Source organism: Nocardia sp. NPDC055029, assembly GCF_053608525.1.
This window is the reverse complement of record NZ_JBSGVQ010000020.1, coordinates 1-55,758: the sequence shown is the minus strand read 5'-3', so window position 1 is coordinate 55,758 and position 55,758 is coordinate 1. Positions and strand designations below refer to the sequence as shown.

The window sequence follows — 55,758 nt, the reverse complement described above, 5'->3', positions numbered from 1 at the left end:
TCTCCTTGGCCTTGAACAGGTGATGCAGGTACGCGCGGGTGTAGTGCGCGCAGGTGTAGCAGTCGCAGTTCTCGTCGATGGGGGTGAAATCGCGGCGGAAGCGGCTGGTGTTGATGTTGAACCGGCCCTCGTCGACGTAGATCGCCGCATTGCGCGCCACCCGGGACGGGTTGACGCAGTCGAAGGTGTCGGCGCCGTTCTCGATGGCGACGAACATGTCCTCGGGTTCGCTGATGCCGAGCATGTGGCGCGGCTTGTGCTCGGGCAGTTCGTCACAGCACCAGCCGACGATGGCGCCGAGGTTGTGCTTCTCCAGCGCGCCGCCGATGCCGTAGCCGTCGAATTCCGTTCCGCCGGAACCGCGGATCTCCTCGAGCTCGCGACAAGCCTTGCGCCGCAGGTCCTCGTACTGCGCGCCCTGGATCACCGCGAACAGCGCCTGGTAGGGCCGGTGGCCGCGGTCACCGGTGAGCTTCTCGTGTTCATCGATGCAGCGCTGCGCCCATTCGTGCGTGCGCTGGAGCGATTTCTCCTGGTAGCCACGGGTATTCAGCAGCGTGGTCAGCTCGTCGAAGGCGAACATGATGTCGGCGCCGAGCTGATGCTGGATGCCCATCGACACCTCGGGCGTGAAGCGATGCTTCGAACCGTCCAGGTGCGAGCGGAAGGTGACGCCGTCGTCGTCGACGGTGGCGAGGCGTTCCTTGCCCTCGGCGATCACCTCGTCGGAGCGGATGTCGACGGCCTCCATGGCCAGGACCTTCTTGAATCCGACGCCGAGCGACATCACCTGGAAGCCGCCGCTGTCGGTGAAGGTCGGGCCGGGCCAGTTCATGAACTTGCCGAGGCCACCGGCTTCGTCGACGATGTCGGCGCCCGGCTGCAGGTACAGGTGGTAGGCGTTGGCCAGCAGCGCCTGGGCGCCGAGGTCCTTCATCGTCTCCGGTAGCACCGCCTTCACCGACGCCTTGGTGCCGACCGGGATGAAGGCGGGCGTGGCGATCTCGCCGTGCGGGGTACCGATGACGCCGGTACGGCCGTGCCGCCCGCCGTCGAGACGGGTGCCTACGGTGAAGGAGAACTCGCTGGGATCGGCCACCCGCCCATCGTGCCAGGGCTGCCCGGCGTGACACCGGACACCCTGTTCCTACAGCTCCGCCGCCGCGAACTGCACGTTGTAGAGGCGGAAGTACGCGCCCCGTTCCTCGAGCAGCCGCTCGTGCGTGCCGTGTTCGACGATGCGGCCCTTCTCCATCACCACGATCAGGTCGGCGTCGCGGATGGTGGAGAGGCGGTGGGCGATCACGAAGCTGGTGCGGTCGCGACGCAGGGCCGCGGTCGCGTGCTGGACCAGCAGTTCGGTGCGGGTGTCGACCGAGCTGGTGGCCTCGTCCAGGATCAGGATCGACGGCTTGGCCAGGAACGCGCGGGCGATGGTGATCAGCTGCTTCTCCCCCGCGCTGACTCCGCCGCCCTCCTCGTCGATCACCGTGTCGTAGCCGTGCGGCAGCGAGTGCACGAACCGGTCGACGTAGGCGGCGCGGGCCGCGGCGAGGATGTCGTGTTCGGAGGCGTTGGGATTGCCGTAGGCGATGTTCTCCCTGATCGTGCCCTTGAACAGCCAGGTGTCCTGCAGCACCATGCCGATCCGGGACCGGAGGTGGTCGCGGGTGATGGTGGTGACGTCGACGTCGTCGATCGCGATGGTGCCCGCGTCGAGTTCGTAGAAGCGCATCAGCAGGTTGACCAGGGTGGTCTTGCCCGCCCCGGTCGGGCCGACGATGGCGACCACGTGCCCTGGATCGGCGACCAGCGACAGCCGCTCGATGACCGGCACCTCGGGCTCGTAGCCGAACGACACCGCCTCGAACTCGACCCGGCCGCGATCGACCGGACGCGGGTTCTCCACCAGCGGGTCGGGGCTCTGCTCCTCGGCGTCGAGGATCTCGAAGATCCGCTCGGCCGAGGCGACGCCGGACTGCAGCAGGTTGGCCATCGCGCCGATCTGGGTGAGCGGCTGGCTGAACTGGCGCGAGTACTGGATGAAGGCCTGCACCTCGCCGAGCGACAGGTTGCCCGTCGCCACCCGCAGGCCGCCGACCAGCGCGATGAACACGAAGTTCACGTTCCCGAGGAACATGATGGCCGGCATGATCAGGCCGGAGATGAACTGCGCCTTGAAGCTCGCGTCGTAGAGCTTCTGGTTGCGCTCGTCGAACTCCTTGCCGACCTCGCGGCCGCGGCCGAACGCGGTGATGATCTCGTGGCCGGTGTAGGCCTCCTCGACCGAGGCGTTCACCGCGCCGGTGTATTTCCACTGGTCGACGAAGTGCGGCTTGGATCGCTTGGCGATCTGCGCGGTGACCACGATCGCGGCGGGCACGGTGAGCAAGGCGATCAGCGCGAGCAGCGGCGAGATCCAGAACATCATGATCAGGATGCCGATCACGGTGAACAGCGAGACCAGCAGCTGGCTCATCGTCTGCTGCAGGCTCTGCGAGACATTGTCGACGTCGTTGGTGACGCGGCTGAGCACGTCACCGCGCGGCGAGGTGTCGAAGTAGCGCAGCGGCAGGCGGTGCAGTTTGTTCTCCACCTCGTCGCGCAGCCGCTTCACCGTCCGGTTGATGACGATGTTGAGCAGGTAGCCCTGTAGCCAGCCGAACACCGAGGCCGCCACGTACAGCGCGAGCACGATCATCAGCACCCGGGCGACGGCGTCGAAATCGATGCCGGTACCGGGGATGACGTCCATCGCCGAGAGCATGTCGGCCCGGGTGTTCTCGCCCCGGTCGCGCAGCATCTCGATGGTCTGTTCCTTGGTGAACCGCGGATCGAGTTGCTTGCCGACGAAGCCGTCGAAGACCAGATTGGTTGCCTTGCCGAGCAGGTAGGGGCCCAGCGTGTTGAGCACCACCGAGGTGATCACCAGGCCGATGATCGTGCCGACGGCGCCGCGTTCCGGCGCGAGCCTGCGCAGCAGGCGCTTCAGCGACGGGCCGAACGATTTGGCCTTCGTGCCCGGGGCGCCGGGTACGGGTCCGCCTGGCCTCATCGAGCCTCCTCCACACTCAGCTGGGACTCGACGATCTCGCGGTACTCGGGGCACCGCTGCATCAGGTGTTCATGGGTGCCGATGCCTGCCATCGCGCCGTCCTCGAGGACGACGATCTGGTCGGCGTCGCGAATGGTCGCGATCCGCTGGGCGACGATGATCACCGACGCGTCGGCGGTCTCGGGCTTCAGCGCGGCGCGCAGCCTGGCGTCGGTGGCGACGTCGAGCGCGGAGAAGGAATCGTCGAACAGGTAGACGCGCGGCTTGCGCACCAGCGCGCGGGCGATGCACAGGCGCTGTCGCTGGCCACCGGAGACCGTGGTGCCGCCCTGGGCGACCGGCGTCTCGAGCCCCTGCGGCATCTCGCGTACGAAATCGGCCGCCTGGGCGACCTCGAGCGCGTGCCAGAGTTCGTCGTCGGTGGCGCCGGGATGGCCGTAGCGCAGGTTGCTCGCGATGGTGCCGGAGAACAGGTACGCCTTCTGCGGCACCAATCCGATCCCGCCGCGCAGGCTTTCGAGGTCGAGGTGGCGAACATCGGTGCCACCGACGTAGACCGCGCCGTCGGTGACGTCGATCAGTCGCGGGATCAGGTTGATCAGGGTGGTCTTGCCCGAGCCGGTGGAACCGACGATCGCGGTGGTGGTGCCGGGAGCAACCTGGAAGCGGATGCCGCGCAGCACCGGCTTCTCCGCGCCGGGGAAGGCGAATTCGGCGAACTGCAGGTCGACCGTGGCCGGGTCACCGGCGAAGGGCTGCGGCAGCCGCGGCGGGCGGACCGAGGACTCGGTCTCGAGCACCGCGCCGATCCGGTCGGCCGAGACGGCGGCGCGCGGCGCCATCATGGCCAGGAACGAGGCCATCATGACGGCCATCAGGATCTGCATGATGTAGGACAGCAGCGCAGTGAGCGAGCCGATCTGCATGGTGCCGTTGTCGACATGGTGGCCGCCGAACCAGATCACCGCGACGGCGGTGAGGTTGCTGATCAGCATGACCGTCGGGAACATCAGCGCCATCAGCTTGCCCACGCGCAACGAGGCGTCGGTGAGCGCGGTGTTGGCCATCCCGAAGCGCCAGATCTCCTGCCGTTCCCGCACGAACGCCCGCACCACGCGGATACCGGTGATCTGCTCGCGCAGCACCCGGTTCACATCGTCGATGCGCGCCTGCATCTGCCGGAAGCCGGGCACCATCCGCGCCACGATCGTGCCCATCGCCAGCGCCAGCGCGGGGACCGCGATGAGCAGCAGCCAGGACAGCCCGAGGTCTTCGCGCAGCGCCATGACGATGCCGCCGATGCACATGATCGGAGCCATCACCAGAATCGTCACCGACATGACGATGAGCAGCTGCACCTGCTGGATGTCGTTGGTCGAGCGGGTGATCAGCGACGGCGCGCCGAACATGCCGACCTCCCTGGCCGAGAACGTCTCGACCCGGTGCAGCACGCCACCGCGCATGTCCCTGCCCGCGCCCATGGCCGCCTGCGCACCGAAGTACACCGACGCCGAGGACGCCACGATCTGCACACAGCTGACCGCGAGCATCCACAGGCCGGTGGTCCAGATGTAGCCGATATCACCCTGGGTGACACCGTTGTCGATCAGGTCGGCATTGAGGCTTGGCAGGTAGAGCATCGCGATGACCGAGATCAGCTGGAGGGCGATAACCCCCGCCAGCTGGGCGCGGTACGGGGCCAGATAGGTCCGCAGCAGGGTGATCAACATGATGATCGCAGGCTACCGCGTGCGGGTAATCGGTGACGCGATGTTTTCACAGGGCTGTGGATAAGTTCCCGGCCTGTGGACAACTCACGGCGCGGCGGGTGTCCGCGGCTCGCGACGCGCCCACGCGCCCGGATCCGCGACGAGTTCACCGATGAAACCGGGCAGTCGGTCGGCCGCGATATCGGCGATCGAGACGTTCTCCAGCACGGCCCTGATATTGACCCGCAGCGCGATCCACACCTGCTGCAACGGTTCGGCGGCGCCGGGATAGCGCACGTCCTCGGGACGCTGTCCGCGCACCGAGGCCAGCGGCGACTCCACGGCCCGGATGACATCGGCCACCGAGATCTCCGGCGCGGGCCTGGCGAGGCGATAGCCACCGTCGGGTCCGCGCCTGCTCAACACGAGCTCGGCACGGCGCAGCTCGGACAGGACGGTCTCGAGCACCTTCGGTGGGATCTGCGCTGCGGCGGCGATGGCCTCGGCCTTGACGACTCCGTCGGCCGCGGCGAGCTCGAGCAACGTTCGCACCGCGTAATCGACCCTGGCGGTGATATGCACGTCTCGAACTTACGCGGTCCCGCACGCGGTCAGTACGCAGGTCGCCGCGTCGAGCAGGGTCTTCTCCACCACGGTGTCGGTAACGCCTGGCGCCAGTTCGGTCGACAGCAGTGCCACGCCGAGCACCTCTATCGCGGCGGCGGCGCGCAGCAGGGACTCCGTCGTCGGGTCGGGACCGGCCAGCCACAACCGCAGTTCCCTGGTGGGTTCCATCAGGTCGGGGTAGCGATCGGCGATCGCGTTGACGATCGCGGCGGTGTCGCGCACGCAGAGCGCGCCGGCGTCGCGGTGCCGGATCATCCCGCGCAGGTAGGTGCGCAGGACCGCGCGGATGCCCTCGTCGTTGTAGGGGACGGCGTCGATGTCTTCGACGATGTCGCGCATGTGGTCGATGATCGGGTCGATGATCGCGATGAGCAGATCGAGCTTGGACGGGTAGTGGTAGTAGAGCGACGCCTTTGTGATTCCCACCATATCGGCAACCTCGCGCAGGCTCGCCTGCTCGAATCCCTTGGCCGCGAACAGCTGTACCGCGGCGTCGCGGATCGCCTCTTTGGTGCTTCTACCTGCGGTAACGGTATCGGCGACTTCTCGGGCAGCCATCAGCCAATCCTCCCATGATTCGGTGCGACCTCTGCGGCACCCCCAAAATTGAGGTTGCCCCTCCGCTTACCGTATCGGTATTCTACCTACCGCACGGTAGGCAGAAAACGACGATGTGGAGGCGGGTCCACAGGGGACGACCCGCGAGTGCTGTCTACGAGCCTGATCCCACCCGAGTTCTTCGCGCTAGGAGCACACCCTCGTGTCCGTATACCTGTACAGATGGGGAAAGTTCGCTTTCCGCCGCAAGTGGATCGTGTTGCCGGTCTGGCTACTGCTGTTCGTCCTGCTCGGCGGCCTGGGCGCGACGCTCAGCAAGCCGATGACCAACGACTTCAGCATGCCCTCGCTGCCCTCGGCGCGTGCCAACGAGATCCTCGACAAGCACTTCCCCGGCATGTCCGAACAGTTCAAGTTCGACGCCGTCTCCGGCACCTACGTGATCGGCGCGCCGGAGGGTCAGCAGCTGACCGACCCGGCCAACCGCGCCGCGATCGACGCCTTCATCACCAAGCTCGGTGAGCTGCCGATCGTCGATCACGAGAAGCCGCTCATGAGCCCGATCGAGCTGACCGACAAGATGGGCTGCCTGAGCAACCCCGACCCGTCGCAGTGCTCGGGCGCGCCGCTCAACGTGCTCAGCTCGACCGCGCCGAACACCGTCGCGGTGCTGAACGTGCCGTTCACCATCAAGGCCGTCACCGATGTGACCGACGCCGAGCGTGACGCCGCCTACGACGTCGCCGCCGAGGCCCGCAACGCGGGCCTGACCGTCGAGCTCAGCGGTTCCGTCGCGATGAAGCAGGAGCAGCCGAGCGGCAAGTCCGAGCTGATCGGCATGGGTGTCGCGCTGATCGTGATGGTGGTCGCCTTCGGCGCCCTCGTCGCCGCGGTCGTTCCGATCGTGACCGCCATCGTCGGCCTCGGCGCCGCGACCTCGCTGATCATGCTCGGTACCTCGGTGATGGAGGTCCCCAGCTTCACCACCTTCCTCGCCTCGATGATCGGTATCGCGCTCTCGATCGACTACGCGCTGTTCATCGTCTCGCGCTACAAGCACGAACTGGCCGTGCGTGATTCGGCCGAGGAAGCCGCCGGTACCGCGCTCGGCACCGCCGGTTCGGCCGTCGTGTTCGCCGGTCTGACCGTCATCATCGCGCTCGGCGCGCTCGGCATCGTCGGCGTGCAGTTCCTGACCTTCATGGGTCTCGGTGGCGCCATCGCCGCCGGTTTCGCGGTGCTCACCGCGATCACCCTGATGCCCGCGCTGATGGGCGCCTTCGGCAAGTCGCTGTTCAAGCCGAAGCTGCCGCTGGTCGCCCAGCACGACCCCGAGGACGAGCGCTCGGTCACCAACGGCCAGCGTTTCGCCCGCCTGATCGGCAAGGCACCGTGGGTCGCGCTGATCCTGTCGGTGGTCGTGCTCGGCGCGCTCGCCGCCCCGGCGGCCGGCCTGAACCTCGGTCTGCCCGGCGAGGACTCGATGCCGAAGACCTCCACCGTCCGCAAGGCCTACGAGCTGCGCACCGACGGCTTCGGCGAGGGCAGCAACGGCGTGCTGATGGTCGTCACCGACCTGAGCGCGGTGCCCGAGGACCAGCGGGAAGCCGCGGTCGGCGCGCTGCGCGACCGGCTCGCCTCCTACGAGGGCATGGACTACGTCACCGAGCCGCAGTGGAGCGAGAACAAGCAGGGCGCCATGCTCAACGGCGTGCCGAAGTCGGGCCCGAACAACCAGGCGACCAAGGACCTGGTCGCCGAGGCGCGCGGCGCCGAAGGCGAGCTCAAGGCCCAGTACGGCATGGAGTACGGCATCACCGGCACCACCGCCATCTACGCCGATGTCGACCACGTGCTGCTCAGCAAGATCGTGCCGTACCTGGCGATCGTGGCGGGCGCGGCGTTCGTCCTGCTGATCCTGGTGTTCCGCTCGATCCTGGTTCCGCTCACCGCGGCCCTCGGGTTCCTGCTCTCCATGGGCGCCACCTTCGGTGCGACCGTGCTGATCTTCCAGCAGGGCAAGCTCGGCCTGATCGAGGATCCGCAGCCGCTGGTCAGCTTCCTGCCGATCATGTTGATCGGCTTGGTGTTCGGCCTGGCGATGGACTACCAGGTGTTCCTGGTGACCCGCATGCGCGAGGAATTCGTGCACGGTAAGTCGCCCAAGGACGCGATGGTCTCCGGCTACCACCACGGCGCCCGCGTCGTGACCTCGGCGGCGATCATCATGATCTCGGTGTTCGGCTCGTTCATCCTGGAAACCGATGTCACCGCGAAGTCCTTCGGTTTCGCGCTGGCCGCCGGTGTGGCGATCGACGCCTTCATCGTCCGCATGGTCGTCGTGCCCGCGCTGCTGGTCATCATGGGCAAGTGGTCGTGGTGGATTCCGAAGTGGCTCGACCGCATCCTGCCCGATATCGACGTCGAGGGTTCCAAGCTCGAGCAGCTGCGTAACCAGGGCGCCGAGACGGTGAAGCACCCGGTTCCGGTCGCCTGACCTGTCTCCACCACACGACCCCGCAATCCACTCCAGAATTGCGGGGTCGTCGTGCTTTTCGCCCCACCACGGCTGGCAGGTTGCTTGATATCGCGATGACCTGGCACCAGACTCGGACTAGTTCGACCCGGCTGTATCTCCCGATCCGCGCTCCGCACCGATCACCACGAGGAGAAAACCGTGTCCGTCTATCTGTACCGGTGGGGCAAGCTGGCCTTTCGCCGCAAATGGATCGTGCTACCCGTCTGGTTACTGTTCTTCCTCGTGCTCGGCGGTCTCGGCGCCCAGCTGCAGAAACCGATGACCGACGACTTCAGCATGCCCAACCTGCCGTCGGAGCGGGCCACCGAGATCCTGGACAAACACTTCCCCGGCATGTCCGAGGCCTTCGCCTTCGACGCCGTGACCGGCACCTATGTCATCGGCGCACCGGCCGGGCAGAAGCTCACCGATCCGGCCAACCGGCAGGCGCTGGACACGATGATCGCCCAGCTCGAACAGCTCGACATCGTCGATCACAGCAAGCCGATCCCGAATCCGGTCGCGCTGACCGAGGAGATGGGCTGCCTCGGCGCCGAGCGCGATCCGTCGATCTGTAGCGGCGCACCGCTGAACGTGCTGAACAAGACCGAACCCGACACCGTCGCGTACGTGAGCGTCCCGTTCACCATCAAAGAATTCGCCGACATCACCGCCGCCGACCGCGAGGCCGCCTACAACGCCGGCGACACCGCCCGCGCCGCCGGGCTGACGGTCGAGATCAGCGGCACGATCGCGATGGAACAGGAGATGCCGAGCGGCAAGTCGGAGATGATCGGTATGGCGGTGGCCCTGGTGGTCATGGTCGTGGCGTTCGGCGCGATCGTCGCCGCGTTCGTACCGATCATCACCGCGATCGTCGGCCTCGGCGCGGCCACCTCGCTGATCTTCCTGTCCACCTCGGTGCTGTCGATCCCCAGTTTCACCACGTTCCTGGCCTCGATGATCGGCATCGCGCTCTCGATCGACTACGCGCTGTTCATCGTGTCCAGGTACAAACACGAACTGGCGGTGCAGGATTCGCCCGAGGAAGCCGCCGGTAGCGCGCTGGGTACGGCAGGCTCGGCGGTCGTGTTCGCCGGGTTGACCGTCATCATCGCGCTGGTCGGCCTGAGCATCGTCGGCGTGCGGTTCCTGACCTTCATGGGTCTGGGCGGCGCGGTCGCGGCGGCCTTCGCGGTGCTCACGGCGATCACACTGATGCCAGCCCTGCTCGGGGCTTTCGGCAAGCACCTGTTCACACCGAAGCTGCCGGTGATCGCCCAGCACGATCCGGAAGACGACACCATCGTCACCAACGGCACCCGCGTCGCCCGGATGATCGCCAAGTGGCCCGCGGTGACGATGGTCCTGGCGATCGTCGCTCTCGGCCTGCTGGCCGCACCCGCGATCAACCTGAATCTCGGCCTGCCCGGCGAGGACAGCCTGCCCAAGTCGACCACCGTCCGTAAGGCCTACGATCTGCGCACCGAGGGCTTCGGCGAGGGCAGCAACGGCGTCCTGCAGATCGCGGTCGATCTCAGCGACACCCCCGCCGACCAGCGCCAGGCCGCCCTCCTCGCGTTGCGCGAGAAGCTCCAGTCCTACCCCGATATGGAGCTGGTCACCGAACCGCAGCTCAGCCAGGACGGAGCGGGCGCGCTGATCAACGGCATTCCGAAGGCGGGCCCCAACGCGCAGTCGACCAAGGATCTGGTGCAGTCGGCCCGTGACGCCGAACCGGCGCTGCACGACCAGTACAAGATGTCGTACGGCATCACCGGCACCACGGCCATCTACGCCGACATCGACCACGTGCTGCTCAGCAAGATCGTCCCCTACATGGCGATCGTGGCGGGCGCGGCGTTCATCCTGCTGATCCTGGTGTTCCGCTCGATCCTGGTCCCGCTCACGGCCGCGCTCGGCTTCCTGCTGTCGATGGCGGCCACCTTCGGCGCGACCGTGCTGATCTTCCAGGAGGGCGAGCTCGGCCTCATCCAGGACCCGCATCCGCTGGTCAGCTTCCTGCCGATCATGTTGATCGGCTTGGTCTTCGGCCTGGCCATGGACTACCAGGTATTCCTGGTGACCCGCATGCGCGAGGAATACGTGCACGGCGCCGACCCCACCGACGCCGTGATCAACGGCTATCACCACGGCGCGCGCGTGGTCACCTCGGCGGCGATCATCATGATCTCGGTGTTCGGCTCGTTCCTGCTCGAGTCCGACGTCACCGCCAAATCCATGGGCTTCGCGCTCGCTGCCGGTGTCGCCCTCGACGCGTTCGTCGTCCGCATGGTGCTCATCCCCGCGCTGCTGGTGCTGCTCGGCAAATGGGCATGGTGGCTGCCGAAGTGGCTGGACAAGATCGTCCCCGACATCGACGTCGAGGGCGCTCGCCTGCGCGAACTACAGCAGCAGGAGAAGACCCCGGTACCCGCGGCTATGTGACCGGGCTACTGGCTCGGTTGGGGCACCTCGCACTCGCTGACCCGTGGGTTCAGGCCGACATAGTTGGCCGGACCCGCGGCGGCGGTGACCGCGATCGTGGCCCAGTCGGAGCATTCCTTGGGTAGGTGCGCGAAGTAATGTCGCTGGCCCGCAGCGAGCAGCCCGACGGCTACCCAGCCGAGAACGACGAGAACCATAAGCTTCCCCCCGAGCCCCATTCCGGACTTCGCGGGTGGCGGCTGTCGCCCGCGCATAAGACATCGTTCCTTCCCGGATTTCGGTACTACCAGTGTATTACGTCCGGTTAAAAAAAGAGCCCCTCACCTGGCATATCAGGTGAGGGGCTCTGTGGCGGTGGCGGAGGGATTTGAACCCTCGGACGGGGGTTACCCGTCACACGCTTTCGAGGCGTGCTCCTTAGGCCGCTCGGACACGCCACCGCCGACTACGATACCGGAGGGGGTGCCTGATCGTTAAATCGGCTGGTCAGCGCTGGGTTCGGAAGAAATCGTCGAGGAGGGCGGCACACTCGGGTTCGAGGATGCCGCCGCGGACCTGCGGCCGGTGATTGAGCCTGCGATCGCGCACGACGTCCCAGAGCGAGCCGACGGCGCCGGTCTTGGGTTCCCAGGCGCCGAAGACGACCTTGCCGACCCTGGCCAGCACGAGCGCGCCCGCGCACATGGTGCACGGCTCCAGGGTGACGGCCAGCGTCGCGCCTTCGAGTCGCCAGCCGTCACCGTGGACGGCCGCGGCGGCGCGCAACGCGAGGATCTCGGCGTGCGCGGTGGGATCGCCGAGGGCTTCCCTGGCGTTCGTCGCACGCGCGAGTTCACGGCCGTCGGCATCGAAGACGACGGCGCCGACCGGCACATCGCGCGGGTCGGCGCCCGCGGCGGCCGCGATCGCGGCGCGCACCATGTCTTCGTCGGACACAGCTTCGTCGGACACCGTCACCGAGGCAGTTTGTCCAGGACCGCCGCGAATTCGGTGGCGAAGCCGAGCCGCTGGGCGATCATGCCGAGCTGCTCGTCGGGGTAGAGGTCGGTCTCGGCGAGGATCACGGCGAGCACCGGTTCCGGCAGGCCGAGGTCGGCCAGGACGCCGAGGTCGCCCTCTTCCCACGGTTCGATGTCGTCGAGTTCGTCGGGGTCGATGTCGGGGATCTCGACGTTGAGCGCGTCGAGGACATCGGCGGCGATGTCGTAGTCGATCGCGGCGGTCGCGTCCGAGACGAGCAGGCGGGTGCCGCTCGGCGCGGGCCGCAACACGATGAAGAACTCGTCATCGACGTCTAGCAGCCCGAATACCGCGCCCGAGCTGCGCAATGCCTTCAATTCGGTCTCGGCGGCCGACAGATCCACGAGAGCGTCCTGGCTCAGTGGACTGCATCGCCACGTGCCTTCTTCGCGGACCACCGCCATGGCGAACCCTTCGACGTCGAAGTCGTCATCCGACGTCGCCCTGTTCGAGCCCGAGCGCTGTGCTGCCATGGACCAAACGGTAGTCTGTCCCGCCCGTAATGATGAACTCGTGTGCCAATCTGTTCCGATGACCCTCGTCCAGCGTGCCCCTGTCTGCGTCCTCGGAACCGGCTTGATCGGCGGCTCGCTGCTGCGCGCCGCGGTCGCGGCGGGGTACGAGGCGTTCGGTTACAACCGGTCGGATTCGGGTGTGGAGGCGGCGCGACGCGACGGATTCGACGTCTCCGGCGAGCTGTCCGCGGTGCTGCGCCGGGCCGCGGGCACCGACGCGCTGCTGGTGCTCGCGGTACCGATGCCCGCGGTCGACAACATCCTCACCGAGATCGCGGCCATCGCGCCGCGGTGCCCGCTGACCGATGTGGTGAGCATCAAGGGCCCGGTCGCCGACGCGGTGCGCAAGCACGGCGTCGAGGCGAACTACGTCGGCGGGCATCCGATGGCGGGGACGGCCGAATCGGGCTGGGCGGCAACCGATCCAGAGCTGTTCCGCGGCGCGGTGTGGGCGGTCGGTGTCGACGAGGGCACCCAGGTCGAGCCGTGGACGCGGGTGGTGCGGCTGGCGCTGGACTGCGGTTCGGTCGTGGTTCCGGTGGTCGCCGACGAGCACGATCAGGCGGTCGCGCGGATCTCGCATCTGCCGCATGTGCTGGCCGAAGCGCTGGCGGCGGCGGGCGCGGCCGGTGGCGCGCTGTCGCTCGGCCTGGCCGCGGGATCCTTCCGCGACGGCACGCGGGTGGCGGGGACCGCGCCCGATCTGGTGCGCGCCATCTGTGAACCGAACGCCGCCGCTCTCGGGCAGGTGCTCGACGAGACGATCGCGGCGCTGATCACCGCGCGGGACACCCTGCGGACGGACGGCAGCCTCGGCGATGTTGTCGAGGCGGGTTACCGCGGTCGCACCGCCTACGACGAGCACACGCGCTGGGAGATCACCGGCATCGTTCCCGGTGTTGGCGACTGGCTCGGCGAACTGCACCGGGCCGGTCAGCGCGGTGGGGTGCTCCGCGCATTGTGAATCTCGTTCGATGTCAGGCCCGTTCGGCGAGTCCCGGGTAGTCGAGCACGAAACCTTCCGGATCGACGGTCAGGGTGGCGCTCGAGACCGGGGACAGCACGTTGATGCCGTCGGAGGCGCTCGAGTAGGTGAGTTCGGCCTCCTGCACCAGCAGATCCGGCAGGCGCACGTAGACGACCGGGACCTGGAAGTCGCCGACCGCGTTCTGCAGGCCGAACCGGCGAATCGGAAGCGTGTTGAAGAACGGGCTCAGCACCACGTCCACATCGAGCGCGCCGGCGAACGTGGAGCGCACATGGCTGCCGCCCGCGTCGACGAGCCAGTAGTTCTCCTCGTCGCGGGAGATCGAGGCGTGCCGTTCACCCGCGGCCGTGGTGGTGCGCAACGACAACCGCCTGGTCGCGCCCGCCTCGTCGGTGACCAGGTCGTAGGACGCGCTGAACGCCGGGTGCTCGTCGCAGGCACTGCCGATCATGCGGCCCGCTGCCCTGATCCGATTGCCGTTGAGCGTCACCCGGACCGATTCCATCCGGGTGTTGTCGTGGGCGCGCCAGGTGAGTACCGCCGGCCACCGGGAGGCCGGTCTGATCTCGGTGGGGCCGTCGGCTTGGCCCGGGGCTGGGGTCGTCACCTCTCTACGGTAAGCGACACCAGCCCCGTGGCTGTACAACACGGTGGCATCAGACCAGCGAATCCCGCCAGGCGGCGTGCAGACCCGCGAAGCGGCCCTGTCCGGCGATCAACTCGGCGGGCGAACCGTCCTCCACGATCCGGCCCGCGTCGAGCACCAGCACCCGATCGGCAATGGCGACAGTCGAGAGCCGGTGCGCGATGATCACCGCGGTGCGCTCGCGCAACAGCGTCTCCAGCGCGTGCTGGACCAGCCGCTCGCCGGGGATGTCGAGACTCGACGTCGCCTCGTCGAGCACGATCACCGCGGGGTCGGCCAGGAACACCCTGGCGAACGCGACCAGCTGACGCTGGCCCGCCGAGAGCCTGCCGCCGCGGGTGCGGACATCGGTCGCGTACCCGTCGGGCAGCGACATGACGAACGCGTCGAGCCCGACCGCCCGCGCCGCCGCCGCGACCTCGGCATCGGTCGCGTCCGGCCTGCCGAGCCGGATGTTGTCGGCGATGGTGCCGGAGAACAGGTAGGCCTCCTGGGTGACCATCACGACGTGCCTGCGCAACTCGGCGTCGGTCAGCCTGCGCAGGTCGACACCGTCGAGGGTGATCGTGCCGCCGCTCGGGTCGTAGAACCGGGTGAGCAGCTTGGCCAGCGTCGACTTGCCCGCGCCGGTGGCGCCGACCAGCGCCACCACCTGCCCGGCCGGGATGACCAGGTCGAACTCGGGCAGCACCGGGGAATCGGCGTGGTAGCCGAACCAGACCTCGTCCATCTGCACCAGGCCCGTCGCCCGCTCGAGGGCGATCGGGTCGCCGGGTTCGGCGACCGCGGGCTCTTCTTCGAGCATGCCCGAGATCTTCTCCAGCGCGGCCGCGGCGGACTGGTAGGAGTTGAACACCTGCGCGAGTTCGTCGAGGGGGCCGTAGAACTGGTCGAGGTAGAGCAGGTAGGCGGCGAGCACGCCGATCGCGAGGTTGCCCTCCATCACCTGCCACGCGCCGACCAGCAGCACGATCACCGTGGTCACCTTGCCGATGAAGTTCGACAGGCCGACATAGTCGCCCATGCCGCGGATCGCGGTAGTGGTCGCCTTCTGGTACTCGCTGTCCTCGACGCCGAGAACCTCTTGGTTGCGGTCTTCCCGGCGGAACGCCTGCACCGCGCGCATGCCGCTCATCGACTCGACGAACTGCACGACGACGCGCGCGATCGCGCCGCGCGTGCGCCGGTAGCCCGCCCGCTGGCGCCGCTGTGCCCATCGGGTCACCAGCACCAGCGGCACGAATCCGAGCAGCACGATCGAGGCCAGCGTCGGATCCAGCCAGACCAGCAGCACCGCGATGGTGACGACCGACAGAATCGCGCTGAAGGCCTGGTTGAGCGCGCCTTCGAGCAGTTCCTGCAGGGTTTCGATATCGCTGGTGAGCCGGGTGACGACCTTGCCCGAGGTGTACTTCTCGTGGAACGACACGCTCAGCCGCTGCGTGTGCCGGAACGCGCGCACCCGCAGGTCGAACAGCACCCGCTGACTCAGCGAACCGGACGCACGCAGGAAGAAGTACGTGGTCAGGCCCGCCAGCACGGTGACGGCGACGAACCCGGCGACGGCCGCAACCAGCGGCGTCCAATTGCCCTGCCGCCCTTGGCTGATGCCGTGGTCGACGCCGTAGGCGATGAACAGCGGCATCGACACCTTGGCCGCGTTGTCGAGCAGGATCAGCGCGAAGGTGAGCACCGCCTGCTTGCGGTAGGGCCGCACCAGGTCGAGCAGCAGCCGCCGGGATCTCCCGGCCAGCACCAGGTTGCCGGTGCCGGTGACGGTGTCGTCCTCCTTGGCGATGCCGCGCCAGTCCGACGCCCGATCGGTCTGATCGGGCGCGGTGGCGTCGATGTCGGTGTCGGTGGTCATGATTCACCTCCCATCAGTTCGCGGTAGCGGCTGTTGGTGCGCAGCAATTTCTCGTGGGTGCCCTCGGCGACGATGCGCCCGTCGGCGAGCAACGCCACGCGATCGGCCAGCGCCGCCGTCGACGGCCGGTGCGCGACCAACAACGTGGTGGCGCCGGAGAGCACCGTGCGCAGCCGATCCTGCACGCGCTCTTCGGTTTCCACGTCCAGCGCCGAGAGCGGATCGTCGAGGACCATGATCCGGCCGTGCTCGGCGGCGGCCTCGCCGGTGAGCACCGCCCTGGCCAGGGCGAGCCGCTGCCGCTGCCCACCGGACAGGCTCATGCCCTGCTCGCCGATCCTGGTGTCGAGACCCCAGGGCAGCGCGTCGACGAACTCGCTCGCCTGGGCGATGTCGAGCGCTTGGCGCACATCGGCGTCGGTGGCGCGTGGATCGCCCAGTGCCACGTTCTCGCGCACGCTGGCCGAGAACAGCACCGGCTCCTCGAACGCCACCGTCACCACCCGGCGCAGGTCGGCCAGGCGCAGGGTGGCGATGTCGATGCCGTCGATGGTGATGCTGCCGTCGTCCACGTCGTAGAGCCGGGGAATCAGTTCCAGCAGCGCGGTCTTGCCGCTGCCGGTCGCACCGACCAGCGCGACCGTCTCGCCCGGCCGGATCCGCAGCGAGATGTCTTCCAGCACCGCCTTTTCCGACCGCTCCTCGCCGGTCGGGTAAGCGAACCGAACATGGTCGATCACCAGTTCACCGCGCACACTCGCGGGCAGGATCACCGGATGCGGCGGGTCGGTGATGTCGAGCGGGGTGTCCATGATCTCCCAGAACCGGTCGGCGGCGGTGCGCGCCTCGAACAGTTCCGAGAGCAGGAAGCCCGTCCAGATGATCGGCCACTGCAGGAATGTCGCCAGCGTGATGCTCGCGACCAGCGTGCCGATCGTCATCGACCCCTGCACCACCGAGTAGCCGCCGACGCCGAGCGACGCCGCGATCGAGACCGTCGGCAGAGTCACCAGCGCAGCCCACAGCGTGGCGTCCAGTCGCACCTTCTCCAGCTCGGTCTTCTGCAGTTCGCGCGACAGCGCGGTGAAGCGCGAGCCGAAGAAGCCGCCGCGTCCGAGCGCCTTGAGCACACGCACGCCCTGCGCCGACTCCTGGGCGATGGTTGCCAGGTCGCCGGACTGATCCTGCGAACGCCGCGAGGCCACCTCGAACCGGTTCACGAAGCGCACGCACATCAGCATCAGCGGCAGCGAGAGCACCGTGAAGATCAGTCCCACTTGCCAGTTCATGGCGAACAGGGCGATCAGGCCGGTGGGCAGAACGATGCAGTGGACGATGAGGAACGGTCCGGTGAACGCGACGAACCGCCGCAGCTCGGCCAGATCGTCGATCGCGCGCGAGAGCAGCTGACCCGACTGCCAACCGTCGTGCCGACCGATCGAGAGCGCCTGGAGCCGGCCGAAAAGTTTGGCCCGCATCCGGATTTCGAACAGTGTCGACGGCTTGGACACCAGCCATCGCCGACCCCACATGCCGAAGGAGTCCAGCGCGCCGAGAAAGAAGATCAGCGCTACCGGCGCCAGCAGACCCGCGAAGTCCCGCCGCGCGATCGGCCCGTCGATCACCCGGGCGATGACCAGCGGGATCGCGATGGCGGTACAGACCATGAGGACGGCGAGCACATTCGCCGCGATCAGCGGCACCCGGTAGGGCCGGACGTAGGGCAGAAACCGCCGCAGCGATCGCAATCTCCCGCTCGGCAACGGCGAAGGCCGCCCCGATCTGTCGGCCTCCGATTCGGTGGCCGACAGCTCCAAAGTGACAGACAAGACTCCCCCTTGGTGTCCGGTGGATGGTTTGTTTCCGGAACGGACGCCCGATGATGTTCGCACCGGGGTCCGCCAAGTCGGCCCGTCAAGAGTCCCACCGGACCACCACCGGGAGCCACTGATTTTCCTCGATACAATGCGCGGCAGGCGCGAGCAACGGGGCGCTCCAACCAGTACAGGAGGGTCGTTGACGCGGATGGTCGGGCTGTTCGCCGGGATCGGCGGGCTCGAACTCGGCCTCGGCAGGAACGGCTGGTCGACCGAGTTGCTGTGCGAGATCGACCCCGGTGCGCAGGGTGTCCTCGCGGCCCACTTCCCGGAGACTCCGCTGCACGGCGACATCACCCGTCTGCGTTCCCTGCCCGCGGGCACCGAGCTGGTCGCCGCCGGTTTCCCCTGCCAGGACCTCTCCCAGGCCGGGCGGACCGCCGGCATCACCGGACGTCGTTCCGGCCTGGTCGACGAGGTGTTCCGGCTGGTCCGCCGCCGGCGTGGGCCGCGATGGTTGCTGATCGAGAACGTCCCGTTCATGCTGCAGCTCGGTCGCGGCGCGGCGATGCGGCACATCACGGGCGCGCTGGAGGAACTCGGTTATACGTGGGCCTATCGCGTAGTCGACGGCCGGGCGTTCGGGTTACCGCAGCGGCGGCAGCGGGTGCTGATGCTGGCCTCGCGCACCGAGGATCCGCGCGAGGTGCTCTTCGGCGACGACGCGGGCCCGCGCGAGTACGGCGACGCGGACCGCGATCCGTGCGGCTTCTATTGGACCGAGGGTGTGCGTGGTCTCGGCTGGGCGGTGAACGCGGTGCCGACGCTGAAGGGCGGATCGGGTCTCGGCATCGCCAGTCCGCCCGCGGTCCGGCTGCCCGCCGGCGAGATCGTCACGCCGGGCATCGTCGACGGTGAGCGTCTGCAGGGCTTCGAGGCCGAGTGGACCGCACCCGCGCTCGATGTGCCCGGTGTCCGGCAGGGGCACCGGTGGAAGCTGGTCGGCAATGCGGTCAGCGTGCGGATGGCGAACTGGGTCGGCGAGCGGTTGGCCGCGCCGTCCACGCCGTTGACGGTGGGGGAACCGCTGCGACCAGGATCACCCTGGCCGACCGCGGCCTGGGGGCGCGCCGGTGTGGTGCATCGGGTGCCGTTGTCGACCTGGCCGGTGCACGAGCCGTACGAGGATCTGAAGAACTTCCTCACCGAGCCGCGTCTGCTCTCGCCGCGCGCCACCGCGGGGTTCCTGCGCCGCACCGAGATGGGCAATCTGCGTTTCCCGCCCGGCTTCCTCGACGACGTGCGTGACCATCTCGACCGCATGGGCGGTTGGGCGGCATGAACGCGCGGCGGGTTTCGGACGGGGATCGGTCGCCGTCGGTTTCCAAACCCGTCACCGATGCGGCGACCAGTGCGCGCATGTCTCGCCAGAAGCGCGCCAATACCAACCCTGAGCTGGCATTACGCCGCGAACTCCATCGCGCGGGCCTGCGCTATTTCGTCGACCGCGCACCCATCAAAGGTCTGCGGCGACGCGCCGACGTGGTCTTCCCCCGGCTGCACATCGCCGTCTATGTGGACGGCTGCTTCTGGCATCGGTGCCCGGAACACGCGACCGATCCGAAGAACAATGCCCAGTGGTGGGCGGAGAAACTGGCAGGCAATGTCGCACGGGACCGGGCCACCGATGCCGCGCTCATCGAGGCGGGCTGGCAGGTCGTGCGGGTGTGGGAACACGAGGATCCCCAGGTGGCGGCCGAACATATCCGTGCGCTGGTGCGCGAGCGCGCACCCGGTCGGGAACAGGGCCCGACCGGCTGACGTGGGTCAGCGACGACCCGGGTTGCTCCGCACTCGGACGCGCACCAGCGACCGTGGCGCGTTGGCCGCGGTGTAGCCGGAGACCGCCATCGCCAGGAACATGGCGAAACCGGCCAGTGCGATCACGTAGCTCATCGAAGACCTCCCGATTGGTGACGCCACCACCCTGCCCTGCGAACCTGACAACAACCTGTGCGCGCTGAGATGAAACCACGTGCGCACCGTGCGGCGCGCCCGATCCGTGCGAAAGGCCGGGTGGTCTCCGTCGGGCAGCACAATGGTCGATGTGCCCGCATCCACCCGGATACCCCGTGGCTATCCCCTGCTGATCGCCCTCGCGATCGCGGTCGCCGGCCTCTGCTATTCGTCCTGGGTGCTGGAGTTCGTCCTGCCGATCGACACCGATCCGGTGAACTCCTTCCTCAGCGAACTCGACGCGGAGGGCAAGCCCTACCGGGAGGTGTTCGCCACCGCCGACAAGCTGGTCGGCCTGCTGCTGATCCCGGCCGCGATCGGCGGGCTGCTGGTGTTCCGCCGTCGCCGGTTGACCACCGTCGGCTGGGTGGCCCTGGCGTGTTTCGGCGCGTCGACCATCGCCGACGCGATGCTTCCCCTGCGCGACTGCGATCCTGCGGTCAGCGCGTGCGGCGGCGGGTTGTTCCCGCAACTGCATCAACCGCACGCGCTGACCAGCACGCTGGCCGTCACCTCGATCGCGGTGGCGGCGTTCGCGTTCAGCGCCGCCGCCTACCGCTATCACCGCTGGTGGATCCTGCGCGAGTTCGGTGTGGTCGTGCTCGTCGTCGGGTCGGCGGCGACCATCTGGATGCTGGTCGCCGACAACCTGTCCGGCTCGTTCGCCCTCGGTATCGCCCAGCGCATCCAGGTCGGCTCGATGTCGCTGTGGCTGCTCGCGCTGGCCGCCGCGGTGCTCGTCGAGGCCGGGGAGTGGACTACTTGACGGTGATCCGCACCGTGTAGCCGTCGAGCTTCGCGGGCAGCTTGGTGGTGTCGACCGCCAGTACCTCGCCACTGTCCTGGACGCCGTTGGGCAGCGTCTTGGGCTTCAGGCCGAACGGCGGCTGCTCGCCCTGGCCGGCGGCCAGGCCGAAATCGCTGTCGTTGGCGATGTAGATGGTCTTGCCACCGTCGGTGGTGGCGATGCCTTCGATCTTGTCGTGGCCGAAGAACCGGCCCTTCTCGTCGAGAGCGACGACCAGCGCGGACAGGTCGAGGTTGCTCTTCTTGGCGACCGGGGTGATGCCCGCCTTGGTCAGCGCGGCGACCGCGTCCGCGGTCGGGGTGACACCGACGAAGGTTTCCAGCGGCTTGCCGTCGATCTGCAAACCACCCTTCTCGGCGTCATAGGACGCGCCGGGGACGGCCGACTGCGGGCCGACATCGGTCGCGCCTGCGATGTCGATGGTCCAGATCTTCTTGTCCGACTTGGGCGCGAGATTGCCGTCGCGCTCGTCGACAAGGAAGGTGGTCGCGCTGAGCGCGGTGATCTCCGAGACGGCGACCTTGTTCTGTTTCGGGTTCTCCAGCGGATACAGGAATTCCTTCTGCGCCTTGGTCTTCAGATCGACGGTGACGATGCGCGCGAACGGCACCTCCTTCGCCGAGCCGGTCAAGCCGGGGGTGTTGAGCGCGCTCTGCACCACGCCGACCAGCGTGCTGCCGTCGGGCGTGACGGTCAGGCCTTCCATGCCCTGGTTCGGGGTGCGCAGCCCGATCTCCTTCGGCAGGCCGCTACCGGGCGAGAGGCGCTCGATCTCGGTGCCGTTGGCGTCGAAATGCACCAGGAACGGGCCGTATTCGTCGGACACCCAGAAGGTGCCGTCGGGCAGGGCGACGAGACCCTCGGGGTCGAGGCCGTGATCGGTGGGCGGCAGCACGGTGCCCTGCAGGTCCCTGATCGTCTCCCCGGTACTGGCCGCGGTGTCGACCTGGCCGTTGAACGGCACGCCCGACTTGGTGCGCAGCTCGATGCTCGACCGCAGCTCCGCCTTGTTGTCGACCAGCTTGAACCGGCCGATCTTGGGCACGAAGCTCGGTGTGGGCGAAAGCTTTTCGTTCTTCGCCGGGCCGTCCACGTTGGGGCCGCGGTCGGTGAGGCCGTAGAACTCGTCCGTGCTGCCCGGCACCGCGGTCCATGCCGAACCGAAGCCGCTGCCCTGCACCGTCGTGCCGCCGTACTCGCCGAGCACCGGAATGTCGGTGGTGTACAGCCGAACCGCGTCGGTGGTGGTGACCTTGAACTGGTCGAGACCGGTGTAGCCGGCGATCGGCGTGTAGACGTAGGAGCCGTCCGTGCGCCGGGTCAGATTGCCGTGCTCGGGCTCCAGGCTCACTCCGAGAACCGCGCTGTTGCCCGCCTTGGCGACCAGGTCGTCGAGGGAGATGACCAGTGGCTGGTCCTTGCTCACGGTGAAGTCGGCGTCGGAGCCGGGCGTCGAGCAGCCCGCGGCGACAGCGGCAGCGCACAGCGCAGCGGTGAGCGGGAGGAGACGGAAACCTGGACGTGCGTTCATCTGCCATGCGTATCGTGCCGAGCCGACAAGCAGCCGACCGGCAAATGAATTGTCATCCACCAGTCGGTGCACCATTCTGGCTGCCATGACCACAACTCGGGTGAACATTTCCTCTGCCTCCGATTTCGAAGATGTCGTCGGGTATTCGCGGGCGGTGCGGGTCGGTGATCACGTCATGGTCAGTGGGACGACGGCTGCCGTCCCCGGCGGTGGCGCGGTCGGCGGCGACGACATCGGCGCGCAGGCCACCGAGGTGCTCGCCCGGATCGCCACCGCGCTCGAGCAAGCGGGCGCGAGCCTGCGGGATGTGGTGCGCACCCGCATGTTCGTCACCGATATCTCCCGCTGGCCCGAGGTCGCCGCCGCACATGCCGCGGTGTTCGGCACGATCCGCCCCGCTGCCGCCATGTACGAGGTGACCGCGCTGATCGCTCCCGAACTGCTGATCGAGATCGAGGCCGACGCGATCGTCGCCGGCTGAATCGTCACACGCGGCCGGTCCCCGGCCCCGGCGTCAGACGCGAAAATTCCCCAGTTATCCACAGGTTCACGGTTATCCACAGACCTGCGCAGACACCGTCGTGAACGCCGGTGCCGACCGGGCCGGGCAACTACGCTCGGACCTGTGACCAGCGCAACGACTACTCCCACCGACCTGCTCGCCCAGGTCGCCGCGTCCACCGCCCGTTTCGACGCGGCGATCGGCGCGCTCACCGACGCCGAGCTGAGCGAGCCGTCCCTGCTGCCCGGCTGGACTCGCGGGCACGTCGTCGCGCACATGTCGCGCAACGCCGACAGCCTGCTGAACCTGCTGCTGTGGGCGCGCACCGGCATCGAGATTCCCCAGTACGCCGGCGCCGCCATCCGCGACGCCGACATCGAGGCGGGCGCGCCGCGGCATCTCGACGTCCAGCACGCCGACTTCACCGCTTCGGCCCACCGCTGGCAGGCGGTGGCCACCACGATGCCCGCCGCGGACTGGCAGGCGGTGGTCCGCAACCGGCAGGGCGGTTCGCTCACCGCCGACCAGATCCCGTGGATGCGCCTGCGCGAGACCGAGATCCACCACGTCGACCTCGGCGTCGGCTACACCCCCGCCGACTGGCCCACCGCCTTCGTCGCCCGCCTGCTCCCCGAAGCCATCGCCGACCTCTCGTCGAAGATGATCCCGGACGCCACCCCGACCTTCGACATCCAGGCCACCGACACCGACTTCATCGCCACCGTCGGTCCCGGCCGCCCGCACCACACGGTCCTCGGCCCATCCTCCGCCCTGCTCGCCTGGCTCCTCGGCCGGTCCACCGGCGCCGACCTCACCGGCCCGCTGCCACCGCTGCCCGCCTGGAAGTAGCGCAGGTCAGTACCTGAATCGCCCTCTCGGCCCGTCGCTTTCGGACAGGCCCCGCTTGCGGCATCTCATCTCGGAACAATGTTCCCTCTTGCGCACACTGTTCGGCTATGCGTACAGTGTTCATACAACGCGAACAGCGTACGGAACGAAAGAGAGATCACCATGAACGCCACCTCCCTCGACCTGCACCGCACCGTCGTCCTGCCCGTCCGCGCGGTGCGCGCCGGACTCGGCGCCGCCGCCGACGAGGACCCCGCCGTCGTCGCCCGCCGGACCGCGAAGGTCGCCCCCGCACTGGCGGCCGCGGCCGAGCGGGTCGCCGAGATCCGCGACACGGTGGCCGGATCCGAGCGCGACTGGGGCAGCGCGGCGGCCGATCGGCATGCCCGAAAGGCCATGGCCGACACCGTGGCTCGACTGGACGGCTACCACGGCGAGCTGGCGAGCGCTGCCGCCGCGCTGACCCGCTGACCCGACCCGATTCGACGAGGGAGACACGCGATCATGAGCACTTTCGACAAGGACCTGGCCGCCTTCGTCACCGCGACGGCCGCCGAGTACGGCATCCCGGGCGCCGCGGTGGGCATCACCCTCGACGGTGCCGAGTTCACCGCCTGCCACGGGGTGACCAGCATCGACAATCCGCTGCCGGTCGACGAGAACACCGTCTTCCAGCTGGGCTCGGTGTCCAAGAGCTACACGGCGACCGCGCTGCTGCGCCTGGTCGCCGACGGCCGCGTCGCGCTCGACTCCCCCGTACGGCGGTACCTGCCGGAGCTCACCCTCGCCGACGAGCAGCTCGCCACCGAGGTCACCGTCGGCCACCTGCTCAACCACACCGCGGGCCTTGACTGGAAACTGGATGCCGAGACCGGTGACGGTGACGACGCGCTGGCCCGCTTCGTCGACCGCCTGCCCGAGCTGCCCGTGATCGCGCCGCTGGGCGCTCGCGCGTCCTACAGCCAGGCCGGCTACAGCCTGGCGGGCCGGGTGATCGAGAAGGTCACCGGGCTCACCTTCGAGCAAGCGATCCGCACCCTGCTGTTCGATCCGATCGGCCTGCGGCACAGCTTCTTCACCGCCGCCGAGGTGCTGCCCCACCGGTTCGCCATCGGCCATACGGCCGACGACAACGGCGAGCTGTCGGTACTGCGGCAGTGGGGCGACAACCGCGCCAACAATCCGGGCGCAGGGGTGGCCTCCTCGGTGGCCGACCAGTTGCGCTGGGCCCGTTTCCATCTCGGCGACGGCCACACCGCCGACGGCGAATCCCTGCTGCCCACCGCCCTGCTGCACAGCATGCGGGAGCAAACGGCGCCACTGCGTGCCAGTTCCCTCGGCGACGGTTTCGGCATCTGCTGGTTCCTGCGCGACGTCGACGGTGTGCGCACGGTCGGTCATGGCGGTTCGGGCTATGGCCAGTTCGCCGAACTACTGACGGTGCCCGATCGCCGTTTCGCCGTCGTCGCCCTGTCGAACGCAGGCCCCGACGCCGGGTTGGCCTTCAACCAGGCCGTCCTGCGCTGGGCACTCGAGCACTACCTCGGCCTCGTCGAGCGCGACCCGGAGCCCCTCCCCTACGACGCCACCCGCGCCGCCGAGATCGCAGGCGTCTACGAAAACGACATGATGCGGCTCACGATCGCCGACTCCGGCACCGCCGTGTCCATCGACGCCAAGATCAAGCCCGAAATCCGCGCGGCCTCCGACACCGAACTCCCCGACGACCTCCCCTTCGCCGACCTCGGCCTGCGCCCCGACGACGAATACTTCGTCACCGAAGGCGGCCTCACCGGCCAGCGCGGCTACTTCAGCCGCGACACCACCGGCACGATCAACGGCGTAGACCTCGCGGGCCGCCTCTTCTCCCGCGTCCCCTGATCGCGGCCGACGCGGTGGAACATGCCGCCGCAAACGAAATCCGCCTCCTACCGGTTTGCACCGATAGGAGGCGGATTGTTGTGCGCCCGAAGGGATTCGAACCCCTAACCTCTTGATCCGTAGTCAAGTGCTCTATCCGTTGAGCTACGGGCGCATGGTCTTCAGTTGTACCCGGCGAACCGGGTGTGGCGGAGGCGAGAGGATTTGAACCTCCGGTCCCCGTGAAGGGACAACTCATTAGCAGTGAGTCCCATTCGGCCGCTCTGGCACGCCTCCTGGAGCCTTCTCTTTCGAGGGCACCGGTCCTTGTCGAACCGCCGGGAATGAAGATTACACGAGCAGTTCATGTAGTCCAAAACGCCTGGTCAACTAGCGTAAGTTGCTGTCGAACCAGTCGTAGATACGGGTCTGGGAATCGATCCGGATGGCGTTGTCCGTGTCGTCGTCCGGATCGGGTCGGTCGGCACGGTGGCTGAGGCCGGGATAGGTGATGGTGAGACTGGCCACATTCGCCCGCGCCGTGGTGTCGCGCAGCCGGTCGACGGCCTCGGGCGGGGTGGCCGGGTCGTCGTCGCCGAACAGACCGAGCCAGGGCGCCTGCAGGCTGTCGGCGATGTCGACCAGGGCGACCTCCTGATCGGGCAGCGGCTCGGTGATGCCGGGGGCGGCCACGCTCACCGCCGCGCCGATGGGCCGGTTCGTGGCCACGAGGAAGGCGGCGGTGCCCGCCGTGTCGAAGCCGAGGACCCCGATGGTGTCGGGGAAGACGCCACGGCGGGTGAGCCAGTCGAAACCGGCGTCGAAGTCGTCGAAGAGTTCGTCGCCGAACACCTCGTGCACCTGATCGTCGGCGATCCGGTCGAACAGGTGTGGCGCGACGACGATCCAGCCCTCGAAAGCCAGCGATCGCATCAGGTCGAGCAGCTGGGGTGAGAACTCGCGGGACTCGTGCAGCAGGACGATGCCGCCCCGGGCGACCCGCTCCGGTTCGACGACGGTGATGGGCACCGAGGTACGCGTCGCAGCGAGAGCGGTGCCTGCGGCGCTGTCGGCGGTGAGCTCCGTCGCCCGCAGCGGAGCGACATCGTCGTAGGTGCCCGACATAGGTCCAGGGTAGGCCGATCAGTCGGCCTTGGGTAGGTTCCGACCAGGCGTCGGCGGCCGGAAACAGCGTTCACTTAGGGTGGAGGCGTGACAGCGCGCATCCGGCCCGACCTCGCCACCATCCCGGCCTACGTTCCCGGCCGTAACCGCCCCGATGCGGTGAAGCTCGCGTCGAACGAGACGACCTTCGGGCCGTTGCCGAGCGCAGCCAAGGCGATCGCGGAGTCGGCCGAGCAGGCCAACCGGTACCCGGACAACCAGGTCGCCGAGCTTCGGGCCGCGCTGGCCGATTTCCTGGACGTGACCGTCGCGAATGTCGCCGTCGGCTGCGGCAGCGTCGCGCTGTGCCAGGAGCTCGTGCAGATCACCTGTGACGCGCCGACCGACGAGGTGGTGTTCGCGTGGCGCTCGTTCGAGGCCTACCCGATCGTCACCCAGGTGGGTAACGCCACCGCGGTGCCGGTGCCGCTGGCCGAGGGCTACCTGCACGATCTGGACGCGATGGCCGACGCGGTCACCGAGCGCACCAAACTGATCTTCGTCTGCAACCCGAACAACCCCACCGGCACCGCGCACGGGCGCGCCGAGCTGGAGCGGTTCCTCGACCGGGTGCCCGCGCACGTGCTTGTCGTGCTGGACGAGGCCTACTACGAATACCTGCGGCTGACTCCCGAGAGCAGGCCCGACGGTGTCGAGATCGGCCGCACCCGGCCGAATGTGGTTGTCCTGCGGACGTTCTCGAAGGCCTACGGCCTGGCGGGCCTGCGCGTCGGCTACGCCGTCGGCGATCCCGAGGTGATCACCGCGCTGCTGAAGGTGCACATCCCGTTCAGCGTGAACCGGGTGGCGCAGGCGGCCGCGATCGCCTCGCTGGAGGCGCGCGGTGAACTCCTCGACCGGACCGATGTGCTGGTCACGGCCCGGCACCAGGTGCGCGACGCACTGCTCGCCGCCGGCTATCAGGTGCCGTCGAGCGAGGCCAACTTCATCTGGCTGCCGCTGGGTGCGCGCAGCACCGACTTCGCCGAGGCCAGTGCCGCCGCGGGTGTGCTGGTGCGTCCGTTCGCCGGTGACGGTGTGCGGGTGACGATCGGCGATCCGCACGAGAACGAGCAATTCCTCGCGTTCGCCACGGCACCGGAGACCGCCGCCCGATTCCGTTAGGTCAGCGCACGGTCAGCAGGCCTTGACGTCAGTCGCGGTGGGATTGGCGCGATTTCGAGCACACTGCCAGCACACCGGTCGTAGGCTGCGCACAGTGAATCTCGGTGTTCGAAGCTGCCCGACCGGAGATGTACCGTGAACCAACGCTCTCACCCTGCTGTCTGCGAAAAAGCTTCCACCACAGTCACTTCGGTGAGCGAGCGCGGCACCGGCCTCGATCGGCGCCTACGCGACTGCGACGAGTTCTTCCGCCACCCCGAGCTGGGACATCTCCCCCTCCAGCGACGTCTCGGCGCGCTCGCCGAACTCCGCGAAACCGGCACCTACCGGCAGACCGCCGAGGAAATCCTGATCGGCGCGAAATTGGCCTGGCGCAATCACGCTCGCTGCGTCGGACGCAAACATTGGCGCTCGCTCAAACTGCTCGACGCGCGCCGAGTTACTTCCGCGCGAGAGCTTTCCGAAGCGTGCTGGCAGCATCTGCGCCTGGCCACCAACGGCGGCGCGATCCAATCGATGATCACGGTCGGCCCGCAGCCCGAACCCGGCGGCGGCGAGTACCGGATCGTGAGTTCGCAGCTGATCCGGTACGCCGGCTACCCCAACGGGGACGGGACCGTCACCGGCGATCCGGCCAATATCGCCGCCACCGAGCAGGCGACGGCCCTCGGCTGGCGTGGCGCGCGCACGCCCTTCGACGTGCTGCCGGTGCTGATCAGCACGCCCGAGGAAGGCCTGCGGTACTTCGATGTTCCGCGCGAACTGGTCCGCGAGGTCGACCTGATCCACCCCGACTACCCGTGGTTCGCCTCCCTCGGCCTGAAATGGCATGCGCTACCCGCTGTTTCGAACATGGATCTCGAGATCGGCGGCGTCACCTACCCGTTCGCCCCGTTCAACGGCTGGTATGTCGGCACCGAGATCGGCGCGCGCAATCTCAGCGATGCCGACCGCTACAACATGCTCCCACTGATCGCCGACATGATGGGCCTGGACACCACGTCGGTGCGCACACTATGGCGCGACAAGGCGCTGATCGAGCTGAATCACGCGGTGCTGCACAGCTTCCGGATCTCGGGGGTGCACATGGTCGACCACCACACCGTCGCCAAGCAGTTCTGCGATCACGTCCAGCGCGAGGAAGCCGCTGGCCGACGCTGCCCCACCGACTGGAGCTGGGTCAATCCGCCGATCTCCGCGGTGCTCACACCCACCTTCCACCGCTACTACGACGAGCCGGATCTCGACATCCGCCCCAACTTCGTCAAGCGCGTCGACGGCTGAGCCACCCAGAGCGCCACCGTGACGAAGACGATTTGCTCGGGAATCCGGAACCACAGCGGCGTCGGCGGCTCATCGTCGAGCGGGATGTCCGCCAGTGCCGCATGGATATTGGCGGGCAGCATCACCACGAACAGCACGGCCAGGGCGACCCCCGCGCCGGCCCGGGTGGCGCGCGCCACCAGACCGGCGGCGCCGAGTAGTTCCAGAAGGCCGGTCACGTACACCATGACGTGCGGGAACGGGACGTAGGTCGGCACCATCGTGGCGAGGTCGTCGTGGCTGGGCATCACGGTCACGCTGTCGGGCATGAAATGCGCGATGCCGGTGGCGGTGAGCATGACCGCGAGTCCGTGGGCGGCGCATTCGCGCCAGGTGCCGAAGCGGGCGATCCCGGCCGCGCCGAGCAGGCGCAGGAGCACGGTGGGGACGAAGAGCAGGAGCAAGGTGGTGAACATCGTGATTCCTCGGGTACCGGTGGTCAGGCGGTGAAGAACAGCCCGGCGCCGTAGGCGTCGCGGGCGGAGACGAAGAAGCCGTCCGCGGTCGAGATCGTCGGTGCGCCACCGTCTTCGACGAGCTCACGCGCCGCGCTGACGTCGTCGACCCTGATGGTCAAGGCGGCCGGGTAGGAGGCGGCGGGCGCGGGCTCGTCGGGGAGGAGATCACCCGCGTCGCTCGCCCGAACGAGTTCGAGCCGTGCCGGGCCGGCGGTGAACAGCGTGAGGGGGCCCTCGTGATCGGGTGTCTGGTCCAGGATGACGCGGTACCGGTCGGCGACGGCGGCGAACGCGGTGTCCTCGACGACGAACAGCACCGAGCCGAGCCCGCGTGCGCCGTTGGCGTGGCGCAGGTAGCGGGGTTGGTGGACGTATTCGCGGGTCAGGTGCTGGGCGATGCCGAGGTAGGTCTCTGGGGTGGCGCGTGGATCGAGGTGGACGGCGCGGGCTCGCAGGGTGCGGGTGCCGTCCTCGGTGTCGACATCGCGTTCGAGCTCGAGCACACCGGAGGTGCGCAGGCCCGCCTCGGTCAGGTGGCGGTCGGCCTTGTCGGCGTCGGAGGTCTCGAGGTTGAGCAGGCGCAGGCCCTCGTACTCGTCGGCCATCGCCTTCGTGTGCCACGGATCGGGCGCCGACTCGTCGACGATGCCGAGCAGTTCCAGATAGGAATCGCCGAAGAGGGCGCACAGGTTGGCGGTGCAGCCCTCGACGGGCGGCCGGCCGGGCTCGGCGCCGAGGAGATGGCGGGAACGCGGGCTGAGGGTGAAGCCGAAGGAGCGGTATCGGCTCTCCAGGCCGTCGAGATCCCTGGTGAGGATGCCGACGTGGTGGATGCCGCTGATGTCTGCTGTCATGACGCCGATCGTGGTTCGGCCGCGGGCGCCGGTCGTCGAATCGAGGCCGCTGCGCCGGAATCCGACACGTCCTACGCTCATCTGGTGGATTCGGTCAGGCTGGATGCCGTCGATCTGGGTTTGCTGCACGCCCTGCAGGTCGATGGTCGTGCCGCGTTCAGCCGGATCGCGGAGGTGCTCGATGTCTCCGATCGGACGGTGGCGCGCAGGTTCGCGCGGTTGCGGGCGCACGGTCTGGCCCGGGTCACCGGGGTCGCGGACAGTCGGCGGATCGGGCACGCGGAATGGCTGATTCGCATCCGGGTCCGGCCGGGCGGCGCTGCCGCGGTCGTGCAGGCACTGGCACGGCGGGCCGATACGTCGTGGGTGACCGTGCTGTCCGGTGGCACCGAGGTGACGTGCTTCTTTCGCGTCGACGCCGCGTCGGCAGCGCCGCTGGACGCGCTGGCCAGGCATCCCCAGGTCGACTCGGTCGACGTCCAGCTGCTGCTGCGGCATCTGACCGAACGCCGCTGGCACGGGCGCACTTCGGCGCTGAGCACCGAGCAGGTCACTGCCCTCGCACCCGCGACGACCGACCGGCCGGACACGGTCGCGATGACCGAACTCGACCGCAGGCTGCTGCCCGCTCTCGCCGTCGACGGCCGAGCCGACTACGCGCGGCTCTCGCGCGCGGTCGACTGGTCGGAGTCCGCGGTGCGGCGGCGCGTGGACGAGCTCCGCCATCATCGCGTGCTGCGGTTCGATGTGGAGATCGATGCGGCGGTGCTGGGTTTTCCGGTACAGGCGATCCTGTGGATGACCATCGCGCCCGCCCAGCTCGTCACCGCCGCCCGGACGTTGTCGACGCATCAGGAGGCGGCCTTCGTCGGCGGAATCACCGGGCCGCACAACGTGATCGTCATCGTCGTGTGCCGCGACGCGAACGCCCTGTTCGACTACGTCGCGGGCCCGATCGGGGCGCTCGCAGGTCTCGAACGCGTGGAGCCGGTGCCGATCACGGCCATCGCCAAACGGGCCGCTCCGGTCGTCTGATTCATCCGGTCCCCGGGCAGGGCTGCGGGCGTAGACCTCGATCCAGCCGTAGAACGAGGAGAAGTAGGACTCGACGCCGTGAGCCGCACGGCTGAGAACTTGGCGGAGACGGAGGGATTTGAACCCCCGATGGTGTTACCCATGCTCGCTTTCAAGGCGAGTGCATTCGGCCGCTCTGCCACGTCTCCCTAGAGTGAGATCGTAGCGGACGCATCAGCGACCACTGATCTCGCTCGCACATGGGTAACTCGCCGGGTACCGGCTTACCCGACCACACACCGACCGCCGGACGCCGAGCACCTCGCCACGCGCCTGAGTCTGGCCTGAAGACGCGGAGAGGCGGAACTGCACTCATGCGCGCGATCGAGTTGAACGGGTTCGGCGGGCCCGAGGTGATGGAATGGACCGTGACGGTCGATCCGGAGCCGGGGCCGGGGGAAGTGCTGGTCGAGGTCATCGCGGCGGGGGTGAATCGGGCCGATGTGTTGCAGCGGCGAGGGTTCTATCCGCCGCCTGCCGATGCGAGTTCGGTGCCGGGCCTGGAGTGTTCGGGGACGATCGTCGCGCTCGGGGACGGGGTGCGGGATTGGCGGGTCGGGGATCGGGTGTGCGCGCTGCTGGCCGGCGGCGGGTACGCCGAGCTGGTGGCGGTGCCCGCGACGCAGTTGCTGCCGATTCCGGACGGGCTCGATCCGGTCGCCGCGGCGGGCCTGCCCGAGGTGGCGACGACGGTGTGGTCGAACCTGGTGATGACCGCGGGGCTGCGGTCGGGGCAGCTGGTGTTGATCCACGGTGGCGGCGGCGGGATCGGAACGCACGCGATTCAGGTGGCACGACGGCTCGGGGCGCGGGTGGCGGTGACGGCCGGGTCGGACGAGAAGCTGGCCAAGTGCGCCGAGCTGGGGGCCGAGCTGCTGATCAACTACCGAACTCAGGATTTCGTCGCCGAGCTCGCGGCCGAGCAGTCGTCGGCGGGTGGTGCGGGCGCCGACGTCATCCTCGACAACATGGGCGCGCTGTACCTGGAGCGCAATGTGGAGGCGTTGGCGCCGCACGGTCAGCTGGTGGTGATCGGCATGCAGGGCGGCGTCGCGGGGACGTTGAATCTGGCCACGCTGCTGCGCAAATGGGGCACGGTGCACGCGACGAACGTGCGCAACCGGCCACGCACCGGTGCGGGCAGCAAGGCCGAGGTCGTGGCCGCGGTGCGCGCGCAGCTGTGGCCGCAGGTCGCCGCGGGCGAGATCGTGCCGGTGATCTCCGCCGAGTTGCCGATCACCGAGGCGGGCCGTGCGCAGGAACTGCTCGACGATTCGGAGACCTTCGGCAAGGTGGTGCTGCGGGTCCGCGACTGACACCGCGTCGGGCGTTCGCTCCTCGCCGCGGTCATCGAGAATTCGACCGTTCCCGCGAACAGTGAACGGCTGGCGCAGGTTATTCGAGCGAGCTCAGCGCGCGTCCGAGCTGGTCGATCTCGTAGCGCGTGGTGTAGGGCGCCAGGCCGATCGTCACGGCGCCACCCTCGTCGTTGACACCGAGCGCGTCCAGTAATCGGCTGCCGCCGTGCACGCCGGAGACCGTGCCGATCCGGTTGTCGGCCAGCTTGGCGGCGACCTTCTCCGCCTGCATGCCCGCCATCGTGAAACTGACGGTCGGGATGCGGGTGGACGCGCGGCCGATCACGGTGAGGTTCTCGACCTTCTCGAGCACCTGCATCAGGTGGTCGAACAGCTGGTCGTGATAGTCCTGCAGCGAGGTGATCGACATCTCGAGCCGTTCGCGGCGGGTGCCGCGGGCGCGTTCGTCGAGCCCGGCGAGGAAGTCGATCGACTCGGTGAGCCCGGCCAGCAGCGCGTACTGGTGCCCGCCGACCTCGAGCCGTTCAGCACCCTTGGCATAGGGATTGAGCGACATCGACGGGATGCGGTCGAGGAACGCCGGGTCACGGAACACCAGCGCGCCCACCTGCGGGCCGCCCCAGGACGGCGCGCTCAGCGCGACCACGTCGGCGTTGAGTTCGTCGATGTCGATCAGCGCGTAGGGTGCGGCGCCGAACGCGTCGGCGACCAGCAGTCCACCCACGTCGTGCACCCGGTCGGCGGCCACCCGGACCGCGGGCGCCGAGCCGACGATCGGGGACGCGGCGGTGAGCGCGACCAGGCGCGCGGTCGGGCCGATGAGCTCCTCGAACTGCCACGACGGCATCTCACAGGTCTCGATCTCGACCTCGGCCCAGCGCACGTGCGCGCCGTAGCGGTTGGCGATGCGCAGCCACGGGGCGACATTGGCCTCGTCGTCGAGCCGGGACAGCACGATGCCGGTGCCGAGACCGAGCCGGGAACTCAGCGATTCCGCCAGCCAGGCCAGCAGCACCGCGCGATCGGGTCCGAGCACGACGCCGGCCGGATCTCCACCGACCAGGTCGGCGACCGCCGCACGGGCGGCGTCGAGGATCGCACCGCTGCGGGTCGCCGCACCGTGGCGGCCGATGTGGGAAAACGAGGAGGTGCGGAAACCCGTTGAGACGGCACGCGATACCGAATCGGGAACGAGCATCCCAGCCTGCGGGTCCAGATGAATCCAGCCGTCGCCCAGGGACGGTATCAGGCCCCGAACCCTCGCGACGTCATAAGTCATGGTGGCCACTTTAAGGGCAGCGGGCGTCCCGGTGTAACCGCGTCGGGGTTTTAGCGCGAACCCGGCACACACGCAATGATGGGGATATGACGCACTCGGAGGATGTACCGGAATCCATCGTCGTGATCGGTCCCGACGGCCGTCCGCTCACCGTGCCCGCCGATCAGAACGGCGGTTCCACGTTCACCGGACAGGTCGTGCCCGACGACGAGAAGCCCGCCACCGACGACGCCGACGAGGGTGAGTCGCTGGCCGACATGGTCGAGCAGCCCGCCAAGGTGATGCGCATCGGCACCATGATCAAGCAGCTGCTCGAGGAGGTGCGGGCGGCTCCGCTCGACGACGCGAGCCGGACCCGGCTCAAGGAGATCCACAAATCCTCGGTCCGCGAGCTCGAGCAGGGCCTCGCCCCCGAACTGCGCGAGGAGCTCGAGCGGCTCACCCTGCCGTTCACCGACGAGTCGGTGCCATCGGACGCCGAACTGCGGATCGCCCAGGCCCAGCTGGTCGGCTGGCTCGAAGGCCTGTTCCACGGCATCCAGACCGCGCTGTTCGCCCAGCAGATGGCCGCCCGCGCGCAGCTGGAACAGATGCGTCAGGGCGCCTTGCCGCCCGGCATGCACGCGGGTGATCACAAGGCCGGTGGCCACGTGGGCGGCGGGCAGTACCTGTAGGTGATCGTCCGGCGTAATCGTGCAATCGGCCGCCGCTCAGTCAGTATTTCGACTGCGCGTGCTCGAAGTGCACGATGACGCCGCCCGGCGACGCACACCCGGCACCAGCCAGGGGACGACACTGTAAGGTCGGGGACCGTGCCCGCAGCTGCCGCTCGTCCCGATTCGGTCTCCGACCGCAGTGACGCGCGTACCGAAGAGAGCCCCGTGCATTCCGACGACAACTCCCTGGTGACCGAGGCCGAACCGGCCGAGGTCGCGCCACCGATCGTGTCGGACTCGCAGACGTTCAAGCGCGCGTTCAAGGACATGCGCGACGGCTTTCATCAGCGCGAGCTATGGCTGTCGCTGGGCTGGCAGGACATCAAGCAGCGGTACCGCCGTTCGGTGCTCGGCCCGTTCTGGATCACGATCGCGACCGGGCTGCAGGCGCTGGCGATGGGTCTGCTGTATTCGACGCTGCTCGATCAGCCGATCAGCGAATACCTGCCGTATGTGACGGTCGGCCTGATCGTGTGGAACGTCATCAGCGCCTCGATCCTCGAGGGTTCCGATGTGTTCATCGCCAACGAGGGGCTGATCAAACAGCTGCCGTCGGCGCTGAGCGTGCACGTGTACCGGCTGGTGTGGCGGCAGTTCCTGTTCTTCATCCACAACGCGGCGATCTACGCGGTACTGGTGGTCGCGTTCTCGATCTGGCGTGATCTGAACTGGTCGATCCTGCTGGTCTTCCCCGCGATCGTCCTGCTGTTCCTCAACGCCATGTGGGTGTCGATCGTGTTCGGCATCTTCTCCACCCGCTACCGTGACATCGCCCCGATCCTGAGCTCGATGACGCTGATGCTGTTCGTGCTGACCCCCGTCATGTGGTCGACGAAGGCGCTGGAGAACTCGGTCGGCGGCATGAGCGACCGGGCCAAGCTGATCGAGATCGTGCCCACCTTCCACTACCTGGAGATCGTGCGCGCGCCGCTGCTCGGCGAGCCGTCGGAGTGGCATCACTGGGCGATCGTCGGCGCGATCACGGTGGTCGGCTGGGTCGTCGCGATCCTGGCGCTCAAGCAGTACCGTGCCCGCGTCCCGTACTGGGTTTAGGAGCAGACGCCCGATGAGCCGTGTGAGTATCGAAACCCAGCAGGCGTGGGTCGAGTTCCCCATCTTCGACGCCAAGTCGCGGTCGCTGAAGAAGGCGTTCCTCGGCAAGGCGGGCGGCGCGATCGGGCGCAACAGCTCCGATGTTGTCGTCGTCGAGGCGCTGCGCGACATCAACCTCTCGCTCAAGGAAGGCGACCGGGTCGGCCTGGTCGGCCACAACGGCGCGGGTAAGTCGACGCTGCTGCGGTTGCTGTCGGGCATCTACGAACCCTCCCGCGGCAGCGCGCGCATCCGCGGCCGGGTGGCGCCCGTGTTCGACCTCGGCGTCGGCATGGACCCGGAGATCTCCGGCTACGAGAACATCATCATCCGCGGCCTGTTCCTCGGGCAGACCCGTAAGCAGATGATGGCCAAGATCGACGAGATCGCCGACTTCACCGAGCTCGGTGAATACCTGTCGATGCCGCTGCGCACCTACTCCACCGGTATGCGAGTGCGCCTGGCGATGGGTGTCGTCACCTCGATCGACCCCGAGATCCTGCTGCTCGACGAGGGCATCGGCGCGGTCGACGCCGAGTTCATGAAGAAGGCGCGCACGCGGCTGCAGTCGCTGGTCGCGCGCTCGGGCATCCTCGTCTTCGCCAGCCATTCCAACGAGTTCCTCGCCCAGCTGTGCGACACCGCGATGTGGGTCGACCACGGCCAGATCCGGCTGCAGGGCGGGATCGAGGAAGTCGTGCGAGCGTATGAGGGTCCCGACGCGGGTAATCACGTGGCACAGGTGCTGCGTGAGCTGGAGACCGAGGGCGCAGCGGGCGCAGGCGGCGAACGAGAACTGGAGCAGAACCAGGCATGAGCGACGATCACGGGAAGCCGGTGCCGGGTGGGTTCAGCATGACCGATCGCCTGGAGGCGAGTGCCACCGTGCTGCCCGATGACGCCGAGTTGCCCGCGGGTGCCGAGCCCGCCGACCTGCACACCGAGACCGGCCCGCAGGCGCGGATCATCGGGGTGGTCGTCACGCACAAGCGCCGTGAGCTGCTCGCCGAATCGCTGAAGGTGCTGGCTTCGCAGTCGCGGCCGATCGACCATCTGATCGTCGTCGACAACGCCAACGAGGACGAGGTGGCCGAGCTGGTCGCCCAGCAGCCGATCGAGGCGACCTACCTGGGTTCGCGGCACAATCTGGGCGGTGCGGGCGGGTTCGCGCTCGGCATGCTGCACGCGCTCACCATGGGCGCGGACTGGGTGTGGCTGGCCGACGACGACGGCCGCCCCGACGGTCCCGAGGTGCTGGCGACCCTGCTCGACTGCGCGCGCCGCCACAATCTCGTCGAGGTGTCGCCGGTGGTGTGCGATATCGACGAGCCCGACCGGCTCGCGTTCCCGCTGCGCCGCGGCGTGGTGTGGCGACGGCTGCGCTCGGAGCTCGGTGACGAGGACTTCCTGCCCGGCATCGCGTCGCTGTTCAACGGCGCGCTGATCTCGGCGAAGGCGGTCGACCTGATCGGCGTGCCCGATCTGCGCCTGTTCGTGCGCGGTGACGAGGTCGAGGTGCATCGCAGGCTCGTGCGCTCGGGGCTGCCGTTCGGCACCTGTCTGCAGACGGCCTACCTGCACCCGAACGGCGCCGAGGAGTTCAAGCCGATCCTCGGTGGCCGGATGCACACGCAGTACCCGGACGACCCGGTGAAGCGGTACTTCACCTATCGCAACCGCGGCTACCTGATGTCGCAGCCAGGGATGCGCAAGCTGTTGCCGCAGGAGTGGATCCGGTTCTCCTGGTTCTTCCTGGTGACGCGACGCGATCCGGCGGGTCTGCGTGAGTGGTTCCGGTTGCGCTCGCTCGGCCGCAACGAGCAGTTCGGCAAGCCCGACCCGAAATAAATCGGTTGCCGCGGACCGCGGCGATGTGTCAGGGTCTGTGGACCAGCGAGAAGAAGCGAGGAGGTGGATGTCCGTGATCGTGAGGATTGCCGTGCCCCGGCGGGCTGTGCATACGCACACCGCCGACGTGGACTCCACCCCGAACTCTTCTCGCTGAGCCCGCCGTCGGGCTCGGCCCCGACGAAGGACTCCCCCTCATGGTCGACTACGACCGCCTCGTCCCTTACGGCTGGACCGAAGCCGTAGCTTCCGAATACCTTCCTCTCCTCGGCGACCTCGTTCCCGCGCGCATCGTCCGGATGGACCGCAGCGAATGCGATGTGGTGACACCCACCGGAGCCGCCCGCGCCGCCTGCCCGCGTGACATCACCGGTCTGTGCACCGGCGACTGGGTGGGTATCGACGCCGAACGGACTGTGCGGCAACTGTTGCCGCGGCGCTCGGCGATCATGCGATCGTCGGTGTCGGGGCGTTCGGTCGCCCAGGTGCTGGCGACCAATGTCGACACCGTGCTGATCTGCACGGCCGCCGACGGCGATGTGGACCTCGGCCGGATCGAACGGATGCTCGCCCTGGCCTGGGAGAGCAATGCGCAGCCGGTCGTCGTGCTCACCAAAGCCGATGCCGCGGTGGATATCCCGCTCGACGAGGTGCGTGCCGTCGCACCAGGGGCGACGGTGCTCGCGGTGAGTGCCTCCGCCGATGTCGGCTTGGATGTGCTCAGCGCCGTACTGACCGGCACGGTCGCGCTGATCGGGCCCTCCGGTGCGGGCAAGTCCACCCTCGCCAATGCCCTGCTCGGCGCGGAGGTGTTCGCCACCAACGCCGTTCGCGCGGTCGACGGCAAGGGGCGCCACACCACGGTGCATCGCGAGCTGCGTCCGCTTTCCGGCGGCGGCACGCTCATCGACACTCCGGGTCTGCGTGGCATCGGCCTGTACGACGCGGCCGACGGCATCGGCAAGACATTCAGCGACATCGAATCCCTCGCCACCGAATGCCGTTTCGCCGACTGCGCGCACCTGACCGAGCCCGGCTGCGCTGTCCTCGCCGCGCTCGCCGACGGCACCCTCCCCGAACGCCGTTTGACGAGCTATCGCAAACTGGCCAAGGAGAACGAGTGGATGGCGGCGCGCACCGACAAGCGCCTCGCCGCCGAACGAGCCCAGGTCTGGCGCACCATCACCAGAGAGCAGCGCCGCCAGTACCGCGAACGCGGCCGCCGCTGACCTACCTGGACAAATGATCACCACGCTTCGGCATGGGCCTCGGCCTGCACCGAAGCGTGGTGATCGCGTTCCGCCGACGCGGCGAGCCGGCCGGTCGGACGGGCTTGCGCTCGCCCGGCCGTTGACGCGGCGAGGCGGTAGGGTTCGGGCCGCACGGTTCGCTATCCGGGAGGGATAAATGAGTAGCCCCGGCGATTTCCCACCACCACACCCCGCCGATCCAGCTCGCGCCGATATCGGCGAAACAGAAGGTGGCACACCGCAACCCAGCCTGATCCGGCCGGTGACCGGAGACCAGTGGTCGGTGAGCAGGCCGGACATCCCGCAGCCGGGCCACGCGCGACCTGTCACTCCTCCGCCGGGAATCGGTGGTCCGGCAACGCCGCCGCCCCCGTTCGGACAGCCGCCCGCAAGCCCCGGCGCTCCAGCACCCGGATTCGGTCCACCACCCGCGGGCCCCGGCGCTCCAGCACCCGGATTCGGTTCGCCATCCGCAGGCCCCGGCGCTCCAGCACCCGGATTCGGTTCGCCATCCGCAGGCCCCGGCGCTCCAGCACCCGGATTCGGTCCGCCTCCCGCAGGCCCCGGCGTATTCGGGCAGCCACCCGCCGGCCCAGGCTCACCGGTACACGGGTTCGGTCAGCCGCCTGCTGGTCACAGCGCTTCGACACCTGGACAACCTTTTGTGCCGCCACCGCCCGCGTTCGGCGGACCGGCGCAGGGCTACGGCCAACCGCAGAGTCCGCCGGGTCATGGGCGAGCACAGGATGCCGATTTCGGGCAACCGCAGACGCCGCCAGGATTCGGGCAACTCGACGCGCTGCCGGGCCGAGCCTCCGGTGGACCCGCACAGCCGGGATTCCCACCGCCTCAGCGCCCTTCGGCCACGGTCTCCTTCGACGGTTTCGCAGGCCCGCCGCCTGATCAGCCGCCATTCGACGAGAGCGGACAACCGCCGCATAGCGCACCGGACCAGGATGCCGTCGGCCAATCGTCTCTGGGCGCACCTGGCCAATTCGGTCTGGGCGGCCGGCCACGCCAGGGCGTGCCGGGTCAATTCGGCCAGCCGCCGATGGGTGCCCCCGGCCAGTTCGGTGGCCGACCACCCCACGGCGCACCTGGCCAGTTCGGTCCGGGCGGTCACCCGCAGCAAGGCGGACCCGGCCAGTTCGGCCGGCCGTCCCATGGCGCGCCGGGTCAATTCGGCGGTCCACCGCCCGCGACGGGTCTTCAGGGGCCATCGCAGCAAAGCTTGAATCCGCCTGGGCTGATGGTGGATTCGTCGTTCTCGTGGGCGTCGTTCATGCTGGCGCTGGTCAAGCCGAAGATCTTCGTCAACGGTCAGCGGGTGCCCGATGCGCGATGGGGTCAGACCCATGTGCCGGTCGGGCCTGGGCAGTACCACGTCCGGGTGGTGACGCCGTGGCTGTTCGACATGGGGCAGGCGGAGATCCAGGTTCCGGTCGGCCAGGGGCCGGGTAGCAAGGTCTACTACAGGTCGCCCGCCGTGTTCTTCTTCAAGGGCGCGATCGGGTGGGAACCCCAGAAGACGCCCGGCCTGATCCTGACGTTGCTGCCTGGTGCGGTGACCGCGGTGCTGTTCCTGTTGGTATTCGTGCTGATCCTGGTTGGCTGAACGAGAAACGCCGCGCCGGAACGAATTCCGGCGCGGCGTTCAGCAGGACAGACCAGCTCAGCTGGGATCGATCCCGTAGAGCCTGGCCCAGTTCTCGCGGCTGGTGAGCTCGGGCACCGCGGCGCGGTACTCGGCCTGCAGGGCGGGCAGTTCCTTGCGGAGCTTGCGCAGGGTGCGGTAGGCGCGGATGAGCAGGGCGCGGGCGCGGGCCTTGTCGCGGCGGCGGACGCGGACGCCGGACTGGGAGGCGTCGGTGACGACCACGTGGTCGAACAGGCCGATGTGCCACCAGTGCGCATCCTCGCGGGTGACGCCGATCAGGCCGGGCTGGGTGCGCCCGGTCCACTGGGTGATCGCGCGCTTGATCAGCACCAGGTTGACCCGGCTCGGCTCACCACCGGCCCGGCGGACCTGGATGTCGGCGGAGTTCACCGGCGGGGTCGCGGCGGGGTGCTTGATGGTCTCGGGGTAGTCGCCGCGGGTGCCGCGGGCGGCCGCGAGGGCGTCGATGCCGCCGTCGCGCAGCACCTTCGGGCCCTTCATGAAGTCCTCGATGCCCTGGAGGGTGGTGTGCACGAGGCCGTACTGCATGCCGACGAGGTGCTCGGCGATGTTGCGGAAGAACTCGCGCGTGATCGCCTTGCCGTCGAGATCGGTGTGCAGGGCGCCGACGATGAGCGAGTTGCGCGTGGAGAAGTAGCGCGCCCAGTCGTCGTAGTCCTTCCAGTAGAAGTCGGCGTGCCAGACGGCGGCGTTGGGCAGGGTGACGGTGACGAAACCGTGCTCGCGGGCGCGGATGCCGTACTCGACGTCGTCCCACTGGAAGAAGATCGGCACCGGCAGCCCGATCTTGGCGACCACCTCGGCCGGGATCAGGCAGGTCCACCAGGCGTTGTAGCCCGCGTCGACGCGACGCTCCTGGTTCTTCTTGAGCATGGAGGTGTTGCGCAGCGCCTTGGGCACCTTCTGGCCGTGCTTGAGCTCGTGCAGGTGCACCTCCTCCGCGCCGACATTGAGGTAGTCGGGGTTGAGCAGGAACAGCATCTGCGCGCCGACCAGGGTCGGTTCGACGGTCAGGTTGGCGAAGGCCTGCAACCGGAGCACGGTCTCGGGCTCGCAGAGGATGTCGTCGTCCATCAGGATGACGTCGGCGTGCTCGTTGGCCGCCGACACCTCGTACAGGCCACGGGTGAAGCCACCCGCGCCGCCGAGGTTGGGCTGGCGGATGTAGCGCAGCTTGTCGCCGAAGTCGGGACGCACCTGCTGGAACAGCGGGCGGTTCTCGACCAGGTCGGTGCCCTGGTCGACGACGTAGACGGCGTCGATCGCGCCGAGCACGGTCGCGTCCGAGGCCAGCGCGGCCACGGTGTGCGCGCAGTCCTCGGCCCGGTTGAAGGTGCAGATCGCGATCGCGACCGGGCGGACCTTCTCCGGGGCCTGCGCGGTCCAGGCGAGCTCGGTGATGCCGAGCGGGCCGCCGATGGCGTCGAACTCGAGCCACAGCGCGCCGCCGTCGACGTACTGGTCGAGCGGGGCACTCAAGCTGACGCGGCCGCTGCTGGTCGCCACGAGCGAGGCGATGATGCGGCGGTGGCCCGCGATGTCGGAGGCGACCAGGCGCACGTTGGCCTTGTCACCGACCTCGAGGGTCGCGCTCACCGTCACCTCGGTGACGGTGGTCCAGCGCTGCCAGTAGCTGGCGGCGAAGCGGCCGAAGTAGGTGTTGGTGTGCGCGGTGGCGCCCTTGGGCAGGTGCAGCGCCAGGCGCTCGCGGACCGCGGCGCCACCCTTGACGACGGCGTAGAGCTCGTCGCTCACCCGGGCCGACGGACCGGTGAATATGCCCCTGGCCAGCACCAGCCGCTCCGGCGCCACGTGTTCGCCACGCAGCGATTCCGGCGCGGCGTCGCGCCGATCGTTCGATTCGGTCACGGCTCCCGTAGCCGACTGTTCCATGAAGTCCTCGAAATTCTCGGTATCGACTGCGCCGACGCAAGCAGTCACGTAAAGAAAGGGCGGCGCGGCAGGCGGGGGTGAGGATATCAATCGCCCGGCGTTGTCGCGCCGTCAGTGAGGGGTCGCCGCACCCCGCGCGTGTTGCTCTTCGGTTGCCGAAGAGCCGGTGAAGACAAATTTGTCGTAGGCCCAATAGCGGAATACGACCGCGACGATCTGGCCGATCAACGTGCCGGAAATGTTGTCCGACAGCGGCGAGGACAGGTCGAGCACATAGCGGGAAAAGCCGAGGCAGCCGAGTTGCAGGCCGATCGCGACCACGTTGAATACCGCGTACAAAAGGTATTCACGACCGGGGTTGTCGGTCTTCTTGTGTGAGAACGTCCACCACTTGTTGCCGAAGTAGGTGACCACCGTCGCCACCGCGATCGCGATGATCTTGGCGAGCAGCGGAGAGTGATACAGCACACCTTCGGAGAAGGAGAATCCACCGCCCCAGAAGACGAGCAGGTTGTAGGTGCCCGCGTCGACCAGGAATCCGATCGCGCCGACGACGAGGAACGCCGCCCCCTGCCGCAGTGCCGTCACCACCTTCGACATCAAGGACGCGGGGACCGGCTCGGACAACTCGGGGTGGGACACGGGCCGACCGTACACCGATGGCCCGTTCGGTCCCGCGTTAAGCTCGCTGAACCGGGTGAGCGGATCCGACGCGCGCTGTGTACCCTCCCGGTGTCCCACTGCTGCCTACATCGAGGATTGACCCGGGTGGACTCCACCGAGCTTCGCATTGCCGCCGTGGTCCCCTGCCACAACGAAGAGGCCGCGGTCGCCAAGGTCGTCGCCGACCTGAAGGCCGCCGTGCCGGGGATCGTCGTCTACGTCTACGACAACCTGAGCACCGACCGCACCGCCGAATGCGCCCGTGAGGCCGGGGCGATCGTGCGCTACGAGAACACCAAGGGCAAGGGCAACGTCGTGCGCCGCGCCTTCGCCGACATCGAGGCCGACGTCTACGTGATGATCGACGGCGACGACACCTACGAGGCGTCCGCGGCACCGCTGATGATCAAGACGCTGCTCGATGGCCCCTACGATCACGTGCTCGGCGTGCGCAAGCAGGACGAGGACACCAACGCCTACCGCTCGGGTCACGAGACCGGCAACAAGGTGCTCAACGGCGTCGTCGGCAAGGTGTTCGGCGAGAACGTCGAAGACATGCTGAGCGGCTTCCGGGTGTTCTCCCGCCGGTTCGTCAAGAGCTTCCCCGCCGTCTCGCGCGAGTTCGAGATCGAGACGGAACTGACCGTGCACTCGCTGCACCTGCGGGTACCGCAGACCGCGGTGCAGGTCGGTTTCCGTGACCGCCCGGCGGGCAGCGAGTCCAAGCTGCGCACCTACCGCGACGGCACCAAGATCCTCGCGCTGATACTCGGCCTGGCCAGGCACGAGCGCCCGGTGGCGTTCTACGGCCTGTTCGGCACGCTGGCCTGGCTGGTGTCGCTGATCCTGACCGTCCCGATCGTGATCGAGTTCTACAACACCAACGAGGTGGCGCGGTTCCCGACGCTGTTCTTCGCGTTCACGCTGATGCTGCTCGGCAGCCTCGCCTGGACCGCCGGCATGATCCTCGACGGCATCCGCCGGTCCCGGCACGAGGCGGCGCGACTGGTCTACCTGCGCTATTCCGCGGCCGGGGTGAACGACGACGTCGCTGCCGGAGACCGTCGGTGACGATTTCGACCGAGCCGGACACCACCGCCGAGCTCAGCAAAACCGCAACTCCCGCACCGAGCACCAAGGACCGCGCCCTCGCGCCGGTCCGCACGCTGACCGACAAGCTGGGCGCGGCCACCGTCGCGTTCGCCGTGATCGCGACCGTGTTCGGCGCGCTGTTCGCCGTGCTCACGCCGACGTTCTGGGGCCATGACGAGATCACCCAGTTCGGCCGCGCCTACCAGGTCGCGCACGGCGGGGTGTTCCCGCAGCGCATCGCGGACGATCGCGGTGTCGCCTACGGCGGCCAGATCCCGGTCAGCGTCGACGAGCTGATGGGCTACGCCTTCCGCGACTACAACGACAACCCCGACGAGTCCGACGAGCCCAATGCCATGGTGGCCGACCCCGCCGCCTACGACCGGCTGGGCGACGCCGAGATCTCCGCGGCCACCAAGCCCATGTGGTTCACCAACACCGCCGCCTACTCACCGGTGCCGTATGTGCCCGCCGCCGTGGGCATCCGGCTCGGTGAGGCGCTCGGCCTGAATATCGGCGGGCTGTCTCTGCTGACCCGGCTGGCCGGGCTGATCACCTACCTCGCGGTCGTCGGCTTCGCGCTGTACGCGCTGCGGGAGCGGCGCAGCCAGTGGCTGGTGTTCACCGTCGCGGTGCTGCCGATCGCGCTGTTCCAGGCGGGCACCGTCACCGCGGACACGCTCACCAACGCGCTCGCGATCATGGTGTCGGCGCTGCTGCTCAAGGCGCTGTTCGTCGGCGATCGGCTGCGTCCGGTGGAAACCGGTGCGCTGCTGGCCGCGACGATCGCGCTGCCGCTGAGCAAACCGACATATGTGCTGCTGGCGATGCTCGTTGTCGTTGTCCCCGCCGACCGGCTGGGATTCGCCGGGAAACTCAAGCTGATTCCGTGGGCGTTCGCCGCGACCGGCGCCGCGCTTTTCCTGGCGTGGACCAAGATTGCCGCGCCGACCGGCGAGGGCATGGGCCTGATGCGCCCGCCGCACCAGTGGTACGAGGTGCGTCCCGGTGACCAGCTGAAGGGAATCCTCGGCGACCCGGTGCAATTCGTGCACACCTTCGGCGAGAGCATCGCGCTGCGTGATCACCGCTGGTTCAACCAGTTCTTCGGTGAACTCGGCTTCGCCTATGTCGACGTGCCCGCGATATCCATGCTGGCGTGCCTGATCGCCTTCGCGGTGAGTTTCGGTATCGCCGACCGGATGAGCGTCGTGACGGCCACTTTCCGGCGCACCCTGATCGTGGCGCTGACGGTGCTGGCGAGCGTGGCGATGATCTACGTGACGCTGTACATGTCGTTCACGCCGGTCGATTTCTACATCATCGACGGTGTGCAGGGCCGGTATTTCGTGCCGCTGGCGATCATAGGCCTGGCTGTCGTCGCGCGCTGGGTTCCCTTGCGGCTCACCGATTCCGACGGCGTGATTCCCACTCGCGCAACGGCGATCGCCGTCACCTGCGCGTCGGTTTTCGCACTGATCGGCGCGGCCGCAACGTATTACACCGTCGTCTGGGGATAATTCCCCGGACGACGGTGGGGGTCAGAGCTTCTTTTCGCCCGCCGCGGCGTAGGCGCGTTCGGTGGCGGCCTTCTTGGGCCGCCACCAGTTTTCGTTCTCGCGGTACCAGGTGATGGTGTCGGCCAGGCCTGCCCGGAAGTCCGCGTACCGCGGTGACCAGCCGAGTTCCTCGCGCAGCAGACTCGCGTCGATGGCGTAGCGCTGGTCGTGGCCGGGCCGGTCGGTCACGTGATCGAAGTCGGCGGGATCGCGGTCGAAGGCCTGCAGAATGAGCTGGACGACGCTGAGATTGTCGAGTTCGCCCTCGGCGCCGATGAGGTAGGTCTGGCCGATCCGGCCGCGGTCGAGAATGTCCCACACCGCGCGATTGTGGTCGTCGACGTGGATCCAGTCGCGCACCTGATGACCGGCGCCGTAGAGACGCGGGCGCACACCGTCGATCAAATTGGTGATCTGGCGTGGGATGAATTTCTCCACATGCTGATACGGGCCGTAATTGTTGGAGCAGTTCGACAGCGTCGCGCGGACGCCGAACGAACGGGTCCAGGCGCGCACCAGCAGATCGCTGCCCGCTTTCGTCGCCGAATACGGGCTCGACGGGTTGTAGGCGGTGGTTTCGGTGAAGGCGGGGTCGTCGGGGGTGAGGTCGCCGTACACCTCGTCGGTGGAGACGTGGTGGTAGCGCACATCGTGGCGGCGCACCGCCTGTAGCAGCGAGTAGGTGCCGACGATATTGGTCTGCACGAACGGCCACGGCTCGGCAAGGGAGTTGTCGTTGTGCGATTCGGCGGCGAAATGCACCACCGCGTCGACGCCGCTGACCAGATTGTCGACCAGGTCGAGATCGGCGATGTCGCCGTGCACGAATTCGATCCGATCGGCGACCGAATCCAGCGACGCGCGGTTTCCCGCGTAGGTGAGCGCGTCGAGGACGGTCACGTGGACATCCGGGCGCGTGACCACGGTCTGCTGGACGAAATTCGCACCGATGAAGCCGGCCCCGCCGGTTACGAGCACTCGCACCACGCCAACGATACGTGCTCGCGCATGCCCGCCGTGCGGCGGAGTCCGCCCGAAATCCGTTGCCGTACTGTCGCACTGCCGAGACGCTCCAGGTATTTACACTGTGATGTCAGTCACACTACGAGTGGGTAGGTTACGACTCAGAGTCTGGTTTCCTGAGAAAAAGCCCGGTCAACGCTCAGGTTTCGAGCAACGCACTGGTCCTGGGGTATCGCCGGTGAACAGAATTTGAATAGACGGTCACGGCCGGTTCACCGCGCGTTAGCTGCAGGGGATTTTGATCATCGAGTCCCCTCCGAACGCTCCAACATCGAGGTTCAACGAAAATGCTGATGAGGAAATTCGCCGCCACCTCGGCGCTGCTGATCGCCGCCATGGGCGTCACCGCCGGCGCCGTCAACGCTGCGCCGAACGAGGCCCCGGCCCCGGTCAACTTCACCGCCCAGGAGATCAACGGCACGTCCGTCATCACCACCGACGCGGGCTCGCTGGTCGAGGAAGAAGGCGCCTTCAAGATCAAGGCCGCCGATGGCACCACCATCGCCGCCACCCCGCTGACCTTCCGTCTCGACGACTTCGAGCTGCCCATCGCGGCCGAGATCTCGGGCAACAAGGCCGTCCTGACCCCGCAGCTCGACCCGGCCAAGGCCGTGTACAAGCCGGTCGCCCTGCCTTTCGAGGACAAGGCCCCGTGGAAGTCCGAGTACGACCGTGAGCTCGCCGCCTTCAACCGCATGAAGGACACCATCTCCATGGGCGCCTCCATCGCGTCGCTGGTCGGTGGCCTCGGCGGCGCTGCCGTCGGTTGCGTCCTCGGTGGCGTCCTCGCCGGCACGGTCGCCCTCGGCACCATCGTCGGCCTGCTCGGCCCCTTCCTGCCTGCCGCCGCCGTCGGCTGCATCGCGGGCGCGCTGCTGGTCGGCCCGGTCGGCGTCATCGCGGGCAACATCTTCATCAGCCTCCCCGTCGCCATCGGTGCTGCCATCCAGTACTTCACCACCATCAACCAGCCGTTCACCGCGCCGGCCAAGTAATCCGGTCTCGAACGACGCACAACTGAACTCGCACAACTGAATACGCGAGCCAGGAGCCCCGCCCGGCCTGCCGGGCGGGGCTTCATGCATTGATCCCCCTGCACCGCATCGACATTGAGGACTCCCACGCTCATGCTCATCAAGAAGTTCGCCGCGACCTCGGCCCTGCTGATCGCCGCCATGGGCGTCACCGCCGGTGCTGTCAACGCCGCCCCCGCCGAGGCCGCCCCGATCAACTACACCGCCCAGGAAGTGAACGGCACGTCCGTCATCACCACCGACGCGGGTTCGCTGGTCGCCGAAGACGGCGCCTTCAAGATCAAGGCCGCCAACGGCGACACCATCGCCGCCACGCCGCTGTCGTTCCGCCTAGACGAGTTCGAGCTACCGATCGCCGCCGAGATCTCGGGCAACAAGGCCGTCCTGACCCCGCAGCTTGACCCGGCCAAGGCCGTCTACAAGCCCGTCGCGCTGCCCTTCGAGGACAAGGCGCCCTGGAAGTCGGAGTACGACCGTGAGGTCGCGGCCTGGAGCCGCCTGACCTCCACCATCTCGATGGGCGCCTCCATCGGCGCGCTGGTCGGTGGCCTCGGCGGCGCCGCTGTGGGTTGCGTCCTCGGTGGCGTGCTCGCGGGCACGGTCGCCCTTGGCACCATCGTCGGCCTGCTCGGCCCCTTCCTGCCCGCCGCCGCCGTCGGCTGCATCGCCGGCGCCCTGCTCGTCGGCCCGGTCGGCGCCATCGCCGGTCAGCTCTTCATCACCGCTCCGGTGGCGATCGGTGCGGCCATCCAGTACTTCACCACCATCAACCAGCCGTTCACCGCGCCGGCCAAGTAATCCGGTACCGAGTACAGCGGAAGCCCCGTCCGGCGCACTGCCGGACGGGGCTTCTTCAGGTAGGAGGCTCGTCCGGCCGATCGTGATCAGGACGTCCGAGCCAGTTCGATAGCTTCTATGCGGTCCTGGCCCGCTGGGCGGGTTCCAGAGCGACCCGGACGAACTTGGCGACCCGCCCGAGCACCGAGCGGCTCTCCGGCATGCTCGGCAGGATGCTCATGAACGCGTGCACCTGGCCGCGCCACAGCTCGAGGGTGTTGGGGACACCCGCCGCGCTGAGCCGATGGGCCATGAGCTCGCAGTCGTAGCGCAGCAGCTCGTCCTCCGCGGCGATGAGCAGGACCGGGGGCAGTCCGGCGAGGTCGGCGTTGACCGGCGACAGCGCCGGGTCGAGCGGGCCCTCGGTCTCGGCACCGAGCCGGACGACAGCCTCGAGGCCCGACAGCGGGATGTACGCGTCCCGGCTGACGTTGACGTATCCCTGCTTGGCCCGGTAGTCCAGGTCGAGCAGCGGGCTCAGGCCGACCAGCGCAGCGGGCAGCGGCAGCCCGATCTCGCGGGAGCGCAGCGCGGTGGCGAAGGTGAGGTAACCACCGGCGGAGTCACCCGCGAAGACGATCCTTGCCGGATCGGCGCCGTGGCGCAGCAGCCAGCGGTAGGCGAGCACACAGTCGTCGATCGCCGAGCTGATCGAGCGGCCTGGCAGCTGCCGGTACTCCACATTCAGCACCGGCAGTCCGGTCCGCCGAGCCACACCCGCGACAATCGCCCGGTGCGACTGCAGGCCACCGACCGCGAATCCGCCGCCGTGCATGTACAGCACCGCACCGTGGCGCAGCGCGCGCGAGCCGCCGGCAGGCCGCACCATCTCCATCTTGAAGCCGTCCATCTGGATCTGCTCGCGCTCGATGCCGTGCGGTTCGGGCCGCAGCCGGGAGAGCAGGTCGACGGCGGCGGCGCCGATCGGGATGGTCGCCCTGTTGATCGGGACGGTCCGCAGCAGCGGTCCGATGACGCCGACGCAGGCGCCCATCAGGACCCGCGAGGAGGTGCTGCTCCGGCCGGAGTTCACGATGATGCCCTGGGGGTGGGGCTTGCTCGTACTCTTGGCTGTGGTGGCGGGCGCGACCCCGCTGAACACACCGATTCCGGCGATCTTGGGCGTTGCCATCGCGCACCTACCTCACAGCTGGCGCGTCGACCGCGGACCAGGGCAGGCCCCCGGAACGGATGTCGACGCTGACATCTAACACGGTGATGTTTCACACATCGATGCTCACATAATCAGATGAACGCGATGTCTGTCTCGTTAATCGCCCGACACACCCGGTCACGAAACGTTCGTGACCATTTCGTCGACGTGTCGGAACCTCCCCGACTCCGCGTGAGCGGGAACTGGCAGACTGCCCCCCATGCGCGGAATCATCCTGGCGGGCGGCACGGGTTCGCGGCTGCACCCCATCACGCGCGGGGTGAGCAAGCAGCTCGTCCCGGTCTACGACAAGCCCATGGTCTACTACCCGTTGTCCACCCTCATGCTGGCAGGGATCGACGACATTCTGGTGATCACCACGCCGGAGGATGCCGACGCGTTCGCCCGGCTGCTCGGTGACGGCAGCCAGTTCGGCGTCTCGATCAGCTACGTGGTGCAGCCAGAACCCGACGGTCTCGCGCGCGCGTTCGTGCTGGGTGCCGGCCATATCGGCGCCGAGCCCGCCGCCCTGGTCCTCGGCGACAACATCTTCCACGGCCCCGGCCTCGGCTCCAGCCTGGCCCGCTTCCACGACATCGACGGCGGCGCCGTGTTCGCCTACTGGGTCAGCGACCCGACCGCCTACGGCGTGGTGGAGTTCGAGCAGGGCCGCGCGGTCTCCATCGAGGAGAAGCCGAAGGTGCCGCGCTCGAACTACGCCATCCCCGGCCTCTACTTCTACGACAACGACGTGGTCGACATCGCCCGCGAGCTGCGCCCGTCGGCGCGCGGGGAGTACGAGATCACCGACATCAACCGCGCCTACCTCGAGCAGGGCAAGCTCAGCGTCGACGTGCTCGCCCGCGGCACCGCCTGGCTCGACACCGGCACCTTCGACTCGCTGCTCGATGCCGCCAACTACGTGCGCACCATCGAGGAACGCCAGGGCCTCAAGATCGGCGTGCCGGAAGAGGTGGCGTGGCGGCGCGGGCTGATCACCGACGACCAGCTGTGCGAGCTGGCCGAACCGATGGTGCGCTCCGGCTACGGCCGCTATCTGCTGGATCTGATCGACCGCGGGAAAGACTGGTAAGCATGCAGATCCGTGAACTGGCCATCCCCGGCGCGTGGGAGGTGACCCCGCGGCTGCTCGGCGACGACCGCGGCATGTTCTGCGAATCGTTCAAGGCCTCGGAGTTCGAGAAGGCCACCGGGCGGCCGTTCGAGCTGCACCAGGTGAACACCTCGGTCTCGGCGGCAGGCGTGCTGCGCGGCATCCACTACACCGAGGACCCGCCGGGTCAGGCCAAGTACGTAACCTGCGTGCGCGGGGCGTTCCTCGACGTCGTCGTCGATCTGCGGCCCGGCTCGCCGACCTACGGACGCTGGGACAGTGTGTTGCTCGACGACGTGCACCGCCGCTCGGTGTTCCTGTCCGAGGGCCTCGGCCACGCCATCCTCTCACTGGAGGACGGCTCGACGGTCACCTACCTGTGCTCGCTGGAATACACCCCCGAATTCGACCGGGACATGGACGCTTTCGATCCGCGTCTCGGGATCGAGTGGCCGACCGAGGGCCGCGACGGCAGCAGGCTCACCTATATCCGCTCCGCCAAAGACGAAGTGGCCCCGCCTTTTTCTTGATCCACGTGAAACGACGGACGGCACCACCTGTGCAAGGTGGTGCCGTCCGGCGCTATCCGATCAGGCGACCGGCTCGAGGACCTTCTCCTCGGCGACCGGAACCTCGGCGACCCGCGACCGGGTCAACCGCGGCAGGAAGACCGTCAGGGCGACCAGCGCGCCGACGATGGTGACGCCCGCGGCGAACTCGAGGCCAGGCCGGTAGGTGTCGAGCATCTGCTGCGGCGTCGCACCGGCGCCGTGCCCGCCGGAGGTGACGATCGCGGTGGTCACCGCGAGCACGATGGCCGCGCCGACCTGCATGGAGGTCTGCAGCACGCCGGCCGCCAGACCCTGCTCGTCGTCATCGATACCGCTGGTGGCCTGCACGTTGATCGCCGGGAAACCGACCCAGCCGATGCCGATCAGCAAGATGGCGGGCAGCAGCACGGTCAGGTAGTCCGGCGCGGTGTCGACCCGCAGGAACAGCAGGTAGCCCACGGCCATCACGGACATGGTGACGGCGATGACCGGCCCGGTGCCGAAACGGTCGATCAGCTTCTCGGAGAAGAACGCCGACCCGACGACCAGGATGCCGACCGGCAGCAGCGCCATCGCCAGCTTCAGCGCCGACCAGTCCAGCGTGTCCTGCATGTACAGGGTGACGATGAACTGCCAGCTGAAGTACGAACCGGCGACCGCGATGATGGCCAGGCTGGCCCGCACCAGCGACACCTTGCGCAGGATGCCGAGGCGAACCAGCGGGTGCTTCACCCGCTGCTCGGTGATCACGAACGCGGCGAACAGGGCGATGACGGCGAGGAACGAACCGACCGTGCGGAGCGAGGTCCAGCCGACCTCCGGCGCGGTGACCACGGTGTAGACCAGCAGCAGCATGCCCGCGGTGGACAGCAGCGCGCCGAGCAGATCGTGCCCGCCCTCCTCGGCCTTACCGTCCTTGGGCACCAGCACGTACGCGGCGACCAGGGCGGCAAGGGCGATCGGGACCGGCAGCAGGAAGGTCCAGCGCCAGCCGACGCCGGTCATCAGTCCGCCGAACAGCAGGCCCATGGAGTAACCACCGGCACCGAAGACGGTGTAGATGGACAGCGCCTTGTTGCGCGCCTTTCCTTCGGCGAAGGTCGTGGTGATGATCGACAGGCCGGTCGGCGCGGTGAACGCGGCGGCGAGGCCCTTGATGAAGCGGGTGACAATCAGCAGCGTCGGGTCGCTGACCAGGCCGCCGACCAGCGAGGCGACGGCGAAGACCGCCAGCGCGATGAGGAAGACCTTGCGGCGTCCGAGCAGGTCGGCGGTGCGCCCGCCGAGCAGCAGCAGGCCGCCGTAACCGAGGACGTAGCCGCTGACGAGCCACTGCAGGGTGGAGGTGGACAGATCGAGTTCGGCGCCGATGGACGGCAGCGCGACGCCGATCATCGAGACGTCGAGACCGTCGAGGAACAGAACGATGCACAGGGTGATCAGCATGCCCCAGAGGCGAAGCGGCCACCTGGTCGGATCGGTCGCCTGATCTGCGGCCGAGAGCGTTGCTGGCGAAGTCATGCGGAGGACATTACATGCACACGCATTAATTGCCAACACATAAATTGCGGTTGCATGGACATGCCCGGGTCACTAAGATGGGGCCATGTCGAACCCGGCCACAGCATCAGCTCGGCGCAACGAAGCGCCCACCGAGCTGGTCGGCCAGTGGCGCGAACTGCTCGATCGGCACGCCGCCGTGAGCTGCGCACTGGAGAAGGCGCTTCAGCACCAGCACCGCATCGGACTCAGCGAATTCGAGACACTCGATCGCCTGGTCGACGCGGCCTGTCAGAAGTACCGGATGACCGAACTGGCCGGTGACATCTACCTGAGTCAGAGCGCGCTCTCGCGCGCCGTAGCCAGGCTGGAGAAAGACGGCCTCGTCGAGCGCACCATGTGCGCCGAGGACCGCCGCGCCATCTTCGTCCACCTGACGGAAAAGGGCAGGGCGGTCTACGACCGAGCCCTGCCCACGCACCGTGCGGTGCTCGCCAACTCCTGGTAGGAGCTACGGCGCGCCGGATGCCGCCGCGCTGATGTCGGTGAACGCGCCGCGGTAGCGCTCGTAGTCGGCGGGCTTGTCCAGATAGGCCGAGCCCGCGAAGGTCTCGGCGTAGACCACCGGCGGTTCCGGCCGGTCGAGCGAGCCGTCGACGCCGAAGTCCAGGATCACGAACCGGCCCGATTCCAGGCCTGCGTGATAGCCGGTATCACCGGGCATCACCTGGATCCGGACCGTGTCGAGCTCGGCCAGCTCGCGCAGCCGCGCGCGCTGGGCGGCCAGCACCCGGTCGTCACCGATGCGCCGGGTCAGCACCGCCTCGGCCAGCACCACCTGCAGCCGCAGCGGCGAATCCGCGCGGGTGAGCAGCGCCTGCCTGGCCTCGCGCACCCGCAGCCTGCGCCCGAGCTCGGCCTCGGTCAGCCCTGGCACGGTCTGCTCGAGCAGCGCCCTGGTGTAGTCCTCGGTCTGCAACAGCGCCGGGACCAGGCCGTCCTCGTAGATCGACAGCCCGGTGGCCGCCTCCTCCAGCCCGATGTAGACCTCGAAGCCCTCCGGGATCACATCGCCGTAGCTCGTCCACCATCCCCGTGCCTTGGTTTCGCGAGCCAAGGCGGCCAGCGGCTCGACGAGCTCCGCCGGCGCGCCGTACACCTTGCACATCGCCTCGACGTCGAGGCTGCGCAACGAGGTCTGGCCGGTCTCGATCCGCCAGATCTTCGCTTCCGACCACTCGAGTTGCGCCGCCGCGGTCCTCGTCGTCATCCGCGCCTGATTACGCAGGTCACGTAAGTGCCTGCCCAGCTGCCTGCGCGGCATCGTCGAACCGGTGACGCCCTGTGGTGAAGCCATACTTCCCCCCTGTTATCCAAATCCGGCCTCCCCCATCTCTTTCGGAGACCGCCCTACGCAGCCGACCTACGCGTCGGATCTGCGTACGGATTGTTTCACAATGAATCGGACATCGCGCAACACCTAGTTCAAGTACTAGCCCGGAGCTACTTTTTCTTCCTGAAGCGCCAGAACTGCACGGCACGAACGTCTTCGGAGAGCTGGTTCACCGGCTCGGCGACATCGGAGAGCGCCTGGAACAACCCGTCGGCCAGGTCGCTGATGTGCTCGACCCGGCCGGCCAGCCGGGCGGCGTTGCTCGCGAACTCCAGCATCAACCGCACCGCGGCCGCGATCGTCAGCCCGAGCGGGATCGCGACCAGCGCGGCGAGGATGCCGAGCAGCGCCGACGCCCGCCACGCCAGCACCGTGAGCACCACCGGAATGCCGATGCCGAAGGAGACGACGCCGAGGATGTAGGCCAGCGGCAGCAACGTTCTGGTCGCCGGCCTGCGGAACTGGACATCGACCAGCGAGCGCAGGACTTCGGCGGCCCACTGCTTGGCCGATCCGGTGCTGCGGAACGGGTCGTCGAAACCCGCGTCGCGTGGTATGTCCGAATCGTCCGCGTTCTCGTCGTCGCCGGCCTGCGCCGCCCGCCGCGCCGCGCGCTTCACGTCGGTCTCTTTCCAAGAGAGCCAGCGTGATTCGGCTTCGAACTCCTCGGGTTCCCCCTCGGGAGACGGGGTGGTGCCCGGCGCTTCGGTCATATGCCGAATCCTGCCCGGTTTCGGCCCCTACGCCAACCCTGCCGGGCCGCATCCTCCGATAGCGAAGGTCGGCGGAGTGAGACGAACCAGACAGTCGCGAATATTTTTCGGGAACGGCGTAACAAGACTGCCACCCCGGTCCGATACGACCCATGAACGCAGGAACAGAGCTCTTCGGGGAATGGAGAACACAGTGCGCACGACGTTTCCGACCACAACCACGGCCGCCGAGAAAGGTGCCGCCGCGCAGGAGTACGCCGCGCGGGGTTGGACGGTTGCCGAAACGGCCAATGGCCTGTGCCTGATCACCGACGACGAGGTCTCGGCAATCGAGATCACCGGTGAGATGGCGGGCGAGGTCCGTCGCTTCCTGCGCGCCAACAACCTGTCCGGCCCCGTGATCGAGATCCCGGGCCAGGAGCGTCGCGAGATCCACCTCGTCACCGGTGTCCGCAAGGCCGCCATGGCGATCGAGGCCATGCGCGAGGCCGGCGTCGTCGTGCACACCGACGGTGCCAGCATCCCGCTGCCCCCGACCCAGCTCGCCGCGGGCTCCGCCTCCTGGGGCGTCGCTCCGGCCGAGGCCCGCTGGGTCCCGCCGGTCGTCGCCCTCGGTGCCGCAGTGCGCGCCGCCGCGACCCGCAAGCGCGCCACGCTGACCGTGGCCTGCTGAGGACGAGAACTCACCGAACCCGCTGATCGCGACGCCTCCCCGACGT

General features: G+C 68.2%; 52 protein-coding genes and 4 tRNA genes (1 of these 56 only partly in view). 28 read left to right on the top strand and 28 right to left on the bottom strand.

The features are described 5' to 3' along the window. The 5 genes from tgt to ACWF9G_RS18600 form a co-directional block, all read right to left on the bottom strand. Positions 1-1,099, bottom strand: partial view of a tRNA guanosine(34) transglycosylase Tgt gene (gene tgt, locus ACWF9G_RS18620; RefSeq protein ID WP_452516634.1) — the 5' portion only. Its footprint begins 155 nt before the window's first position; the window shows 1,099 of its 1,254 coding nt (coding positions 1-1,099); its start codon is at positions 1,097-1,099; the stop codon falls past the left edge of the window. A 48-nt stretch (positions 1,100-1,147) separates the two neighbouring features. Next, positions 1,148-3,055, bottom strand: a complete 1,908-nt coding sequence (locus tag ACWF9G_RS18615) for an ABC transporter ATP-binding protein (RefSeq protein WP_452516632.1) — start codon at positions 3,053-3,055, stop codon at positions 1,148-1,150. Continuing rightward, positions 3,052-4,785 (bottom strand): ABC transporter ATP-binding protein, encoded by a 1,734-nt coding sequence (locus ACWF9G_RS18610; protein WP_452516630.1) that lies wholly within the window; start codon positions 4,783-4,785, stop codon positions 3,052-3,054. Before ACWF9G_RS18610 ends, ACWF9G_RS18615 begins: the two co-directional genes overlap by 4 nt. Before the next feature lie 84 nt (positions 4,786-4,869). Continuing rightward, positions 4,870-5,346, bottom strand: coding sequence for an RrF2 family transcriptional regulator (locus tag ACWF9G_RS18605; RefSeq protein ID WP_189032238.1), 477 nt, complete (start codon positions 5,344-5,346; stop codon positions 4,870-4,872). A gap of 9 nt (positions 5,347-5,355) precedes the next feature. After that, the gene (locus ACWF9G_RS18600; protein WP_452516629.1) at positions 5,356-5,949 is read right to left on the bottom strand and encodes a TetR/AcrR family transcriptional regulator; all 594 of its coding nucleotides are present in this window, start codon (positions 5,947-5,949) and stop codon (positions 5,356-5,358) included. Positions 5,950-6,151: 202 nt separating this feature from the next. Here ACWF9G_RS18600 and ACWF9G_RS18595 point away from each other — a divergent pair, with 202 nt between their 5' ends. Further along, positions 6,152-8,446, top strand: coding sequence for an MMPL family transporter (locus ACWF9G_RS18595; RefSeq protein WP_379307444.1), 2,295 nt, complete (start codon positions 6,152-6,154; stop codon positions 8,444-8,446). A 180-nt stretch (positions 8,447-8,626) separates the two neighbouring features. Beyond that, a complete protein-coding gene (locus ACWF9G_RS18590; protein ID WP_452516627.1) occupies positions 8,627-10,915 on the top strand; it encodes an MMPL family transporter in 2,289 nt (762 codons plus the stop codon). Between the two features lie 5 nt (positions 10,916-10,920). On the opposite strand, the gene ACWF9G_RS18585 is transcribed toward ACWF9G_RS18590, so the two are convergent. The 4 genes from ACWF9G_RS18585 to ACWF9G_RS18570 form a co-directional block, all read right to left on the bottom strand. Beyond that, the gene (locus ACWF9G_RS18585) at positions 10,921-11,112 is read right to left on the bottom strand and encodes a hypothetical protein (protein ID WP_019044478.1); all 192 of its coding nucleotides are present in this window, start codon (positions 11,110-11,112) and stop codon (positions 10,921-10,923) included. Between the two features lie 152 nt (positions 11,113-11,264). Next, a tRNA-Ser gene (locus ACWF9G_RS18580) sits at positions 11,265-11,355 on the bottom strand. 46 nt (positions 11,356-11,401) lie between these two features. Then, entirely contained in the window at positions 11,402-11,836 is a 435-nt protein-coding gene (locus ACWF9G_RS18575) for a nucleoside deaminase (RefSeq protein WP_379307529.1), read from the bottom strand. A gap of 32 nt (positions 11,837-11,868) precedes the next feature. Next, entirely contained in the window at positions 11,869-12,408 is a 540-nt protein-coding gene (locus tag ACWF9G_RS18570) for a tRNA adenosine deaminase-associated protein (RefSeq protein WP_378854241.1), read from the bottom strand. 58 nt (positions 12,409-12,466) lie between these two features. On the opposite strand from ACWF9G_RS18570, the gene ACWF9G_RS18565 reads away from it, so the two are divergent. Then, entirely contained in the window at positions 12,467-13,414 is a 948-nt protein-coding gene (locus tag ACWF9G_RS18565; RefSeq protein ID WP_379307439.1) for a prephenate dehydrogenase, read from the top strand. A gap of 13 nt (positions 13,415-13,427) precedes the next feature. Here ACWF9G_RS18565 and ACWF9G_RS18560 read toward each other — a convergent pair whose 3' ends face one another. The 3 genes from ACWF9G_RS18560 to ACWF9G_RS18550 are packed head-to-tail and all read right to left on the bottom strand — an operon-like array spanning position 13,428 to position 17,780. Next, positions 13,428-14,045: a putative glycolipid-binding domain-containing protein gene (locus tag ACWF9G_RS18560; protein WP_379307437.1), complete on the bottom strand. Its 618-nt coding sequence runs from the start codon at positions 14,043-14,045 to the stop codon at positions 13,428-13,430. A 49-nt stretch (positions 14,046-14,094) separates the two neighbouring features. Next, positions 14,095-15,951 carry an ABC transporter ATP-binding protein gene (locus tag ACWF9G_RS18555; protein ID WP_452516625.1) on the bottom strand — a complete coding sequence of 619 codons (1,857 nt, stop codon included), beginning with the start codon at positions 15,949-15,951 and terminating at the stop codon, positions 14,095-14,097. Next, entirely contained in the window at positions 15,948-17,780 is a 1,833-nt protein-coding gene (locus tag ACWF9G_RS18550; RefSeq protein ID WP_452516624.1) for an ABC transporter ATP-binding protein, read from the bottom strand. Before ACWF9G_RS18550 ends, ACWF9G_RS18555 begins: the two co-directional genes overlap by 4 nt. Before the next feature lie 196 nt (positions 17,781-17,976). On the opposite strand from ACWF9G_RS18550, the gene ACWF9G_RS18545 reads away from it, so the two are divergent. Next, the gene (locus ACWF9G_RS18545) at positions 17,977-19,110 is read left to right on the top strand and encodes a DNA cytosine methyltransferase (RefSeq protein WP_379307527.1); all 1,134 of its coding nucleotides are present in this window, start codon (positions 17,977-17,979) and stop codon (positions 19,108-19,110) included. Next, positions 19,107-19,589 carry a very short patch repair endonuclease gene (locus ACWF9G_RS18540; protein WP_452516622.1) on the top strand — a complete coding sequence of 161 codons (483 nt, stop codon included), beginning with the start codon at positions 19,107-19,109 and terminating at the stop codon, positions 19,587-19,589. The genes ACWF9G_RS18545 and ACWF9G_RS18540 overlap by 4 nt, the downstream gene beginning before the upstream one ends. A gap of 6 nt (positions 19,590-19,595) precedes the next feature. On the opposite strand, the gene ACWF9G_RS18535 is transcribed toward ACWF9G_RS18540, so the two are convergent. Beyond that, on the bottom strand, positions 19,596-19,724 hold the full coding sequence (locus ACWF9G_RS18535; RefSeq protein ID WP_378847460.1) for a hypothetical protein: 129 nt from the start codon (positions 19,722-19,724) through the stop codon (positions 19,596-19,598). Between the two features lie 142 nt (positions 19,725-19,866). Between ACWF9G_RS18535 and ACWF9G_RS18530 the strand changes: the two genes are divergently transcribed. Beyond that, on the top strand, positions 19,867-20,550 hold the full coding sequence (locus tag ACWF9G_RS18530; RefSeq protein ID WP_452516620.1) for a DUF998 domain-containing protein: 684 nt from the start codon (positions 19,867-19,869) through the stop codon (positions 20,548-20,550). On the opposite strand, the gene ACWF9G_RS18525 is transcribed toward ACWF9G_RS18530, so the two are convergent. Further along, positions 20,543-22,123: an esterase-like activity of phytase family protein gene (locus tag ACWF9G_RS18525; RefSeq protein ID WP_452516619.1), complete on the bottom strand. Its 1,581-nt coding sequence runs from the start codon at positions 22,121-22,123 to the stop codon at positions 20,543-20,545. The genes ACWF9G_RS18530 and ACWF9G_RS18525 overlap by 8 nt on opposite strands. Before the next feature lie 85 nt (positions 22,124-22,208). Between ACWF9G_RS18525 and ACWF9G_RS18520 the strand changes: the two genes are divergently transcribed. From ACWF9G_RS18520 to ACWF9G_RS18505, 4 genes are all read left to right on the top strand, one after another. Next, the gene (locus tag ACWF9G_RS18520) at positions 22,209-22,604 is read left to right on the top strand and encodes a RidA family protein (protein WP_379035899.1); all 396 of its coding nucleotides are present in this window, start codon (positions 22,209-22,211) and stop codon (positions 22,602-22,604) included. Positions 22,605-22,748: 144 nt separating this feature from the next. Further along, positions 22,749-23,474 (top strand): maleylpyruvate isomerase family mycothiol-dependent enzyme, encoded by a 726-nt coding sequence (locus ACWF9G_RS18515; protein ID WP_452516618.1) that lies wholly within the window; start codon positions 22,749-22,751, stop codon positions 23,472-23,474. A 162-nt stretch (positions 23,475-23,636) separates the two neighbouring features. Further along, positions 23,637-23,945, top strand: coding sequence for a hypothetical protein (locus ACWF9G_RS18510; protein ID WP_379307420.1), 309 nt, complete (start codon positions 23,637-23,639; stop codon positions 23,943-23,945). Between the two features lie 33 nt (positions 23,946-23,978). Continuing rightward, a complete protein-coding gene (locus tag ACWF9G_RS18505; protein ID WP_452516617.1) occupies positions 23,979-25,355 on the top strand; it encodes a serine hydrolase domain-containing protein in 1,377 nt (458 codons plus the stop codon). Positions 25,356-25,436: 81 nt separating this feature from the next. Here ACWF9G_RS18505 and ACWF9G_RS18500 read toward each other — a convergent pair. The 3 genes from ACWF9G_RS18500 to ACWF9G_RS18490 all read right to left on the bottom strand — a co-directional run bounded on the left by ACWF9G_RS18500 (position 25,437) and on the right by ACWF9G_RS18490 (position 26,459). Next, positions 25,437-25,509: transfer RNA gene (locus ACWF9G_RS18500), tRNA-Arg, on the bottom strand. A gap of 32 nt (positions 25,510-25,541) precedes the next feature. Next, positions 25,542-25,631 (bottom strand) — tRNA-Ser (locus ACWF9G_RS18495). A gap of 93 nt (positions 25,632-25,724) precedes the next feature. Further along, positions 25,725-26,459 carry a dienelactone hydrolase family protein gene (locus ACWF9G_RS18490; RefSeq protein WP_379310014.1) on the bottom strand — a complete coding sequence of 245 codons (735 nt, stop codon included), beginning with the start codon at positions 26,457-26,459 and terminating at the stop codon, positions 25,725-25,727. A gap of 87 nt (positions 26,460-26,546) precedes the next feature. On the opposite strand from ACWF9G_RS18490, the gene hisC reads away from it, so the two are divergent. After that, the gene (gene hisC / locus ACWF9G_RS18485) at positions 26,547-27,623 is read left to right on the top strand and encodes a histidinol-phosphate transaminase (RefSeq protein ID WP_452516616.1); all 1,077 of its coding nucleotides are present in this window, start codon (positions 26,547-26,549) and stop codon (positions 27,621-27,623) included. A 192-nt stretch (positions 27,624-27,815) separates the two neighbouring features. After that, positions 27,816-28,907, top strand: a complete 1,092-nt coding sequence (locus tag ACWF9G_RS18480; protein WP_452516614.1) for a nitric oxide synthase oxygenase — start codon at positions 27,816-27,818, stop codon at positions 28,905-28,907. Here the strand turns inward: ACWF9G_RS18480 and ACWF9G_RS18475 are convergent. Both ACWF9G_RS18475 and ACWF9G_RS18470 read right to left on the bottom strand, forming a co-directional pair. Beyond that, positions 28,850-29,362, bottom strand: a complete 513-nt coding sequence (locus tag ACWF9G_RS18475) for a DoxX family protein (RefSeq protein WP_452516612.1) — start codon at positions 29,360-29,362, stop codon at positions 28,850-28,852. The two genes, ACWF9G_RS18480 and ACWF9G_RS18475, sit on opposite strands and share 58 nt — an antisense overlap. A 23-nt stretch (positions 29,363-29,385) precedes the next feature. Then, positions 29,386-30,339 (bottom strand): VOC family protein, encoded by a 954-nt coding sequence (locus ACWF9G_RS18470; RefSeq protein ID WP_379310018.1) that lies wholly within the window; start codon positions 30,337-30,339, stop codon positions 29,386-29,388. 3 nt (positions 30,340-30,342) lie between these two features. On the opposite strand from ACWF9G_RS18470, the gene ACWF9G_RS18465 reads away from it, so the two are divergent. Continuing rightward, on the top strand, positions 30,343-31,293 hold the full coding sequence (locus ACWF9G_RS18465; RefSeq protein ID WP_452516610.1) for an Lrp/AsnC family transcriptional regulator: 951 nt from the start codon (positions 30,343-30,345) through the stop codon (positions 31,291-31,293). A 100-nt stretch (positions 31,294-31,393) separates the two neighbouring features. Here ACWF9G_RS18465 and ACWF9G_RS18460 read toward each other — a convergent pair. Further along, positions 31,394-31,481: transfer RNA gene (locus tag ACWF9G_RS18460), tRNA-Ser, on the bottom strand. A gap of 165 nt (positions 31,482-31,646) precedes the next feature. Between ACWF9G_RS18460 and ACWF9G_RS18455 the strand changes: the two genes are divergently transcribed. After that, positions 31,647-32,648, top strand: a complete 1,002-nt coding sequence (locus tag ACWF9G_RS18455; RefSeq protein ID WP_452516608.1) for an NAD(P)H-quinone oxidoreductase — start codon at positions 31,647-31,649, stop codon at positions 32,646-32,648. A gap of 79 nt (positions 32,649-32,727) precedes the next feature. Here the strand turns inward: ACWF9G_RS18455 and ACWF9G_RS18450 are convergent, their stop codons facing one another. Next, positions 32,728-33,930 carry a cysteine desulfurase-like protein gene (locus ACWF9G_RS18450; protein WP_378847432.1) on the bottom strand — a complete coding sequence of 401 codons (1,203 nt, stop codon included), beginning with the start codon at positions 33,928-33,930 and terminating at the stop codon, positions 32,728-32,730. 86 nt (positions 33,931-34,016) lie between these two features. Between ACWF9G_RS18450 and ACWF9G_RS18445 the strand changes: the two genes are divergently transcribed. The 6 genes from ACWF9G_RS18445 (at position 34,017) to ACWF9G_RS18420 (ending at position 40,451) form a co-directional block, all read left to right on the top strand. Then, positions 34,017-34,604 carry a bacterial proteasome activator family protein gene (locus ACWF9G_RS18445; protein ID WP_379310022.1) on the top strand — a complete coding sequence of 196 codons (588 nt, stop codon included), beginning with the start codon at positions 34,017-34,019 and terminating at the stop codon, positions 34,602-34,604. Positions 34,605-34,832: 228 nt separating this feature from the next. Continuing rightward, positions 34,833-35,699, top strand: a complete 867-nt coding sequence (gene wzm, locus ACWF9G_RS18440) for a galactan export ABC transporter permease subunit Wzm/RfbD (RefSeq protein WP_452516690.1) — start codon at positions 34,833-34,835, stop codon at positions 35,697-35,699. 13 nt (positions 35,700-35,712) lie between these two features. After that, positions 35,713-36,555, top strand: a complete 843-nt coding sequence (gene wzt / locus ACWF9G_RS18435) for a galactan export ABC transporter ATP-binding subunit Wzt/RfbE (protein WP_379310023.1) — start codon at positions 35,713-35,715, stop codon at positions 36,553-36,555. Beyond that, entirely contained in the window at positions 36,552-37,586 is a 1,035-nt protein-coding gene (gene glfT1 / locus ACWF9G_RS18430; RefSeq protein ID WP_379310024.1) for a galactofuranosyltransferase GlfT1, read from the top strand. The genes wzt and glfT1 overlap by 4 nt, the downstream gene beginning before the upstream one ends. A 197-nt stretch (positions 37,587-37,783) precedes the next feature. Next, positions 37,784-38,815 (top strand): ribosome small subunit-dependent GTPase A, encoded by a 1,032-nt coding sequence (rsgA, locus tag ACWF9G_RS18425; RefSeq protein WP_452516605.1) that lies wholly within the window; start codon positions 37,784-37,786, stop codon positions 38,813-38,815. A 1,270-nt stretch (positions 38,816-40,085) separates the two neighbouring features. Continuing rightward, positions 40,086-40,451, top strand: a complete 366-nt coding sequence (locus ACWF9G_RS18420) for a hypothetical protein (protein ID WP_452516604.1) — start codon at positions 40,086-40,088, stop codon at positions 40,449-40,451. A 57-nt stretch (positions 40,452-40,508) separates the two neighbouring features. Here the strand turns inward: ACWF9G_RS18420 and ACWF9G_RS18415 are convergent, their stop codons facing one another. Next, a complete protein-coding gene (locus ACWF9G_RS18415) occupies positions 40,509-42,407 on the bottom strand; it encodes a glycosyltransferase (protein ID WP_379310029.1) in 1,899 nt (632 codons plus the stop codon). Positions 42,408-42,518: 111 nt separating this feature from the next. Further along, positions 42,519-43,049, bottom strand: a complete 531-nt coding sequence (locus tag ACWF9G_RS18410; protein WP_379310030.1) for a GtrA family protein — start codon at positions 43,047-43,049, stop codon at positions 42,519-42,521. Positions 43,050-43,175: 126 nt separating this feature from the next. On the opposite strand from ACWF9G_RS18410, the gene ACWF9G_RS18405 reads away from it, so the two are divergent. Then, on the top strand, positions 43,176-44,141 hold the full coding sequence (locus ACWF9G_RS18405; RefSeq protein ID WP_379310031.1) for a glycosyltransferase: 966 nt from the start codon (positions 43,176-43,178) through the stop codon (positions 44,139-44,141). Continuing rightward, complete coding sequence (locus ACWF9G_RS18400) at positions 44,138-45,682, top strand: DUF2142 domain-containing protein (RefSeq protein ID WP_452516602.1); 1,545 nt, start codon at positions 44,138-44,140, stop codon at positions 45,680-45,682. The genes ACWF9G_RS18405 and ACWF9G_RS18400 overlap by 4 nt, the downstream gene beginning before the upstream one ends. A 21-nt stretch (positions 45,683-45,703) precedes the next feature. Here the strand turns inward: ACWF9G_RS18400 and rfbB are convergent, their stop codons facing one another. After that, a complete protein-coding gene (rfbB, locus tag ACWF9G_RS18395) occupies positions 45,704-46,705 on the bottom strand; it encodes a dTDP-glucose 4,6-dehydratase (RefSeq protein ID WP_379310033.1) in 1,002 nt (333 codons plus the stop codon). 326 nt (positions 46,706-47,031) lie between these two features. Here rfbB and ACWF9G_RS18390 point away from each other — a divergent pair, with 326 nt between their 5' ends. Next, positions 47,032-47,739: a hypothetical protein gene (locus ACWF9G_RS18390; RefSeq protein ID WP_379310034.1), complete on the top strand. Its 708-nt coding sequence runs from the start codon at positions 47,032-47,034 to the stop codon at positions 47,737-47,739. Between the two features lie 132 nt (positions 47,740-47,871). Further along, entirely contained in the window at positions 47,872-48,576 is a 705-nt protein-coding gene (locus tag ACWF9G_RS18385; RefSeq protein WP_452516600.1) for a hypothetical protein, read from the top strand. A 115-nt stretch (positions 48,577-48,691) separates the two neighbouring features. On the opposite strand, the gene ACWF9G_RS18380 is transcribed toward ACWF9G_RS18385, so the two are convergent. Continuing rightward, positions 48,692-49,747: an alpha/beta hydrolase gene (locus ACWF9G_RS18380; RefSeq protein WP_379310036.1), complete on the bottom strand. Its 1,056-nt coding sequence runs from the start codon at positions 49,745-49,747 to the stop codon at positions 48,692-48,694. 241 nt (positions 49,748-49,988) lie between these two features. On the opposite strand from ACWF9G_RS18380, the gene rfbA reads away from it, so the two are divergent. Continuing rightward, positions 49,989-50,861 carry a glucose-1-phosphate thymidylyltransferase RfbA gene (gene rfbA / locus ACWF9G_RS18375; RefSeq protein ID WP_379310037.1) on the top strand — a complete coding sequence of 291 codons (873 nt, stop codon included), beginning with the start codon at positions 49,989-49,991 and terminating at the stop codon, positions 50,859-50,861. 2 nt (positions 50,862-50,863) lie between these two features. After that, complete coding sequence (locus ACWF9G_RS18370) at positions 50,864-51,412, top strand: dTDP-4-dehydrorhamnose 3,5-epimerase family protein (protein WP_379079564.1); 549 nt, start codon at positions 50,864-50,866, stop codon at positions 51,410-51,412. Between the two features lie 60 nt (positions 51,413-51,472). Here ACWF9G_RS18370 and ACWF9G_RS18365 read toward each other — a convergent pair whose 3' ends face one another. Then, the gene (locus ACWF9G_RS18365; protein ID WP_452516598.1) at positions 51,473-52,954 is read right to left on the bottom strand and encodes an MFS transporter; all 1,482 of its coding nucleotides are present in this window, start codon (positions 52,952-52,954) and stop codon (positions 51,473-51,475) included. An 85-nt stretch (positions 52,955-53,039) separates the two neighbouring features. Here ACWF9G_RS18365 and ACWF9G_RS18360 point away from each other — a divergent pair, with 85 nt between their 5' ends. Next, positions 53,040-53,441, top strand: a complete 402-nt coding sequence (locus tag ACWF9G_RS18360; protein ID WP_379310040.1) for a MarR family winged helix-turn-helix transcriptional regulator — start codon at positions 53,040-53,042, stop codon at positions 53,439-53,441. A gap of 3 nt (positions 53,442-53,444) precedes the next feature. Here ACWF9G_RS18360 and ACWF9G_RS18355 read toward each other — a convergent pair whose 3' ends face one another. Together ACWF9G_RS18355 and ACWF9G_RS18350 are read right to left on the bottom strand one after the other, a co-directional pair. After that, complete coding sequence (locus ACWF9G_RS18355) at positions 53,445-54,290, bottom strand: helix-turn-helix domain-containing protein (protein WP_452516596.1); 846 nt, start codon at positions 54,288-54,290, stop codon at positions 53,445-53,447. 146 nt (positions 54,291-54,436) lie between these two features. After that, positions 54,437-55,039 (bottom strand): DUF4282 domain-containing protein, encoded by a 603-nt coding sequence (locus ACWF9G_RS18350; protein ID WP_452516595.1) that lies wholly within the window; start codon positions 55,037-55,039, stop codon positions 54,437-54,439. Positions 55,040-55,220: 181 nt separating this feature from the next. Between ACWF9G_RS18350 and ACWF9G_RS18345 the strand changes: the two genes are divergently transcribed. Then, positions 55,221-55,712, top strand: coding sequence for a hypothetical protein (locus ACWF9G_RS18345; RefSeq protein ID WP_379310043.1), 492 nt, complete (start codon positions 55,221-55,223; stop codon positions 55,710-55,712). Positions 55,713-55,758: the final 46 nt, after the last annotated feature.

What these genes read in the sequence shown, in the direction of transcription:
- ACWF9G_RS18455 (WP_452516608.1), top strand. Translation starts at nt 31,647, where the DNA reads ATGCGCGCGATCGAGTTGAACGGGTTCGGCGGGCCCGAGGTGATGGAA.
- ACWF9G_RS18360 (WP_379310040.1), top strand. Translation starts at nt 53,040, where the DNA reads ATGTCGAACCCGGCCACAGCATCAGCTCGGCGCAACGAAGCGCCCACC.
- ACWF9G_RS18370 (WP_379079564.1), top strand. Translation starts at nt 50,864, where the DNA reads ATGCAGATCCGTGAACTGGCCATCCCCGGCGCGTGGGAGGTGACCCCG.
- ACWF9G_RS18470 (WP_379310018.1), bottom strand. Translation starts at nt 30,339, where the DNA reads ATGAGCGTAGGACGTGTCGGATTCCGGCGCAGCGGCCTCGATTCGACG.
- ACWF9G_RS18575 (WP_379307529.1), bottom strand. Translation starts at nt 11,836, where the DNA reads ATGGTGCGCGCCGCGATCGCGGCCGCCGCGGGCGCCGACCCGCGCGAT.
- ACWF9G_RS18475 (WP_452516612.1), bottom strand. Translation starts at nt 29,362, where the DNA reads ATGTTCACCACCTTGCTCCTGCTCTTCGTCCCCACCGTGCTCCTGCGC.
- ACWF9G_RS18420 (WP_452516604.1), top strand. Translation starts at nt 40,086, where the DNA reads ATGGTGGATTCGTCGTTCTCGTGGGCGTCGTTCATGCTGGCGCTGGTC.
- ACWF9G_RS18540 (WP_452516622.1), top strand. Translation starts at nt 19,107, where the DNA reads ATGAACGCGCGGCGGGTTTCGGACGGGGATCGGTCGCCGTCGGTTTCC.
- ACWF9G_RS18600 (WP_452516629.1), bottom strand. Translation starts at nt 5,949, where the DNA reads ATGGCTGCCCGAGAAGTCGCCGATACCGTTACCGCAGGTAGAAGCACC.
- ACWF9G_RS18585 (WP_019044478.1), bottom strand. Translation starts at nt 11,112, where the DNA reads ATGGTTCTCGTCGTTCTCGGCTGGGTAGCCGTCGGGCTGCTCGCTGCG.
- ACWF9G_RS18380 (WP_379310036.1), bottom strand. Translation starts at nt 49,747, where the DNA reads ATGGCAACGCCCAAGATCGCCGGAATCGGTGTGTTCAGCGGGGTCGCG.
- ACWF9G_RS18490 (WP_379310014.1), bottom strand. Translation starts at nt 26,459, where the DNA reads ATGTCGGGCACCTACGACGATGTCGCTCCGCTGCGGGCGACGGAGCTC.
- ACWF9G_RS18535 (WP_378847460.1), bottom strand. Translation starts at nt 19,724, where the DNA reads ATGAGCTACGTGATCGCACTGGCCGGTTTCGCCATGTTCCTGGCGATG.
- rsgA (WP_452516605.1), top strand. Translation starts at nt 37,784, where the DNA reads ATGGTCGACTACGACCGCCTCGTCCCTTACGGCTGGACCGAAGCCGTA.
- ACWF9G_RS18615 (WP_452516632.1), bottom strand. Translation starts at nt 3,055, where the DNA reads ATGAGGCCAGGCGGACCCGTACCCGGCGCCCCGGGCACGAAGGCCAAA.
- ACWF9G_RS18415 (WP_379310029.1), bottom strand. Translation starts at nt 42,407, where the DNA reads ATGGAACAGTCGGCTACGGGAGCCGTGACCGAATCGAACGATCGGCGC.
- ACWF9G_RS18385 (WP_452516600.1), top strand. Translation starts at nt 47,872, where the DNA reads ATGCTCATCAAGAAGTTCGCCGCGACCTCGGCCCTGCTGATCGCCGCC.
- ACWF9G_RS18545 (WP_379307527.1), top strand. Translation starts at nt 17,977, where the DNA reads ATGGTCGGGCTGTTCGCCGGGATCGGCGGGCTCGAACTCGGCCTCGGC.
- wzt (WP_379310023.1), top strand. Translation starts at nt 35,713, where the DNA reads ATGAGCCGTGTGAGTATCGAAACCCAGCAGGCGTGGGTCGAGTTCCCC.
- ACWF9G_RS18610 (WP_452516630.1), bottom strand. Translation starts at nt 4,785, where the DNA reads ATGTTGATCACCCTGCTGCGGACCTATCTGGCCCCGTACCGCGCCCAG.
- ACWF9G_RS18520 (WP_379035899.1), top strand. Translation starts at nt 22,209, where the DNA reads ATGACCACAACTCGGGTGAACATTTCCTCTGCCTCCGATTTCGAAGAT.
- ACWF9G_RS18350 (WP_452516595.1), bottom strand. Translation starts at nt 55,039, where the DNA reads ATGACCGAAGCGCCGGGCACCACCCCGTCTCCCGAGGGGGAACCCGAG.
- ACWF9G_RS18525 (WP_452516619.1), bottom strand. Translation starts at nt 22,123, where the DNA reads ATGAACGCACGTCCAGGTTTCCGTCTCCTCCCGCTCACCGCTGCGCTG.
- ACWF9G_RS18445 (WP_379310022.1), top strand. Translation starts at nt 34,017, where the DNA reads ATGACGCACTCGGAGGATGTACCGGAATCCATCGTCGTGATCGGTCCC.
- ACWF9G_RS18365 (WP_452516598.1), bottom strand. Translation starts at nt 52,954, where the DNA reads ATGACTTCGCCAGCAACGCTCTCGGCCGCAGATCAGGCGACCGATCCG.
- ACWF9G_RS18555 (WP_452516625.1), bottom strand. Translation starts at nt 15,951, where the DNA reads ATGACCACCGACACCGACATCGACGCCACCGCGCCCGATCAGACCGAT.
- ACWF9G_RS18510 (WP_379307420.1), top strand. Translation starts at nt 23,637, where the DNA reads ATGAACGCCACCTCCCTCGACCTGCACCGCACCGTCGTCCTGCCCGTC.
- ACWF9G_RS18355 (WP_452516596.1), bottom strand. Translation starts at nt 54,290, where the DNA reads ATGGCTTCACCACAGGGCGTCACCGGTTCGACGATGCCGCGCAGGCAG.
- rfbA (WP_379310037.1), top strand. Translation starts at nt 49,989, where the DNA reads ATGCGCGGAATCATCCTGGCGGGCGGCACGGGTTCGCGGCTGCACCCC.
- ACWF9G_RS18450 (WP_378847432.1), bottom strand. Translation starts at nt 33,930, where the DNA reads ATGACTTATGACGTCGCGAGGGTTCGGGGCCTGATACCGTCCCTGGGC.
- ACWF9G_RS18345 (WP_379310043.1), top strand. Translation starts at nt 55,221, where the DNA reads ATGGAGAACACAGTGCGCACGACGTTTCCGACCACAACCACGGCCGCC.
- glfT1 (WP_379310024.1), top strand. Translation starts at nt 36,552, where the DNA reads ATGAGCGACGATCACGGGAAGCCGGTGCCGGGTGGGTTCAGCATGACC.
- ACWF9G_RS18390 (WP_379310034.1), top strand. Translation starts at nt 47,032, where the DNA reads ATGCTGATGAGGAAATTCGCCGCCACCTCGGCGCTGCTGATCGCCGCC.
- ACWF9G_RS18570 (WP_378854241.1), bottom strand. Translation starts at nt 12,408, where the DNA reads ATGGCAGCACAGCGCTCGGGCTCGAACAGGGCGACGTCGGATGACGAC.
- ACWF9G_RS18565 (WP_379307439.1), top strand. Translation starts at nt 12,467, where the DNA reads ATGACCCTCGTCCAGCGTGCCCCTGTCTGCGTCCTCGGAACCGGCTTG.
- ACWF9G_RS18505 (WP_452516617.1), top strand. Translation starts at nt 23,979, where the DNA reads ATGAGCACTTTCGACAAGGACCTGGCCGCCTTCGTCACCGCGACGGCC.
- ACWF9G_RS18530 (WP_452516620.1), top strand. Translation starts at nt 19,867, where the DNA reads ATGGTCGATGTGCCCGCATCCACCCGGATACCCCGTGGCTATCCCCTG.